General features: G+C 39.4%; 52 protein-coding genes (2 of these 52 running past the window's edge). 33 read left to right on the plus strand and 19 right to left on the minus strand.

Annotated features, from left to right (window positions below; translation table 11 throughout):
- The 5 genes from purF to purD all read left to right on the plus strand — a co-directional run.
- A protein-coding gene (gene purF, locus CD001_RS08080) for an amidophosphoribosyltransferase (RefSeq protein ID WP_096187008.1) crosses the window boundary here: on the plus strand, positions 1 to 1,264 show its 3' portion. It extends 155 nt beyond the left edge of the window; only the last 1,264 of its 1,419 coding nucleotides appear in the window; its start codon lies off the left edge, out of view; the stop codon is at positions 1,262 to 1,264.
- Between the two features lie 15 nt (positions 1,265 to 1,279).
- Complete coding sequence (purM, locus tag CD001_RS08085) at positions 1,280 to 2,320, plus strand: phosphoribosylformylglycinamidine cyclo-ligase (RefSeq protein WP_096187009.1); 1,041 nt, start codon at positions 1,280 to 1,282, stop codon at positions 2,318 to 2,320.
- Positions 2,314 to 2,895, plus strand: a complete 582-nt coding sequence (gene purN, locus CD001_RS08090; protein WP_096187010.1) for a phosphoribosylglycinamide formyltransferase — start codon at positions 2,314 to 2,316, stop codon at positions 2,893 to 2,895. Before purM ends, purN begins: the two co-directional genes overlap by 7 nt.
- 3 nt (positions 2,896 to 2,898) lie before the next feature.
- Positions 2,899 to 4,437 (plus strand): bifunctional phosphoribosylaminoimidazolecarboxamide formyltransferase/IMP cyclohydrolase, encoded by a 1,539-nt coding sequence (gene purH, locus CD001_RS08095; protein ID WP_096187011.1) that lies wholly within the window; start codon positions 2,899 to 2,901, stop codon positions 4,435 to 4,437.
- Positions 4,438 to 4,660: 223 nt separating this feature from the next.
- Positions 4,661 to 5,926: a phosphoribosylamine--glycine ligase gene (gene purD / locus CD001_RS08100; protein ID WP_096187012.1), complete on the plus strand. Its 1,266-nt coding sequence runs from the start codon at positions 4,661 to 4,663 to the stop codon at positions 5,924 to 5,926.
- Between the two features lie 213 nt (positions 5,927 to 6,139).
- Here the strand turns inward: purD and CD001_RS08105 are convergent, their stop codons facing one another.
- On the minus strand, positions 6,140 to 6,400 hold the full coding sequence (locus CD001_RS08105) for a YgaP family membrane protein (protein ID WP_096187013.1): 261 nt from the start codon (positions 6,398 to 6,400) through the stop codon (positions 6,140 to 6,142).
- A gap of 131 nt (positions 6,401 to 6,531) precedes the next feature.
- Here CD001_RS08105 and CD001_RS08110 point away from each other — a divergent pair, with 131 nt between their 5' ends.
- The 18 genes from CD001_RS08110 to CD001_RS08195 all read left to right on the plus strand — a co-directional run bounded on the left by CD001_RS08110 (position 6,532) and on the right by CD001_RS08195 (position 27,337).
- Positions 6,532 to 8,277, plus strand: coding sequence for an adenine deaminase C-terminal domain-containing protein (locus CD001_RS08110; RefSeq protein ID WP_096187014.1), 1,746 nt, complete (start codon positions 6,532 to 6,534; stop codon positions 8,275 to 8,277).
- 89 nt (positions 8,278 to 8,366) lie between these two features.
- A complete protein-coding gene (locus tag CD001_RS08115) occupies positions 8,367 to 9,461 on the plus strand; it encodes a DUF3048 domain-containing protein (protein ID WP_179298656.1) in 1,095 nt (364 codons plus the stop codon).
- A gap of 39 nt (positions 9,462 to 9,500) precedes the next feature.
- Positions 9,501 to 9,800 carry a YerC/YecD family TrpR-related protein gene (locus CD001_RS08120; RefSeq protein ID WP_096187016.1) on the plus strand — a complete coding sequence of 100 codons (300 nt, stop codon included), beginning with the start codon at positions 9,501 to 9,503 and terminating at the stop codon, positions 9,798 to 9,800.
- Positions 9,801 to 10,325: 525 nt separating this feature from the next.
- On the plus strand, positions 10,326 to 11,339 hold the full coding sequence (locus CD001_RS08125; protein WP_179298657.1) for a nuclease-related domain-containing protein: 1,014 nt from the start codon (positions 10,326 to 10,328) through the stop codon (positions 11,337 to 11,339).
- 500 nt (positions 11,340 to 11,839) lie between these two features.
- Positions 11,840 to 12,526, plus strand: a complete 687-nt coding sequence (locus CD001_RS08130) for a heptaprenylglyceryl phosphate synthase (protein ID WP_096187018.1) — start codon at positions 11,840 to 11,842, stop codon at positions 12,524 to 12,526.
- A 64-nt stretch (positions 12,527 to 12,590) separates the two neighbouring features.
- The gene (gene pcrA / locus CD001_RS08135) at positions 12,591 to 14,858 is read left to right on the plus strand and encodes a DNA helicase PcrA (RefSeq protein WP_096187019.1); all 2,268 of its coding nucleotides are present in this window, start codon (positions 12,591 to 12,593) and stop codon (positions 14,856 to 14,858) included.
- A 12-nt stretch (positions 14,859 to 14,870) separates the two neighbouring features.
- Positions 14,871 to 16,877 carry an NAD-dependent DNA ligase LigA gene (gene ligA, locus CD001_RS08140; RefSeq protein WP_096187020.1) on the plus strand — a complete coding sequence of 669 codons (2,007 nt, stop codon included), beginning with the start codon at positions 14,871 to 14,873 and terminating at the stop codon, positions 16,875 to 16,877.
- Between the two features lie 104 nt (positions 16,878 to 16,981).
- On the plus strand, positions 16,982 to 18,166 hold the full coding sequence (locus tag CD001_RS08145) for a CamS family sex pheromone protein (RefSeq protein ID WP_096187021.1): 1,185 nt from the start codon (positions 16,982 to 16,984) through the stop codon (positions 18,164 to 18,166).
- A 767-nt stretch (positions 18,167 to 18,933) separates the two neighbouring features.
- The gene (gene putP, locus CD001_RS08150; RefSeq protein WP_096187022.1) at positions 18,934 to 20,385 is read left to right on the plus strand and encodes a sodium/proline symporter PutP; all 1,452 of its coding nucleotides are present in this window, start codon (positions 18,934 to 18,936) and stop codon (positions 20,383 to 20,385) included.
- Positions 20,386 to 20,691: 306 nt separating this feature from the next.
- Positions 20,692 to 20,982 carry an Asp-tRNA(Asn)/Glu-tRNA(Gln) amidotransferase subunit GatC gene (gene gatC / locus CD001_RS08155; RefSeq protein ID WP_096187023.1) on the plus strand — a complete coding sequence of 97 codons (291 nt, stop codon included), beginning with the start codon at positions 20,692 to 20,694 and terminating at the stop codon, positions 20,980 to 20,982.
- A gap of 13 nt (positions 20,983 to 20,995) precedes the next feature.
- Positions 20,996 to 22,450 carry an Asp-tRNA(Asn)/Glu-tRNA(Gln) amidotransferase subunit GatA gene (gene gatA / locus CD001_RS08160; RefSeq protein WP_096187024.1) on the plus strand — a complete coding sequence of 485 codons (1,455 nt, stop codon included), beginning with the start codon at positions 20,996 to 20,998 and terminating at the stop codon, positions 22,448 to 22,450.
- A gap of 14 nt (positions 22,451 to 22,464) precedes the next feature.
- Positions 22,465 to 23,898 (plus strand): Asp-tRNA(Asn)/Glu-tRNA(Gln) amidotransferase subunit GatB, encoded by a 1,434-nt coding sequence (gene gatB / locus CD001_RS08165; RefSeq protein WP_096187025.1) that lies wholly within the window; start codon positions 22,465 to 22,467, stop codon positions 23,896 to 23,898.
- A gap of 325 nt (positions 23,899 to 24,223) precedes the next feature.
- Positions 24,224 to 24,583, plus strand: a complete 360-nt coding sequence (locus CD001_RS08170; protein WP_257009969.1) for a YobA family protein — start codon at positions 24,224 to 24,226, stop codon at positions 24,581 to 24,583.
- Positions 24,584 to 24,672: 89 nt separating this feature from the next.
- A complete protein-coding gene (locus tag CD001_RS08175; protein ID WP_257009970.1) occupies positions 24,673 to 24,900 on the plus strand; it encodes a DUF5050 domain-containing protein in 228 nt (75 codons plus the stop codon).
- Between the two features lie 199 nt (positions 24,901 to 25,099).
- On the plus strand, positions 25,100 to 25,555 hold the full coding sequence (locus CD001_RS08180) for a GNAT family N-acetyltransferase (RefSeq protein WP_096190530.1): 456 nt from the start codon (positions 25,100 to 25,102) through the stop codon (positions 25,553 to 25,555).
- A 118-nt stretch (positions 25,556 to 25,673) separates the two neighbouring features.
- The gene (locus tag CD001_RS08185; RefSeq protein WP_096187028.1) at positions 25,674 to 26,393 is read left to right on the plus strand and encodes a sigma-70 family RNA polymerase sigma factor; all 720 of its coding nucleotides are present in this window, start codon (positions 25,674 to 25,676) and stop codon (positions 26,391 to 26,393) included.
- 21 nt (positions 26,394 to 26,414) lie between these two features.
- Positions 26,415 to 27,011, plus strand: coding sequence for an ATP-dependent Clp endopeptidase proteolytic subunit ClpP (gene clpP / locus CD001_RS08190; protein ID WP_096187029.1), 597 nt, complete (start codon positions 26,415 to 26,417; stop codon positions 27,009 to 27,011).
- A gap of 86 nt (positions 27,012 to 27,097) precedes the next feature.
- Entirely contained in the window at positions 27,098 to 27,337 is a 240-nt protein-coding gene (locus tag CD001_RS08195; RefSeq protein ID WP_096187030.1) for a hypothetical protein, read from the plus strand.
- A gap of 78 nt (positions 27,338 to 27,415) precedes the next feature.
- Here the strand turns inward: CD001_RS08195 and CD001_RS08200 are convergent, their stop codons facing one another.
- Positions 27,416 to 28,885, minus strand: coding sequence for an amidase family protein (locus CD001_RS08200; RefSeq protein WP_096187031.1), 1,470 nt, complete (start codon positions 28,883 to 28,885; stop codon positions 27,416 to 27,418).
- A gap of 547 nt (positions 28,886 to 29,432) precedes the next feature.
- Here CD001_RS08200 and CD001_RS25940 point away from each other — a divergent pair.
- Positions 29,433 to 29,741 (plus strand): hypothetical protein, encoded by a 309-nt coding sequence (locus CD001_RS25940; protein ID WP_142303560.1) that lies wholly within the window; start codon positions 29,433 to 29,435, stop codon positions 29,739 to 29,741.
- Positions 29,742 to 29,782: 41 nt separating this feature from the next.
- On the opposite strand, the gene CD001_RS08210 is transcribed toward CD001_RS25940, so the two are convergent.
- Together CD001_RS08210 and CD001_RS08215 are read right to left on the minus strand one after the other, a co-directional pair.
- Complete coding sequence (locus CD001_RS08210) at positions 29,783 to 30,031, minus strand: hypothetical protein (protein ID WP_096187033.1); 249 nt, start codon at positions 30,029 to 30,031, stop codon at positions 29,783 to 29,785.
- Positions 30,032 to 30,041: 10 nt separating this feature from the next.
- Positions 30,042 to 30,560, minus strand: coding sequence for a GNAT family N-acetyltransferase (locus tag CD001_RS08215; protein ID WP_096187034.1), 519 nt, complete (start codon positions 30,558 to 30,560; stop codon positions 30,042 to 30,044).
- 150 nt (positions 30,561 to 30,710) lie between these two features.
- Between CD001_RS08215 and CD001_RS08220 the strand changes: the two genes are divergently transcribed.
- On the plus strand, positions 30,711 to 31,307 hold the full coding sequence (locus CD001_RS08220; protein WP_218839244.1) for a group-specific protein: 597 nt from the start codon (positions 30,711 to 30,713) through the stop codon (positions 31,305 to 31,307).
- 235 nt (positions 31,308 to 31,542) lie between these two features.
- Here the strand turns inward: CD001_RS08220 and CD001_RS08225 are convergent, their stop codons facing one another.
- A complete protein-coding gene (locus CD001_RS08225; protein ID WP_096187036.1) occupies positions 31,543 to 32,700 on the minus strand; it encodes an amidohydrolase in 1,158 nt (385 codons plus the stop codon).
- A gap of 332 nt (positions 32,701 to 33,032) precedes the next feature.
- Between CD001_RS08225 and CD001_RS08230 the strand changes: the two genes are divergently transcribed.
- A complete protein-coding gene (locus CD001_RS08230) occupies positions 33,033 to 33,947 on the plus strand; it encodes a diacylglycerol kinase (protein ID WP_096187037.1) in 915 nt (304 codons plus the stop codon).
- A 428-nt stretch (positions 33,948 to 34,375) separates the two neighbouring features.
- On the opposite strand, the gene CD001_RS08235 is transcribed toward CD001_RS08230, so the two are convergent.
- Positions 34,376 to 35,281, minus strand: coding sequence for a hypothetical protein (locus CD001_RS08235; RefSeq protein ID WP_096187038.1), 906 nt, complete (start codon positions 35,279 to 35,281; stop codon positions 34,376 to 34,378).
- A gap of 356 nt (positions 35,282 to 35,637) precedes the next feature.
- Between CD001_RS08235 and CD001_RS08240 the strand changes: the two genes are divergently transcribed.
- Positions 35,638 to 36,603, plus strand: coding sequence for an ABC transporter ATP-binding protein (locus CD001_RS08240; RefSeq protein WP_096187039.1), 966 nt, complete (start codon positions 35,638 to 35,640; stop codon positions 36,601 to 36,603).
- A complete protein-coding gene (locus CD001_RS08245; RefSeq protein WP_096187040.1) occupies positions 36,587 to 37,552 on the plus strand; it encodes an ABC transporter permease subunit in 966 nt (321 codons plus the stop codon). Before CD001_RS08240 ends, CD001_RS08245 begins: the two co-directional genes overlap by 17 nt.
- A gap of 149 nt (positions 37,553 to 37,701) precedes the next feature.
- On the opposite strand, the gene CD001_RS08250 is transcribed toward CD001_RS08245, so the two are convergent.
- Positions 37,702 to 38,958, minus strand: coding sequence for a DUF418 domain-containing protein (locus tag CD001_RS08250; protein WP_096187041.1), 1,257 nt, complete (start codon positions 38,956 to 38,958; stop codon positions 37,702 to 37,704).
- A gap of 718 nt (positions 38,959 to 39,676) precedes the next feature.
- Between CD001_RS08250 and CD001_RS08255 the strand changes: the two genes are divergently transcribed.
- The 3 genes from CD001_RS08255 to CD001_RS26335 all read left to right on the plus strand — a co-directional run bounded on the left by CD001_RS08255 (position 39,677) and on the right by CD001_RS26335 (position 42,959).
- Complete coding sequence (locus CD001_RS08255; protein WP_096187042.1) at positions 39,677 to 41,203, plus strand: AbgT family transporter; 1,527 nt, start codon at positions 39,677 to 39,679, stop codon at positions 41,201 to 41,203.
- Between the two features lie 335 nt (positions 41,204 to 41,538).
- Positions 41,539 to 42,531, plus strand: coding sequence for an NAD-dependent epimerase (locus CD001_RS08260; RefSeq protein WP_096187043.1), 993 nt, complete (start codon positions 41,539 to 41,541; stop codon positions 42,529 to 42,531).
- 290 nt (positions 42,532 to 42,821) lie between these two features.
- Positions 42,822 to 42,959, plus strand: a complete 138-nt coding sequence (locus CD001_RS26335) for a hypothetical protein (protein WP_179298661.1) — start codon at positions 42,822 to 42,824, stop codon at positions 42,957 to 42,959.
- A 289-nt stretch (positions 42,960 to 43,248) separates the two neighbouring features.
- Here CD001_RS26335 and CD001_RS08265 read toward each other — a convergent pair whose 3' ends face one another.
- The 7 genes from CD001_RS08265 to CD001_RS08295 all read right to left on the minus strand — a co-directional run bounded on the left by CD001_RS08265 (position 43,249) and on the right by CD001_RS08295 (position 50,409).
- Positions 43,249 to 44,271 carry an outer membrane lipoprotein-sorting protein gene (locus CD001_RS08265; protein WP_096187044.1) on the minus strand — a complete coding sequence of 341 codons (1,023 nt, stop codon included), beginning with the start codon at positions 44,269 to 44,271 and terminating at the stop codon, positions 43,249 to 43,251.
- Positions 44,272 to 44,503: 232 nt separating this feature from the next.
- Entirely contained in the window at positions 44,504 to 44,932 is a 429-nt protein-coding gene (locus CD001_RS08270; RefSeq protein ID WP_096187045.1) for a DUF948 domain-containing protein, read from the minus strand.
- Positions 44,933 to 45,051: 119 nt separating this feature from the next.
- Positions 45,052 to 45,867 (minus strand): YihY/virulence factor BrkB family protein, encoded by an 816-nt coding sequence (locus CD001_RS08275; RefSeq protein ID WP_179298662.1) that lies wholly within the window; start codon positions 45,865 to 45,867, stop codon positions 45,052 to 45,054.
- A gap of 161 nt (positions 45,868 to 46,028) precedes the next feature.
- Positions 46,029 to 46,661 carry a pyridoxamine 5'-phosphate oxidase family protein gene (locus tag CD001_RS08280; protein WP_096187047.1) on the minus strand — a complete coding sequence of 211 codons (633 nt, stop codon included), beginning with the start codon at positions 46,659 to 46,661 and terminating at the stop codon, positions 46,029 to 46,031.
- Positions 46,600 to 47,628 (minus strand): ArsA family ATPase, encoded by a 1,029-nt coding sequence (locus CD001_RS08285; RefSeq protein ID WP_096187048.1) that lies wholly within the window; start codon positions 47,626 to 47,628, stop codon positions 46,600 to 46,602. The genes CD001_RS08280 and CD001_RS08285 overlap by 62 nt, the downstream gene beginning before the upstream one ends.
- Before the next feature lie 54 nt (positions 47,629 to 47,682).
- Positions 47,683 to 47,934 (minus strand): cory-CC-star protein, encoded by a 252-nt coding sequence (locus CD001_RS08290; protein WP_096187049.1) that lies wholly within the window; start codon positions 47,932 to 47,934, stop codon positions 47,683 to 47,685.
- Positions 47,935 to 48,660: 726 nt separating this feature from the next.
- Positions 48,661 to 50,409, minus strand: coding sequence for a carbon starvation CstA family protein (locus CD001_RS08295; protein WP_096187050.1), 1,749 nt, complete (start codon positions 50,407 to 50,409; stop codon positions 48,661 to 48,663).
- A 291-nt stretch (positions 50,410 to 50,700) separates the two neighbouring features.
- Here CD001_RS08295 and CD001_RS08300 point away from each other — a divergent pair, with 291 nt between their 5' ends.
- Positions 50,701 to 51,132: a hypothetical protein gene (locus tag CD001_RS08300; protein ID WP_096187051.1), complete on the plus strand. Its 432-nt coding sequence runs from the start codon at positions 50,701 to 50,703 to the stop codon at positions 51,130 to 51,132.
- A 145-nt stretch (positions 51,133 to 51,277) separates the two neighbouring features.
- On the opposite strand, the gene CD001_RS08305 is transcribed toward CD001_RS08300, so the two are convergent.
- A complete protein-coding gene (locus tag CD001_RS08305) occupies positions 51,278 to 52,300 on the minus strand; it encodes a YecA family protein (protein ID WP_096187052.1) in 1,023 nt (340 codons plus the stop codon).
- A 119-nt stretch (positions 52,301 to 52,419) separates the two neighbouring features.
- Here CD001_RS08305 and rlmD point away from each other — a divergent pair, with 119 nt between their 5' ends.
- A complete protein-coding gene (gene rlmD, locus CD001_RS08310; protein WP_096187053.1) occupies positions 52,420 to 53,811 on the plus strand; it encodes a 23S rRNA (uracil(1939)-C(5))-methyltransferase RlmD in 1,392 nt (463 codons plus the stop codon).
- A gap of 13 nt (positions 53,812 to 53,824) precedes the next feature.
- Here the strand turns inward: rlmD and CD001_RS08315 are convergent, their stop codons facing one another.
- The 4 genes from CD001_RS08315 to CD001_RS08330 all read right to left on the minus strand — a co-directional run.
- A complete protein-coding gene (locus tag CD001_RS08315; RefSeq protein ID WP_096187054.1) occupies positions 53,825 to 55,306 on the minus strand; it encodes a recombinase family protein in 1,482 nt (493 codons plus the stop codon).
- Complete coding sequence (locus CD001_RS26340; RefSeq protein ID WP_179298663.1) at positions 55,303 to 55,476, minus strand: hypothetical protein; 174 nt, start codon at positions 55,474 to 55,476, stop codon at positions 55,303 to 55,305. Before CD001_RS26340 ends, CD001_RS08315 begins: the two co-directional genes overlap by 4 nt.
- Positions 55,460 to 55,819, minus strand: coding sequence for a recombinase family protein (locus CD001_RS08320; RefSeq protein WP_096187055.1), 360 nt, complete (start codon positions 55,817 to 55,819; stop codon positions 55,460 to 55,462). Before CD001_RS08320 ends, CD001_RS26340 begins: the two co-directional genes overlap by 17 nt.
- 890 nt (positions 55,820 to 56,709) lie before the next feature.
- Positions 56,710 to 57,671, minus strand: the 3' portion of a protein-coding gene (locus CD001_RS08330) for a recombinase family protein (RefSeq protein ID WP_096187057.1). It continues 562 nt past the right edge of the window; only the last 962 of its 1,524 coding nucleotides appear in the window; its start codon lies off the right edge, out of view; the stop codon is at positions 56,710 to 56,712.

Genomic DNA, 57,671 nt, shown 5'->3' on the forward strand with positions numbered 1-57,671 from the left:
TAAAGCAAATAAGGGAATCGGTCTCGTGAATGAAGTATTCCGCCCGAATGAGCTCGGCCAACTTTACGGAAATGGTGCAATCGGTCATGTACGGTATACAACTGCTGGCGATAGTGACTTAATTAATGTACAACCACTCATGTTTAATTCACAGACGGGAAGCTTAGCACTTGCTCATAACGGAAATTTAGTCAATGCAACGGCTTTAAAGCACCAATTAGAGCGTCAAGGCAGTATTTTTCAAACGACGTCAGATACTGAGGTGTTAGCTCATCTCATTAAACGAAGCGGATATGAAAGACTTGAAGATCGTGTGAAAAATGCGCTCACAATGGTGAAAGGTGCATACGCATTTATGGTGATGGTTGAAGATGCATTAATGGTCGCGCTCGATCCGAATGGTCTTCGCCCGTTATCGATTGGCAAACTAGGCGATGCGTATGTCGTCTCATCTGAAACATGTGCATTTGACATTATCGGTGCAACGTATGAACGAGAAGTTGAACCAGGAGAACTGCTCATTATTACAGATGAAGGTATTCGCAGCGAACGTTTTTCATTATCTCCGACACGTTCAATCTGCTCGATGGAATATGTATATTTTGCTCGTCCTGATAGTAATGTCGATGAAATTAACGTTCATCATGCTCGAAAAAACTTGGGCAAACAGCTCGCGACTGAGCACCCGGTCGAAGCAGATGTCGTTACCGGAGTCCCGGATTCAAGTATATCAGCTGCGATTGGATACGCTGAACAGGCTGGAATTCCATATGAATTAGGACTTATTAAAAACCGTTATGTCGGACGTACGTTTATTCAACCTTCACAAGAGCTTCGTGAACAAGGGGTGAAAATGAAGTTGTCTGCAGTACGCGGCGTTGTTGAAGGAAAGAGAGTCGTCATGGTTGATGATTCGATTGTTCGTGGAACGACAAGCCGCCGCATCGTCCGTCTTTTAAAAGAAGCCGGTGCAAAAGAAGTTCATGTCCGTATTAGTGCACCGCCGATTACAAACCCGTGTTTTTATGGGATTGACACGTCGACAAAAGGTGAACTAATTGCTGCAACGAAAACAGTTGAAGAAATTCGCGAAGAAATTGGCGCAGATTCGTTAGACTATTTAACGATTGAAGGGTTAAAAACTGGAATTGGACGTTCGAGCGAAATGGAAAACTGCGGACAGTGCCTAGCATGTTTTACCGGAAATTATCCGACAGAAATTTATCCTGAATCTGATCATCCTTATGAAAAGGTTCAGCAATGAAGGAGGAAATAAACGATGTCAAAAGCATATGAAGCTGCCGGTGTAAATATAGAAGCCGGCTATGAAGGGGTGCGTCGTATACAAAAGCATGCACAATCGACGAAACAGCCAGGAGTGATAGGTGCACTCGGAAGCTTCGGGGGCCTTTTTGACCTTTCTTCCTTATCGTATAAAGAGCCTGTTTTAGTGTCCGGAACAGACGGTGTCGGCACAAAACTTCTCATCGCACAAAGCATGAATAAGCACGATACGATCGGGGTTGATGCGGTGGCAATGTGTGTTAACGACATTGTCGTCCAAGGGGCAAAACCGCTGTTTTTCCTTGATTATTTAGCTCTCGGTAAAAATGATCCGACTGTTGTCGAACAAATTGTTGCTGGAATTTCCGAAGGCTGCCGCCAGTCAGAATGTGCACTAATTGGCGGGGAAACAGCTGAAATGCCAGATTTATATAGTGAAAATGAATATGATGTTGCAGGATTTACAGTCGGCGCTGCTGAGAAGCAGCATTTGATTGATTCAGAAAATATTCGTGAAGGTGATGTGTTAATCGGTCTGCCTTCAAGCGGTATCCATAGTAACGGTTTTTCTCTCGTACGAAAAATCGTCAAAGATGAAGGGCTGACATGGTCAGATTCGTTTGAAGCCGATGCTAGCAAGACGATCGGTGACGTTTGTTTAACCCCAACGAAAATCTATGTCCGTGCGATGCTTCCGTTTCTCTTGACGGAACTGATTAAAGGGGCTGCACATATTACAGGCGGAGGTTTTTATGAAAATATTCCACGCATGCTTCCAAAAGGTTTAGGAGCAAAAATCAATTTGACGACTTGGCAAGTACCATCCATTTTTCAATGGTTGAAAGAGAAAGGGAGTTTAACCGAGGAAGATTTATTTTCAACGTTTAATATGGGGATCGGTTTTATCGTAGCAGTTAGAAAATATGATGTTGAACACGTTCTTCATACATTTTCCGATGCTGGAGAATCACCGCTTGTCATTGGATCTGTCATTAATGAAGCAGGTGTCTCCTTACAGGGGGCGATTCAATGGTAAATATCGCTGTTTTTGCATCAGGAAGCGGCAGTAACTTTGAAGCAGTTGTTCGTGCTGAAAAAGAAGGAAATATTGATGGGAAAGTGAAATTGCTCGTTACCGATAATCAAGATGCCTATGCTGTTGAACGAGCAATTGCACATGACATACCCGTTTTTTGTTTCAATCCGAGACAATTCAATTCTAAAGCTGAATTTGAAAAAGAAATCTTAACGAAGCTTCAAGAGTCTGGGATCGACTTGATTGTCCTTGCAGGCTATATGCGTTTAATCGGTTCAACATTATTAGAAGCGTATGAAAATAGGATTTTAAACATCCATCCGTCACTGTTACCTGCATTTCCTGGATTGGATGCGGTCGGTCAAGCGTTCGATGCAAAAGTAAAAGTAACCGGAGTGACGATTCATTACGTTGATTCAGGAATGGATACGGGGCCAATTATTACGCAAGAACCTGTTAAAATAGACAGCAGGGATACGAAAGAGGATGTTCAAAAGCGGATTCAGCGAGTGGAGCACTCTTTATACCCTGCTACGATCCAAGCTGTCATTGAGCAGATTAAAAGGAGCGGATAACAGATGAAAAAAAGAGCATTAGTCAGTGTATCTGATAAAACGGGAATTATTCCTTTCGTTCAAAGCCTAGAGGAACTAGGGATTGAAGTGATTTCAACCGGTGGAACGAAAAGAGCATTACAGGAAGCCGGCATCAACGTTATTGGGATTGAAGAAGTCACTGGATTTCCTGAAATTATGGACGGACGTGTCAAAACTCTTCATCCAAACATTCATGGAGGATTGTTAGCTGTTCGTGACAATGAAGCTCATTTAGCCGCATTAAAAGAACAAGGAATCGGTCTAATTGATTTTGTTATTGTCAATCTTTATCCATTCCAAGAAACGATTGAAAAAAAAGACACAACATTTAATGATGCTATCGAAAATATTGATATTGGCGGACCATCGATGATTAGAGCAGCAGCGAAAAATCATAAAGATGTCGCGATTATCGTTGATGCTTCAGACTATGACGGCGTTTTAGAAGAGTTAAAAGAAAATGTTGGCGAATTATCAGGAGAAAGGAAACGAAAGCTTGCCGCGAAAGCATTTCGCCATACAGCTTCATACGATGCACTTATTGCCGAATATTTAACGAACCAAACAGGAGAGGAAGCTCCAGAGAAATTAACGGTCACATACAATCTTAAACAAATGCTCCGATACGGGGAAAATCCGCATCAGCAAGCCGCGTTTTACGAACGGCCTCTAGGTAATCCTGCTTCCATTGCAAATGCTACGCAGCTTCACGGGAAAGAATTGTCTTACAACAATATTAATGACGCTGATGCAGCATTAGCTGTTGTCCGTGATTTCAAAGAGCCTGCAGTTGCGGCAATTAAACATATGAACCCTTGCGGTGTAGGAATAGGTGATAACATTTTTGAAGCATACACGAAAGCCTATGAAGCTGATTCTGTTTCAATTTTTGGTGGCATAGTCGCTTCGAATAGAGCAATTGATGGGATTACTGCTGCAAAAATGAAGGAGATTTTCCTTGAGATTATTATTGCACCTGACTTTTCCGAAGAAGCGCTTGCAATCTTAACTGAAAAGAAAAATTTACGGTTATTAAAAGTCGATTTTACTCATAATGAACCGTCTGAACAACGAATTACGACAGTCTCAGGAGGAGCATTAATGCAAGAGACAGATACATTAAGCTTTGAAGATGTATCTGTAACGAATCCGACGAAGCGTAAGCCTTCAGAGGATGAATGGAAACAGTTAAAAATGGCTTGGAAAGTCGTGAAACACGTGAAATCAAATGCGATTGTACTCGGTAAATCCGATTGTACGATTGGAATCGGAGCTGGACAAATGAACCGAGTTGGTGCAGCGAAAATCGCGATTGAACAAGCTGGTGATGCAGTACAAGGATCTGTATTGGCTTCGGATGCGTTTTTCCCAATGAATGATACTGTTGAAGCAGCAGCAAAAGCTGGGATAACTGCGATTATTCAGCCTGGCGGTTCGAAACGTGATCAAGAATCGATTGATAAAGCCGATGAATATGGAATTGCAATGGTCTTTACCGGTGTCCGCCACTTTAAACATTAATCTCTTTTGGTGGCCTATTGTTGGTGATTGACAAACACGCTCGCTTTCCCCGGACTTCGCGTGCCTCATCGCTCGTTCCCCCTCCTTAAGGGGTTCGACTGGTTCGCTTTTACGTGGGGAGTCTCGCGTATTCGATCATTCACTTGCCCAAATTAACAATAATCTTTATCAAATCCTTACTATTAAAAAATGATGGACGATATTTTTAAAAGGAGCGGTTTTCGTGAAAGTACTAGTCATAGGAAATGGCGGGCGAGAGCATGCAATTTGTTGGAAACTCGCGCAATCAAAAAAAGTGACCCATGTATTTGCCGCACCAGGAAGTGATGGGATCTCAAATGAAAAAGTGAAATCTGTTTCTATACCGGCGGATCATCATGCCGAATTAATGACATTTGCAAAAGAAGAGAAGATCGATTTAACAATAGTTGGACCAGAAGCACCGCTCGTAGATGGAATTGTTGATTCATTTAATTGCGAAGGTCTAACAACTTTTGGGCCCTCAAAAGCTGCAGCTGCCCTTGAAGGAAGCAAAACGTTTGCGAAGGAAATGATGAAAAAATATCAGATCCCAACGGCTTCATATGAAGTGTTTGACAATGTGGAAGCAGCAAAGGCATATGTCAAACAGCAAGGGGCGCCAATTGTCGTTAAAGCAGACGGACTAGCAGCTGGTAAAGGAGTCGTTGTTGCTGAGACGGAAGCAGAAGCGTTAAATGCAATTGATCAAATGATGGAGGAGAAAGCTTTTGGAGAAGCGGGAAGCTCTCTCGTCATTGAAGAGTGTTTACGTGGTGAGGAATTGTCTTTAATGGCATTCGTTCATGAAAATACTGTTATTCCAATGGTGCCTGTACAAGACCATAAGCGGGCATATGAAAGAGATCAAGGTCCGAATACCGGTGGGATGGGAGCTTATTCCCCCGTTCCTCACTTAGAGAACGGATGGGTTGAACAGGCAGAGAGAGAAATCTTGCGCCCAATGGCAGAAGCGATGGTCAAAGAAAAGGTACCATTCACTGGCATTTTATATGCAGGATTAATGATTACTGAGAGCGGTCCAAAAGTGATTGAATTTAACGCACGCTTTGGTGATCCTGAAACACAAGTCGTTCTTCCACGCATGAAATCAGACTTGATTGATGTGATCGAAAGCACGTTAAATAATGTAGAAATGAACGTCGAATGGAAGCAAGAAGCGTGTGTAGGTGTTGTATTAGCTTCTGAAGGGTATCCTGCTTCGTACGAAAAAGGCGTAGCCGTTCATATTCCTAAGATCAATGACGATATTCAAACTTGGTTCCATGCAGGACTTCAAGAACAAGAGGGGCATTGGGTAACGAATGGTGGACGGGTTTTACTCCTTTCCTCTTTAGGAAAAACGATTGAAGAAGCGCTATCCAGCACGTATCATGTTTTGGAAAAACAACAATGGGACGGATTATTTTATAGACGTGATATAGGACATCATGTAACGAGCCGAAGATAATCAGAAGACCTGGAGGGAAAGTCCGGCCAGGTCTTCTATTTTCTGTCCATTTTCTTTTTCTTATGAAGTCTCATCCAAAAAAACATGGCGGCGATAATGCTACCAAATATCAAAAAGTAAAGAAACAGTGTATCAATAGCAAATTCCCAGTTCATAAAACGATCGCCTCCTTCATTGCGTCGTATGTTTTGGATGATGGTTATAAAGCCTTTACTATGAAGGATTTACTGGTGATATATCATAATCGTCATATTCTTCATCATCAAAATGCATGACTTTTTCCTCGAATAAATAGGTCAGCGGGCAAAAACGGGTAATTCCTTCTGCTATTTTCATTGCCCCCATGATCACAGTAAACAATGGCATCGTGTCATAAGGACGTCTTACCATTTTAGATAATGCCCATGCAAATAAAGTAAACCCGCACGTAATTCTGACAATGGCATTAATGACCCCGATATTTTGTTTGAACATATTGAACCCTCCTGATTGTTTTTTAAAAAACACCTTTTTGTATTTTTAATAAAATTGTAAAAAAATCTTCATCGATTTAAAGGAAGAATATGTTACCATAGTAGAAACTTTCTAAAAAATGGGTGATTTGTATGGTCAAAGGATTTTCTCACTATTGGACAAAAAGACAAATACGTGATCAGTTAAATGTAATCCGTGGCGAAGCAGCACCAACATATGTGATTCAAGATGCGATATGGTTAAACAGTGTTCGAAAATGCTGGCTGCAAGGGAATATCTGGATACATCATGATCGTATTATTTATACAGGAGAACAGATGCCAGCAAATTTGAATGGAACAACGCTTTATAGTGCAAAAAATAAGCTTATCGTGCCTGGATATATTGAACATCATGCTCACCCATTCCAGTTATATCATCCCCTCACTTTAGCTCAATATGCATCTGAAAGAGGGACGACGACATTAATAAATGACAATATGCTGCTTTTTTTACATTTGGACAAATCGAAAGCGCTTACATTGTTGGCGGATATCCAAAAAACTCCCGCTACGATGCTTTGGTGGGCTAGGTACGATTGTCAAACAGAGCTACGAAATGAAGATGATGTGTTTTCATTTTCAAATATGAGAGACTGGCTCGATCACCCTTATGTAGTTCAAGGAGGAGAATTAACAGATTGGCCGAGAGTTCTTCAAGGAGACGATGTGATGCTGCACTGGCTTCTTGAGACAAAGGACGTTCGTAAACCGATTGAAGGACATTTTCCCGGAGCTGGAGAAAATACACTCACTCAAATGGCCTTAATCGGAGTAGATGGTGACCATGAATCAATGACCGGAAACGACGTAGTAAAGCGATTAGATATGGGGATGACTGCCTCTTTACGATATTCTTCTATTCGTCCTGATTTACCAAGTCTTTTAAAACAATTACATGATCACAATTTCACGAGTTATAACCATTTACTAATGACGACTGACGGATCTCCCCCTCGTTTTTTAAAGGATGGAATGATGGATCATTTAATTGATTTAGCGATGCAGCAAGGGGTTCCATTTGAAGAAGCAGTAGGAATGTGCACATACAATGTCGCTAAGCATTATCATATGGATGATGTTCTTGGGATGATTGCGCCGGGGCGCTTAGCCAATTTAAACTTTCTTTCTAATAAGGAAACACCGCTCCCGACCGATGTGCTAGCGAAAGGTGTTTGGGTTCGTAAGGACGACCAACCGGTATTCCCGGATCAACAATTCAACTGGGAAAAATACGGTTTTACTCCTTTGGATATCGACTGGGAGCTTACAGAAGAAGATTTTCACTTTTCAACTCCAATCGGATTAGAGATGGTTAACGATGTCATTGTTAAGCCATACCAAGTTACCCAAGATTTATCACAAGAAGAATTGAACCCTAAAAAAGATGAATGCTTTTTCATGCTCATTGATCGTAATGGAAAGTGGACTGTGAGTACAGTTGTAAAAGGCTTTGCAAAAGACATTTACGGTTTTGGAAGCACGTATTCCAACAGCGGCGATATCATTTTAATCGGAAAAAGTAAAAAAGGATTATTGTCAGCTTTTTTCGAATTAAAAAAGCATAATGGAGGAATTGTCTTGCTCGAGCGCGAAGAAGTAATAAGTCGAGTTAAGCTCGATTTATTTGGTGTGATGTCTAAAAAAACGATGGAACAACTAATGGACGAAGAAACGCAATTATCGACTGAATTGAAAAAAAGAGGATACCGTTTTTCTGACCCTATATACAGTCTGCTTTTCTTTTCAGCGACTCATTTGCCATACGTGCGTATTACACAAAAAGGAATTTTTGATGTAAAAAAGAAAAAGGTACTCTTTCCTTCGATTATGCGTTAAACTAAGAAAGTGAATAGAGTGCTTGTTCTATGCCAACAATGTCATACCATCTAGCAGTTACCTGCACTTTTAGAAAGGTTGATCTTGACATGAAGCGAATCCCATCTATAACTGCAGCAATACTCGTCATTCTTCTCATCATGTCTGGCTGTCAATCTGAAGAGGAAGCAACAAATAATGAGGAAGATGAAACGGGTATTGAAGAAGATGAAAACGATGAAAAAGTAATAGAACAAGACGTTGAAGAAGAAGCTGAGCCAGTATATGATCAGACGTATCCATTAACTGGAATAGGTACAAATGAAGATGTTGATTATCGAGCGTTTGGTGTCATGATTGAAAACTCACAGTCAGCACGACCTCATTCGGGCTTATACCAAGCAGATGTCGTTTACGAAGTTCTGGCAGAAGGCTCAATTACGAGACTGCTTGCAATTTTTCACAGTCAGCAGCCTGAACGTATTGGTAACGTACGGAGTGCCCGGGATTACTATATTTACTTAAATAATGGTTTGAATGCGATTTATGCATCTGCAGGGGGAAGTCCTGGAGCATTTGATTTAATTGAACAAAGAGCTGTTGATTTTATTAGTGGACTTGTCTACGATGGAACGTATTTCACACGTTCTTCACATAGAAACGCTCCGCACAATATGTACACAACATTTGCTAATTTAGTAGAAGCCGCCGAGCAAATTGGTTATGACACAAGTCTCAAACCGCCTGAGCTCCCATTTACGGAAGAGCTTGAGTTAACAGAGGGAGCCGATGTAACAGAATTTGAAATCGATTACGGTAGCTCATCGAATAATGTTCAATATAGCTATGACCGAGAAAACAAAGTATATGTTCGCTCTGTTGGCGGACAATTAGTCAATGATAGTGAAACGAATGATCCGGTAGCACCAAAAAATGTATTTATTGTTGAAACAGAACATCGAGTCATCGACGATCAAGGAAGACGTCATGTTGATATTGAATCAGGCGGAAATGCTTATTTAATTCAAGAGGGTGTACTGCAAGAAGTGGAGTGGCGCAATGTGGACGGTGTGCTGCTGCCTTATAAAGACGGTGACAGGTTGTCCTTATTACCTGGACAAACCTTTATAAATCTCGTTCCTACAAATAATGGAGGAATTGAGAGTCGAGTATCAATTCCAGCAGATGCTAATGCAGGCTCATAAAACATTAAGTAATGAAGTTTAGAAGGGATGGATTCCGTAATGCAAATTGATAAACTGCGCGGACAAGAGCTCGATCAACTCTTTGAAGCGATTCTAAGTTTAAAAGACAAAGAAGAATGTTATCAATTTTTTGATGACCTTTGCACGATGAATGAAATACAATCTCTTGCCCAACGTTTAGAAGTTGCTCGCATGCTGATGGACGGGTACACGTACCAACGTATCGAAAAAGATACCGGTGCAAGTACCGCAACGATTTCCAGAGTCAAGCGCTGCATTAACTACGGAAACGATGGCTATCAAATGACACTCGACAGAGTGCACAATGATAAAAAATAAATCAATCCGGACCGCACTAACGAACGTGCGGTTTTTTTCTATGTTTTATCTGTAGTCATTACCGGTTGTTTCCAGGTTTCTTCCCAGGTTCCTTCTAGTTTCCTTCCAGGTTATTTCCAGGTGCCTGGCACATGGAAATTAATGGTATATGCTTCCGTAGTAAGTGTTTTGCAAGTTGGGATTTGCTCCTTGGTTAATTAGAATCATTCTAGTTAGCGGATAAAGTGCTGATTTTCGCGGATAAACTGAATTTTTTACAGGATAAAACTTAATTTTTCACGGATAAACAAGGATTTTTACAGGATAAACTCCAATTTTCGCGGATAACAGGAAATGCTCACCAAGGTTCCTATGGCAAATCAGTGATGACCGGTACATTTCCTTCATTTTAAAGCTGGACTCACAGATTATTCAATTATTTACATGAAAGTGGTTCACATTTTCCGATTTTTTAATTATTATGAGAAAGAACAATCCTCGTAAACTATCATTCCTTCAAAAAACTAAATAAAGGAAGTGGACGCTTTGTTTATTAAACCCCGAACGTACCCTCTTGAAATTCGCAGACTCGAGGGGGTTCGCGCCAGGCTACAGACAAATCATATTCTATATAATGAAATTGATGCAGACTTATCAAGAAGAAGAGCAGGTTTTAAAGGAGAATTAGCCTCAGATTATTACTTAGATCCTCTAAAGAAATCGAAGGAACACCTCATTTTATGCGACCTCAAACTACCTATTCATGAACATACCTTTCAAATTGACACACTCATTTTAACTAGATCATATATTCTCATTTTTGAAGTGAAAAACATTACTGGAGAGTTAACCTTTGATCATACGTATCAACAACTTGTTCAAACTACTGATGGACTGAAAAAAATATACCCTTGTCCAATCGATCAAGTCGAAAATATTGAAAGGAAGATTGTGAAATTCTTTCGTTCAATGAAAGTAGAGCATTCATTTCCAGTAAAAGGGTTCATCGTATTAGCCAATAAACGAGCACAAGTGATGAATGATAAAACGGACAAAAAAGTGGTTGACCGAGTTATCCGGTCAAAAAGCATCGAACATAAAATTGAGCTATTAGATCAAACTTGTTCAAAAACATTAGTGTCTATGAAAGAACTCAAAAAGTTAGCAAATATGATTAAAAGGTCTCACGATCCTTGGTTCAATGATTTTGGACAACAATATCACGACATTCATGATGACATTCTCTGCGGTGTTCGTTGTAGTGAATGTGGACATTTGCCGATGACTAGAGTCCATGGATGCTGGCAGTGTTTCAGTTGTCAGCGCAAATCAAAAAAAGCTCATCGAGAAGCTTTAGTCGATTATGGTCTTTTCAAATCTAACAAAATAACGGTAAAAGCATTTGCCGAGTTTGCTCTCATAGACTCGCATGATGTAGCTTATAGATTATTAAATGAGTTGAAATTACCATCATATGGGCCAAAAAAATATAGAGTTTATGACTTAACTTCATTTATCATTAAACATGTCGGTAACGAATGTCAATTAGAATCATTCTAGATAGCGGATAAAGTACTGATTTTCGCGGATAAACTGAATTTTTTACAGGATAAAACTTAATTTTTCACGGATAAACAAGGATTTTTACAGGATAAACCCCAATTTTCGCGGATAAGTCATCATACAAGGTCTTCAACTTTGTTATAGCCCCTCTAAAAACCATTCATATTACTTTTTTATAAAAAACTGATTTAAAAAGCCAATATTCAGTTAAAATTCAATATATATTTTCACAAATTTGTTTAGTCTGAACGAAACTTTGTAGAGAAGCAACCCAAGAGATATAAACAACTACCATTTGAGAATACCCCCGTTTGAGAATGACCTCTTCACAATAATCGATCACCACTTGAGAATACCCCCTTCCACATAATAAACAGTTCATCATGAAAAAAAGCGGGCTTTCCTTAATTTAGAAACTTTTCCCTCACTAATGAGTCCTAACGTGATTTTTGATATACTTATCAGAGTGAAACGAGAATGTTGGAGGAACTGAAAATATGCTTGAATATCAAGACTGGAAACATGCATTTAAGTTAGATCAAAATAAAGAAATTTCAGATGAAGCACTTGAGCAGATTTGTGAGTCTGGCACAGATGCGGTAATCGTTGGCGGTAGCGACGGTGTAACAGAAGATAATACATTACACTTGCTGATGAGAATTCGTAGATATTCGGTAGCATGCGCGCTTGAGGTGTCAAACTTGCACTCGATCGTACCAGGCTTCGATTACTACCTGATCCCATCTGTTTTAAATACACGAGAAGTGACATGGCTGAACGGCTTGCACCATCGAGCACTAAAAGAGTTTGGAGAAATCATGAATTGGGATGAAGTCCTCACAGAAGGATATTGTGTGATGAACCCCGAATCGAAAGTGGCACAGCTGACAAATGCGAAAACAGACCTCGATACTGAAGATGTCATTGCATATGCGCGAATGACCGATCAGTTATTTAAAATGCCTGTATTTTATTTAGAGTACAGCGGTACATATGGCGACCCAGATCTTGTCGAACAAGTTGCGGCTGTTCTAGAGAAAGCCCATCTGTTTTACGGAGGCGGAATAGACAGCGTGGAAAAAGCAAGTGAAATGGCAAAGCACGCACATACCATTATTGTTGGCGATGCCATTTACGACGATTTCAAAACAGCGTTGAACACTGTAAATGCGGTGCAGAAGTAAGTATACAATTGATGGCGAATACGATAAAATATAGGTAGAGAACATATGTTTGGATGGTGGTAAAATGGAACGAATGAAAGAACAGTTAGTACAAGGGTTAAACCCAGAACAAGCAGAGGCAGTGAAGCACGGTGACGGACCACTCTTAATTATGGCTGGTGCAGGAAGTGGGAAAACACGAGTATTGACGCATCGAATGGCTTATTTAATCGCAGAAAAAGGAGTTCCCCACTGGTCAATATTAGCGATTACATTTACGAATAAAGCAGCGCGTGAAATGAAAGAACGAGTAGCAAAAATCGCTGGCGGACAAGCAGATGAAATGTGGATCTCGACGTTCCACTCGATGTGTGTCCGTATTCTTCGCCGTGACATCGATAGAATCGGGATCAACCGTAATTTCACGATATTAGATGGATCAGACCAGCAGACAGTCATTAAACGTCTCATGAAAGAGCTAAACATTGACGTGAAAAAATTTGAGCCGAGGTCAATCCTAGGCTCGATCAGTTCTGCAAAAAACGAGCTGAAAACGCCGAAAGATCTTGAAAAAACAGCATCTGGACCATATGAACAAACGGTGCTGAAAGTGTATGAGGCTTATTCGAAAGAGTTAAAGAAAAATCAGGCACTCGATTTTGATGACTTGATTATGACAACGATTAAACTTTTTAATCAAGTTCCAGAAGTATTGGAATACTATCAAAGAAGATTCCGGTATATTATGGTAGACGAGTATCAAGATACGAACCATGCACAATACATGCTCGTAAAAATGATGGCTGACCGTCACGAAAATATATGTGTTGTTGGGGATTCAGACCAGTCGATTTATCGTTGGCGCGGAGCAGATATTAAGAACATTTTATCCTTTGAAAAGGATTATCCTGATGCAACAGTGATTATGCTTGAACAAAACTACCGTTCAACGAAACGAATTTTAAAAGCAGCAAATGAAGTTATTGAAAACAATATGAACCGTAAACCGAAAAAGCTTTGGACAGACAATGACGATGGTGAGAAAATTGCTTATTATGAAGCAGATAGTGAACATGATGAAGCTCAATTTGTCATTGGGAAAATTAAAGAGTTAACAGAAATGAATCAAGTATCACCGTCAGATATTGCTATATTGTATCGGACGAATGCCCAATCGCGTGTTATTGAGGAAATGTTTGTGAAATCGAATTTGCCGTATACGATTGTTGGGGGAACGAAATTCTATGATCGAAAAGAAATTAAGGATGTCCTAGCCTATTTACGTTTAGTTGCGAATCCGGATGATGATATTAGTTTCCGGAGAATTATTAACGTTCCACGCCGCGGAATTGGGAATACGACCGTCGATAAAATTAGTGATTACGCAGGAGCGAATGACTTATCCCTTTATCAAGCGATACAAGAAGTAGACCAAATCGGCTTAAGTGCCCGTTTCCATAAGACACTAAGGGAATTTGCCGACCAGCTTAGAAACTGGGTTCAGATGCAAGATTATTTATCAGTAACGGAGCTTGTTGAAGAGCTTCTTGAGAAAACGGGTTATCGTGACATGCTGAAAAACGATAAAAGTTTAGAGGCTGAAGCACGGTTAGAAAACATTAATGAGTTTTTATCCGTAACGAAAGAGTTTGAAAAAAACAATGATGACAAGTCGCTCATCGCATTTTTAACAGATTTAGCGTTAGTTGCAGATATCGATAAAGTAGACGATGAGGACGTGACAGAGCAAGAAAAAGTGCTGCTCATGACTTTGCACTCTGCAAAAGGACTTGAATTCCCGTATGTCTTCCTAATTGGTCTTGAAGAAGGGGTCTTCCCTCATAGCAGAGCGTTAATGGAAGAAGTAGAAATGGAAGAAGAACGACGCCTCGCTTATGTTGGGATTACACGTGCTGAACAGCAGTTATACTTAACGAGAGCAAGAATGCGCACATTATACGGAAGAACGAATATGAATCCTTCCTCTCGCTTTTTAGGAGAAATTCCTGAAGATTTGTTAGATTCACTAAAAGAGACGAAAAGTGAACCGACACCGCCTTGGATGAAAACGTCACGCTCCAGCAGTTCAGGGTTTGGCTCCGCACCACAAGGGGGACGACCTGCACCACAAAAACCGGGAGCGGCACGCACGACTCAACGTACAATGACGACAACGACTGGTGGCGATTCATTTGCTTGGGCAGTCGGCGACAAAGCTTCCCATAAAAAGTGGGGAGTAGGCACTGTTGTCAGCATGAAAGGAGAGGGTGAAAATGTTGAATTAGACATTGCCTTTCCTCAAGTTGGCGTGAAGCGATTATTTGCGAAATTTGCACCAATTACGAAAGTGTAAGGTGGGAAGAAGATGAACGAGCAAGATGTGAAAAAAGAAATAGACCGCTTAACAGATCAATTAAATGATTATGCACACCATTATTATGTTTTAGATAAACCGAAAGTGTCCGATGCAGAGTACGACCAGCTGCTAAGTGAGCTCGTCACACTCGAAGAAAAGCACCCGAATTTGAAGAGAGATGATTCCCCGAGTGAACGTGTCGGTGGTGAACCGCTTGACCATTTTAAAAAAGTACAGCATGCGATCCCGATGTTGAGCTTATCGAATGCGTTTAATGAACAAGATTTACGTGATTTTCACCGTCGTGCTGAGCAAGGATTAGGTCATGCACCGACCTATAGCTGTGAGCTCAAGATTGACGGACTTGCGGTTACATTGAAATATGAAAACGGCCGTTTCATTCAAGGGGCTACAAGAGGGGACGGCACGATCGGAGAAGATATTACGAGCAATTTGAAGACGATTGCGTCGATTCCGTTACGGTTAAAAGAAGATGTAACGATTGAGGTTCGTGGTGAAGCATTTATGCCGAAACGTTCTTTTGAGCGTCTAAACGAAGCGAAAGAAAAAAATGGTGAACAGCTTTTTGCGAATCCAAGGAACGCTGCCGCAGGGTCACTTCGTCAACTCGATCCGAAAATAGCTGCAAAACGGAACTTAGATATTTTTATTTATTCGATTGGCCAAATTGAAGGGAAAGAGATCGAGTCTCACCATGAAGCACTCGATTATGTTGCATCACTCGGTTTTAAAACGAACGATCAGCATCAGCATTGTGAAACGATTGATGAAGTCGTTGAATATTGTGAAGGCTGGCTTGATAAGCGGGCAGACCTTCCTTATGAAATAGACGGGATCGTCATTAAAGTCGACTCGTTGCGTGATCAAGAGCAACTTGGTTTTACAGCGAAAAGTCCGCGCTGGGCAACTGCCTTTAAGTTCCCAGCTGAAGAGGTCGTCACAAGCCTTTTAGATATTGAGTTAAGTGTCGGAAGAACCGGAGTCGTCACTCCTACAGCGATATTGGAGCCAGTTTCTGTTGCGGGTACGACCGTAAAACGTGCGTCACTTCATAATGAAGACTTAATTCGTGAAAAAGACTTGAAGCTCGGTGACAAAGTGACGATAAAAAAGGCCGGTGACATTATTCCGGAAGTTGTCAATGTGTTAACCGAGCAAAGAAAAGGTGATGAGAGAGACTTTTCTATGCCGACACAATGTCCTGAATGTGGCAGTGAGTTAGTTCGAATTGAAGGAGAAGTTGCACTCCGGTGCGTCAACCCGAAGTGTCCGGCACAAATCCGTGAAGGCTTAATTCATTTTGTATCTAGAAACGCAATGAATATTGATGGGTTAGGTGAACGAGTCATTACTCAGCTATTCGTTCATGAACTTGTAGAAGATGTTGCCGATCTTTATAAATTGAAACGGGATGAACTGCTACAGTTAGAGCGTATGGGAGAAAAATCAGTCGACAATTTACTGAATGCTATTGAAGCGAGTAAGGAAAATTCATTAGAAAAGCTGTTATTTGGACTCGGTATACGATTTGTCGGAGCGAAAGCGGCTAAAACGCTCGCACAGCATTTTGAAACGATTGACGAGTTAAAAGTGGCTAACCGTGAACAATTAGAGGCGATCGACGAAATTGGCGAAAAAATGGCCGATGCGATTGTAACGTATTTTGAAAAGCCTCAAGTTGCTGAATTGATCGGTGAGTTGAAAGGACTAGGTGTTAATACTACTTATAAAGGGCCAAAGCCTGGCGCTCCTGAAGAGAATGATTCTTATTTCTCTGGTAAAACAGTCGTACTAACTGGTACGATGGAGGAGATGTCCAGAGGAGAGGCGAAAGCTGAAATTGAAGCATTGGGCGGTAAAGTAACTGGCAGTGTCAGTGCGAAAACGGATCTCCTCATTGCAGGAGAAAAAGCCGGATCCAAATTAAAGAAAGCTGAAGAGCTTGAAATTGAAATTTGGGATGAAGGTCGTTTACTGAGTGAGTTAAAGAAATAATCGGTTACGTTTCAAGTGAAATAAAGATCGAATTAAAAGGACGGAAAATAGACATTAAGTAGAAGCCTAGAGCGTAGGCAGACGGCGAGGAGTGTGAACTGCGGATGAAGAAAAAAATCAGCTTGTTAATCGTAGCAGTATTGCTGATTTTATCCGGTTGTATTCCTGCATTGGAGCGGGGAGAGGAAGACGTTATAGTCGTCGAACAAACAGACGAGGAAGAAGAACAGCAATATGTGATTACACCGACCATTGAATCCCATGAACAATTTTATCGTAATCTCTTGAGTGACGGTACGTATAACCGAAGCGATGCAAGAGGTAATGTTGCAGCTGCGATGAATAATCGTATCGACATTAATCAATTTGAATTAGGGTTGTTAGAAATTGCAACTGGACAATATAGCAATGAGGAATATTACTTTCAAGAAGGACAGTTTTTAACTGGAAATACGATCAATCACTGGCTGCGAAGGTATGATCCTGATGAGGACGATCAAGTAGACGGGTTAAATCCAGCACTCGGTGATGAAGGTGATATGGAGGACCGAATGGGAAACCATCCTCTTATTCTTTCACATATTATGGAGCATAACTACTTTTATGGAAGTGAGGAAGATGGAGTAAACTTAGGCGGTGTCGTCCTAGGAATTTCATTACGCTCTATCTATTATTTTCGCACAGAAGACGATGATGGCGGATACCACTTCCACGAAAGAGCGCTTGAAGACACTGATTACGACGCTGAAGCATATGGGAAAGAAGCCGCTCAGAAAATGATTGAACGGTTACGGTCGATGGAAGGACTAGAAAATGTACCGATTACGATTGCTCTTTATCAAGAAGAGCGAAGAGGTTCAATTGTACCTGGCTCGTTTATCTCCATGACTCAAGTTGGTGAAGGTGAAACGACGATTGACGGTTGGGAAGCGATTGACGAACAGTTTTTCTTTTTCCCGTCAAGAGCAGCAAATGATGCAATTCCGAATCAGGCAAATGCCTTTTCACAATTTAAAACAGATGTTGAAGAGTTTTTTGATCAAAGCATAGGAGTTGTCGGTAAAGGGCGTTATAAAAATGAAACGTTAGAAGAAATGACAATAGAGTTAAACCTGCAGTCACCTGGAAAGTCTGAAGTGATAGCTCTTACACAATTTGTAAGTGGCAGGCTCGCGAATACATTCTCTGAGCAAGTACCGATTTACGTTCATATGGAATCGGTCAATGGACAGGAAAGTTTGATCGTGCAATATCCTGAGCAGGAGCCGTATGTTCATGTTTATAAGTAAATGAATAACCGTAAAGAGTGCCATGAAGCTAACGACTTCTGAGGCGCTCTTTTTCGTTTTACTAAAGGATCGAGGGGGCGAACGTCTTTCTTTAGCTATTTACTTCCGTCTACTGAAAAAACACTATGTAATGTTAGATGTATTTCCTTCTATTAGTTTCACTCTCTAAAATACATAGAGACGATATTACTCTTTAGATTTTAATCATGAAAAAGGTCCTGATCGAATAGTTTAGAATAGTAAAAAAGCTAGGAATGTGAAGGGGAATTTATATGCTCAGACAGTGCAATCGACATTTTTTTATAATAAAAAAGTCATTTAATGGATAATTTATACTAGAATGACGAATTTATTTTCATTTTTTTTAATGAATATATATGTCTATATAATAAAGAAAACGCTTTATTTAATGACAGTGTTGCATAAAAATACATATGTAAGCGAATAAAATAATATTTGCAATGTTCTGATTATCTATGTGTGTTATAGTACTCATTATGACTGTCATTCTGAATTGTGAATGAAGATAGAAAATTCTTGAAATTGTATAGAGGTGTATATGCTGTTTATGTAGAATATAGTAGAAAATCGACGCGATTTTAAGTTAAAAGCATTTATATGAAGTTAATCATTGTATTTATTAATTGAGGAGGTGAGAGGGTGGAACATTCACTTACAGCAGCTACTTGGTTTTGGTTATTTGTCCCGATGCCATTATTAGTCATACTATCAATTATTACTTATTTTACTGAGAGGAGATCATAACTTTGGAAACTTCAACATTAGTTACGTTTATTGTTTATTTAGTTGGTATGTTAGCAATTGGCCTTGTTGCATACAAAATGACACATAATTTATCTGATTACGTACTAGGGGGCAGAAGACTCGGAGGAAGTGTTGCGGCCTTGAGTGCTGGTGCTTCTGATATGAGTAGTTGGTTATTACTCGGTTTACCAGGAGCAATGTACGCCTTCGGTATGACAGAAATTTGGATTGCCGTCGGTCTAGCGATGGGTGCGTATTTAAACTGGCAGTTTGTTGCAAAACGATTACGTATTTATACGGAAATTGCTGGTGATTCGATTACTTTGCCAGATTACTTTGAGAACAGATTTAAGGACAATTCAAAAATTTTACGCATGGTGTCTGCACTCGTTATTTTAATTTTCTTTGCCTTTTATACATCCTCGGGGCTAGTCGGTGGTGCGATTTTATTTGAAAGTTCATTTGGCTTAGAATACACGACAGCACTTTGGATTGGAGCTATCGTTATCATTTCTTATACTTTCCTAGGTGGATTCTTAGCTGTATCATGGACAGACTTTGCACAAGGTATCCTCATGTTCTTAGCTTTAATTATCGTACCAATTCGTGCGATTCAAGAGATGGGTGGCTGGAATGAGACAGTAAACCGCGTAGGAGACATTGATCCGGTTTATCTTGATGTATTTACTGGTACGACTGCATTAGGAATTATTTCATTGCTCGCTTGGGGATTAGGTTACTTCGGCCAGCCTCATATCCTTGCTCGTTTTATGGCAGTTAAATCGAAAGATGAGATTCCGAAAGCTCGTTTAGTTGGTATGTCATGGATGGTCTTTGCGTTGTTCGGTGCGATCTTTACTGGTTTTGTAGGGATTGCGTACTTTGCAGACGCTCCATTAGATAACTCAGAAACTGTATTTATTCAGTTTACGCAAGTACTTTTTGACCCTTGGGTTGCAGGATTCTTGCTTGCAGCTATTTTGGCAGCAATCATGAGTACGATCGACTCACAATTACTCGTATCATCAAGTGCTTTAACCGAGGACTTTTATAAAGCGATTTTCCGTAAAAATGCATCTCAGCAGGAGTTAGTTTGGGTCGGACGTATTGGCGTTGTAGTTATTGCCTTATTTGCAATCCTACTAGCATATAATCCTGAATCAACTGTATTAGATCTTGTCGGTTATGCATGGGCAGGATTTGGTGCTGCATTCGGTCCGGTTGTAATCTTGTCATTATTCTGGAAGAAGATGACTCGTATCGGGGCATTAGCAGGTATGATTGTCGGAGGTGCTACGGTAATCCTTTGGGATTTACTCGCTCCAATTGATTTATACGAAATTGTCCCTGGGTTTATCCTTGCGACAATCGCAATCATTGTCTTCAGTTTAATCGGTAACGGCCCAGGTCAAGAAATTGAAGAAGAATTTGAACGAGTAAGAGAAAATGTATAATTAAAAGAAATTGCATAATAATGACCAAAAACTCTCAGGTGCCTGGCACTTGGGTTTTTTTGGTATTTTTGTATTATAGGTGTGTGAGGTTGGCTTACTTTTCGAACCTGTGACTTTGGTCAATTAGTTGAACATAGAAACAGAACTTTATCCATAAATATCCATGTGCCAGGCACATGGATATTTATGGATACATGAGGTGGCTTATAGTGGGAGAGATTGCTTGTCCTGTTGTTCTTTGGTATTATCATACTATTGTAATGCAAGAATCAGGACGGATTTTCGATGATGGAGGTGTTTAGATTAATGGAAAGAATCACAAAGAAACAAGTAAAGCATGTTGCACATTTAGCACGCCTTGAATTTACAGAAGAAGAGATAGAAAAATTTGCATACCAGCTTGACCAAATTATTGATTTTGCGGAACAGTTAAATGAAATTGATACGACAAATGTTAAACCAACCTCTCACGTATTAGATGTGAAAAATGTTTTACGAGAAGATGAAGTAAAGCCTTCACTTTCTAGAGAAGATGCCTTAAAGAACACGCCTGTCCAGCAAGATGGACAAGTGAAAGTTCCAGCTGTTTTTGAATAAAGGAGGGGACACTATGTCATTGTTTGACCATCGAATTGCTGACCTACAAGAGCAATTACATAAAAAAGAAATTACAGTTTCGGACCTCGTTGATGAAGCTTATCGACGAATAAAACAAGTTGATTCTGAAATCGGAGCCTTTTTGCACTTGTCAGAAGAGCAAGCGAAGCAACAAGCAGCAACATTACAAGAAAAAATAAATAAAGATGAACAACTCGGAGCTCTTTTCGGAATTCCTGTTGGTATTAAAGATAATATTGTGACAAAAGGCATCCGTACGACATGCGCGAGCCAGCTTTTGAAAAACTTTGAGCCGATGCATGATGCTACTGTTGTGAAAAAGCTTAACGACGCACAAGCGATCTCGGTTGGTAAAATTAATATGGATGAATTTGCGATGGGGTCTTCAAATGAAAACTCAAGCTTTAACGTTGTAAAAAATCCATGGGATACTGCACGTGTTCCAGGAGGATCGAGCGGTGGTTCGGCTGCAGCTGTTGCAGCGGGAGAAGTCCCATTTGCTTTAGGCTCAGATACTGGTGGTTCGATTCGAGAACCTGCAGCCTTTTGTGGTGTCGTTGGATTAAAACCTACATACGGGCGCGTTTCCCGGTTTGGTTTAGTCGCATTTGCATCCTCACTCGATCAAATCGGCCCAATTACTCGAACTGTTGAAGATAATGCGTTCATTTTAAATAGTTTAGCAGGACATGACTCTCTTGATTCGACGAGCGCTAAAAATGAAGTTTCTAATTATTCAAATGCTTTAACAGGCGATATTAAGAATCTTAAAATTGCTGTACCGAAAGAATATTTAGGTGAAGGTGTCAGTGAAGAAGTTCGCAAGCAAGTTCAACAATCTTTGAAAACGCTCGAAGACATGGGAGCAAAATGGGAAGAGGTATCACTACCTCATTCGAAATATGCGATTGCAACTTACTATATTATCGCTTCCTCTGAAGCATCTGCAAACTTAGCACGTTTTGACGGTATTCGCTACGGTGAAAGAATCGAAGAAGGAGATCTCGTTGAAACGTATAAAAAGTCTCGAAGTGAAGGATTTGGTGATGAAGTCAAACGCCGGATCATGCTCGGAACGTTTGCGTTAAGCTCCGGATACTACGATGCATACTACAAAAAAGCACAGCAAGTTCGGACATTAATTAAACAAGACTTCGAAGATATCTTTTTAAAATATGATGTGATCGTAGGACCAACAGCTCCAACGACAGCATTTAAGCTCGGTGAACAAATAGACGACCCATTAACGATGTATGCAAATGATATTTTAACCGTACCGGTAAACTTAGCTGGAGTCCCAGCAATCAGCGTTCCTTGCGGATTGGCAGACGGACTGCCAGTCGGGTTGCAAATAATCGGAAAACATTTTGACGAAGAAACAGTTTATCGTGTTGCACATGCTTTTGAACAAGCAACAAACCACCATAAGCTGAAACCGGAATTGTAATGGGGGGACACATGATGAGCTACGAAACGATAATAGGACTTGAAGTCCACGTGGAATTAAAGACAGAATCAAAAATCTTTTGCGGATGTTCAACAGAATTTGGTGCACCGCCAAATACTCATACGTGCCCTATTTGTTTAGGCCACCCTGGTGTACTTCCGGTTTTAAACAAAAAGGCAGTTGAGTTTGCGATGAAAGCTGCAATGGCACTGAATTGTGAAATTGGAGAAATGACGAAGTTTGATCGCAAAAATTATTTTTACCCGGACAATCCAAAAGCATATCAAATTTCTCAATATGATAAACCGATTGGCGAAAATGGTTGGATTGAAATCGATGTCGAAGGTGACAAAAAGAAAATCGGCATTACTCGTCTGCATTTAGAAGAGGATGCAGGAAAACTGACACATCTTGAAGGTGAAAGACAATCTTTGGTGGACTTTAACCGTGTCGGTACACCGCTAGTTGAAATCGTTTCAGAACCAGATATTCGAACACCTGAAGAAGCTTATGCATATTTAGAAAAATTAAAGGCGATTATGCAGTATACTGAAGTGTCTGATTGTAAAATGGAAGAAGGTTCGCTTCGCTGTGATGCGAATATTTCGATCCGTCCTGTCGGTCAGAAAGAATTTGGTACGAAAACAGAGCTGAAAAACTTGAACTCTTTTGCTAATGTTCAAAAAGGAGTTGCATATGAAGAGCTTCGACAAGAAGAAGAGCTAAAATCAGGAGGAGAAATTCTTCAAGAAACACGCCGTTGGGACGAAAACAACAAACAAACGATCCTTATGCGAGTAAAAGAAGGATCTGATGATTATCGCTATTTTCCTGATCCGGATTTAGTCGACTTTTATATTGACGAAGCGTGGAAAGAGAAAGTTCGTTCACAAATTCCAGAGCTTCCAGATGCGAGACAAAAACGTTACGTTAAAGAATACGACTTGCCAGCGTATGATGCTCAAGTTTTAACTCAGCAAAAAGCAATGAGTGATTATTTTGAGCAAGGATTAGCAGCAGGAGCCCCAGCTAAACCGTTATCAAACTGGCTCATGGGTGAAGTGAACGGTTATTTAAATGCAAATGATAAAGAGATTACTGAAATCCCGATGACTCCGCAAGCACTAGGGAAGATGATTGCGTTAATTGAAAAAGGAACAATCTCATCTAAGATTGCTAAAAAAGTTTTCAAAGAATTAATTGAAAACGGCGGTGATCCTGAACAAATTGTGAAAGACAAAGGTCTCGTCCAAATTAGTGATGAAGGCGAAATCAGAACAATGGTGAATGATGTGTTAGACGGGAATGAACAATCGATTACTGACTATAAAAACGGAAAAGACAAAGCGATCGGTTTCCTTGTCGGACAAGTAATGAAGGCGTCAAGAGGAAAGGCGAACCCACAAATCGTGAACAAGCTTCTAGTAGAGGAAATTAACAAACGATAACTCTGCCAAAAAGGTTGGAACTACATGTTCCAGCCTTTTTTCTCATCCGCACATTTAGTGAATTGAAGAATTGATGCAATAAAACATAGAGAAGTTGCGTCAAAACACGAGAGAAGTTGCGTCAAACACGAGATGAGTTGCGTCAAACACGAGATGAGTTGCGTGCAACCCGAGAGAAGTTGCGTGTAACCTGAGAGAAGTTGCGTGTAACCTGAGAGAAGTTGCGACGAAACACGGAGTTACTACGAAAACTGTTTGACTCCTTTTGATTAAAAAGAGCGTCTAATAAAATATAAAGATTGAAGGAGGAATGATCGTGAAAAAAATGTGGCTCATTTTTCCACTCTTACTGCTGCTGAATGGGTGTGGAACGGGTAATGAACAGGGACAAATGGAAGATCCGATTGTAACAGGTCTTATTTATTCGTTAGCAGAAAACTCAATGTTAGTAATAGAAGGCATTGAAACGATAGACATAAGCGAAGAAGATTGGCAAGGAAACGATGCTATTTCGTTTTCGATTTCTGGAAGTGCAGAAATAATTGGAAAGGGGGATGAGAGCTTAACATTTGAAGATTTAAGAGAAGGAGACGAAGTAGATGTTTGGCACACCGGTCCAGTCAGAGAGTCTTATCCCATGCAGGCAGACGCGGTCAAAGTTGAAGTTATTTCCTCAAACGATTAAGATTTTTCATATTTCGTGTTTAGAAATATGAGGGTTAGGGAATAGTTTTTTTGGGGTGTTGAACTTTGAGAGGGGGAGTAATTGTGCCAATGAATGAGAATGTAAATATCGAATTCATTATGAGTGACGGATCAAAAATCACTACTTCAAATTACTTCGTTAATGGCCAATGGATTTATTTTGAAAAAAAGGAAAAGCTCAAGGAACAGAAAGTCGGGAAATCAAATATATATAGAATGAAATTAGATGGAACGAATTTGGAAATATTAGCTGAAGGCAGTTTACAATTGTTTAATAAAAATGAGTCAAAAAGATGAGGAGGAAAATCTCGTTTTCTAACGAATGATAGTAATATAAGAGCATATTGGAGTTTGAAGTGCCAGTTCTCCTTAGCAGGGTTTCTGGCACTTTTGCGTTACAGATAAGACTACGTGATGACATTGGGATGCGTGAGTGAAAAAACAGAGCTCGAAATAAAAAAAGTTATAAACAGCAGCTAAAGGAGAAAATATGGATATGAAGATTAAAAAAATAACAGAAGAAGATGACATTCCTTATGACTTATTGCTGCTTGCTGATCCATCCAAGGATTTAGTCAACGAGTATGTAAACCGGGGAAGTTGTTATATCGCCGTGAAGGATCAAGAAGAAATCGGTGTGTTTGTCCTCCTTCCTACAAGGCCAGACACTGTAGAGATCGTAAATATTGCAGTAGCCCCTTCCTATCAAGGAATGGGGATCGGTAAAAGTTTAGTTTTACATGCGATCGAAAAAGCACGTGATCTTAATGTAAAAACGGTTGAACTCGGCTCAGGAAATTCAAGTATGAATCAGCTTGCTTTGTATCAAAAATGCGGTTTTCGGATCACTGGAGTCGATAAAGATTTTTTTATTAGACATTATAATGAAGAGATTTTCGAAAATGGCATACAATGTATAGATATGGTACGTCTTAGTATGGACTTATCATAAATTGTTTGGCCTAAGGAAAATCATTTTACGGAAAAGGAATATATAAATTATTTACATAACCCCATATCTTTTTTGCATGTTTATTCGTTAAAGGTGTGAGAGGAATGAAGGAGTGAGGATGATGTATGGCAAGGTAAAAGAAAAATCAGCTCGTAAACGTTCGGAAAAGGCTGTAAGTAATCAAGAGCTTGAAGAACTGTATGCAAAACTAAGAAGCTACTGTTACTCACTGTCTCGTAATAAATGGGATGGCGAGGATCTGACTCAGGAAGCGATCTATAGGGCTTTGCATCAATATCGTCATCAATCAGAATGGCGTGCGTCACTACTAAAGAAAATTGCTCATAACCTTTGGGTCGATCAGCTTAGAAAGCGAAACCGTGAAATGATTACGGAAGATCTAGGAGCAGATAAAACATGTACAGATCATCATGGCCACAGTTTTGAGGCAGTTGAAGAACTCGTGTCCAAACTGACACCGAAACAGTTAGTTGCTTTTTCATTGAAAGAAGCTTTTCAGTTCAAAATTAAGGAGATTGCTGAACAATTAAATATGACTGAACCAGCAGTGAAAGGGCTGCTTAATCGAACGAGATCGAAATTAAGTAAGAATGAACATGACAAAGAATCAGTGAGCGTAGAAAGTTATTGGCCGGAACATATGCAAGAAGAAGCTGTAACTGTTCTATACCGGTCAATTGAAGAAGAGGATCCAGCCTTGCTTCTCGAAAAAATTCCGGAATTACTCTCACAAAGCGAAGTACCGAAAATGGTGTTTCAGAAAAAAGAGGTTCATTCATATTCCTCACCTTCAAGTTGCCTCTCAATAGCAGCATAAAAAAAGTGTGGAGGAAACGATATGAATACTATCCCTTATGTGATTGAACAATCGAGTCGCGGTGAGCGCTCTTACGACATTTATTCAAGGTTGTTAAAAGACCGTATTGTCATGGTGAATCATGAAATTAATGACCAAATGGCGAACAGTATCGTCGCTCAACTTTTGTTTTTAGCAGCAGACGACCCTGAGAAGGACATTTCGCTTTACATTAACAGTCCTGGCGGTTCTACGACAGCAGGGTTTGCGATTTATGACACGATGCAATTTATTAAACCAGACATTAGTACGATTTGTACAGGATTAGCAGCGTCGTTTGGAGCGATGTTACTGCTTGCCGGGACGAAAGGGAAACGGTTTGCCTTACCGAATAGCGAGGTGATGATTCATCAGCCGTTAGGAGGAGCACGCGGCCAAGCGACTGATTTGGAAATCTCAGCGAGACGGATTATTAAGCTGCGAGAGCATATCAATAGTATTATTGCGGAAAAGACGGGAAAGCCTATTGAGAAAGTGGCTAATGATACAGACAGAGACTTCTTTATGAGTGCGAGTGAGGCAAAAGAATACGGGATTATTGACGATATTATTGAATCGAAAAAAGCAGGTAATAAATAGATTTGTGTCAACTTTTCTCCTTCACGTATGAAACAAAAAAAATTACACAAAATACAACAGTATTTTAATACAAAGGAGAGATGAATATGCCACAACAGCAAGCTCAACAAGCATTGCAGCAAATTGCTCAAATCGCTCAGCAATTAGAACAGCAAGAACAGCAAAATGCTCAGCAGATTCAACAACAACAGCAGCAACAACAGCAAGGTCAGCAAGCGAATGCCGGCCAGCAACAACAAATGGCTGCTCGTGAGCAAAATGCTGCACAACAATTACAGCAAATTCAGCAACTTGCGCAGCAGTGTCAACAACAGTTAGGTCAATAGCTTCATTGTACCCGTAAAAATATGATGTTTTTGTCCATGACATGACCTCAGTACTCAATATACTGAGGTCATTGCGTCTTATAAACGAGGTGCTTTTCGATGATTTGTCGCACATTCATAAGCATAGGCGTATTTTAATAATAAAGGTTCACTATATGCTGTACTCGTGAAGGTTATTCCTACAGGTTCCCCTTCTAGTGTGTAACCAGCTGGAACGGTTACAGATGGATATCCAGCTTTCGCTGGAATAAAAGCACCTAGATTGTTCGGATAGATAATCGCGTCTAATTGATTGGCTGATAGCGCGGCATCGATCCCATTTTCTTTTGCTTCAAACTGGTCAAAAGCGAGTGCATTCAAGTAGGGAGCTTCAGTTAAACTGCCAGACGTTCGTTCACATTGTTCAAAAATGGATTGACCATACTTTAACATCTTCTCAGAATGGTTGATATTATATTGAATGAGATCTGATAAAGTACGAATGCTCGTATTTACGGCAAAATGTTGTAAATAGGCGTGTAAGGCAGGTTTAAATTCATGAATCATGACGTCAATATTCCAAGGCTGATCTTTTGAAGGGATCGTAACGGACGGGACGATAGTAGCCCCTAATTTTTCCAGTTCCTTAATGGCATTGTCGATAATCATCTTTTTCTCAGCAGGAAAACTGTCAACTGCATAGTCACGAGCAATCCCAATTCGAGCACCATTCAGACCGTTTTTTTGTAAAACGGAAGTGAAGTCGAATTCATAAAGTATATCATTTGTTTTCGTAATCGGATCGTGCTGATCCTTTCCAGTGAGCACATTTAATAAAATGGCGGCATCTTTTACAGTTCTAGTCATTGGACCAGCAGTATCCTGAGTATGTGAAATTGGAATGATCCCTGTTCGGCTAATTAATCCGACTGTTGGTTTCACACCGACTATACTATTTTGACTTGCTGGACTTAAAATCGAGCCGGAAGTTTCTGTACCGATTCCGAGTGTCGCAAAGTTAGCAGCAATTGCAGCACCAGTACCAGAGCTTGAGCCGCCGCAATCGAAGTTTGGGCCGTATGGGTTCAATACTTGACCACCTCTAGAACTATATCCACTCGGCATTCCTTCTGCTATAAAATTTGCCCACTCTGTCATATTTGTTTTTCCGAGAATGACCGCACCAGCTTCACGTAGTTTTTTAACGACAAACGAATCTTCTTTTGCGTAAGCATCTTTCATTGCTAGTGAGCCTGCGCTCGTATGCATTTTATCAGCTGTCGCAACGTTATCCTTAATTAACACAGGAATACCATGAAGCGGACCTCGAGTTCCTTCTGTTTTGCGCTCATAGTCTAAAGACTCTGCGATCTGTAAAGCATCAGGGTTTATTTCTAATATGCTGTTTACCCCGCCTTCAGATTTGTCAAAAGCAGCAATCCGTTGAAAGTATAGGAGAACCAATTCTCTACTAGTGAGCTCGTCTTTTTCAAAAGCTGCTTGAAGTTGTTCCACTGTTGCCTCTTCTATTCTTTCCTCATGAAGATTCGTTGATCTTTCATTATGCATATACTCTCCTCCACAGTTCTTTCTTTTCTCAGTTAATCATATCGTAGCCTATCGATGAAGCTTCCACAATGAATATGGTCTGAAATCGCTCAAACTGGATAAAATAATGTTACCCCTCTTTCCGAGGAGACGTCGATAATCGCACATAGGGATACGATAATCGTCATGAGGCAGCGAAAAATTGATGTAGACTGACGAAAACGACTCAGAACTGGATCATCTTTATCCAAGCATGAGGTGTTATCGTCTAACGATAGCTGATGCTTCGTTACCTCGTACTACGCTGTTTTCTTCGCCTTTACTATCGTTTTCACTATGTTATAATCACAATCGTGTGTTTAGGAACTTATCCTGTATATACAAATTACTGAGAATAAGTTCTACTTACATAGGAGGGTTATTTTGAAAAAAGAATTCATACAGTTTATCTTTTTTGTCTTAAGTATTATCAGCTTTTTCATCGGCACGATCGCTGGAATCATTTCACTAATATCGTATTTTATTGGGTCTGAGGTATTGATTCATTCTTGGACAGCGGTCATATTATTTGCGGCAGGAACCTTTTTTTTGGGTTATTCCACTGCAAATCATTGATTGGTTACATTTAATCCCTGTTCAACGTCGTATGAAACGGATCGTTTATCCATATCTCATTACAATTATACAAGTATCCGTATTTGTGTATTATATGGTGAAACTAAATTCACATGTTGCTGACGTTGTTTTTACTAATATTGGTTTAATTATCTACTCGCTCGTCATGGTTTTATTTACGAAAGGGTTGTTAACCTGGCTTGCAAAGTATGTGAGAAAAATGCAGAAAAATGAACAGTTAGTGACTATAGAGCGTCAATAAAAGAAGAAGCCTTGAGTTCTCAAATGAGAGGACCGGCTTCTTTATGTTATGAGTGATATTGAGAATGTCGTGATGAAGCCTGCACTTAACATCACTACAGTTAGAGCCATCGTGATGACTTGTCCACTGAAATGGTGTTTCTTCACATATACGAATGATGCTATAGAAAAGCTGAGCAGAGAAACAAGCAAGGACAATGGCTGCTCAGTGATCGGTTCGGAAAATAGTTGGATAAATAAGTAGGCGTGAAATCCGATCATAAATAAAAACACGTACGGTAAGCTTTTCATGTTGTGCACCTCATTTAAAAGATAGTAGCGGACATCTCATCGAAACAAATTCTACATTATGATTTCCAACAGGGCTAAAAAAATGATCGCCTCTTTTAAAGCCGACTTTTTCATATAGACGAATCGCCCGTTTATTAAAAGTAGTGACGACGAGACGAGCTTCTGGTGGCGCTTTTAGTTCTTTTAAAAATGTCAAAGCTGACGTTAAAAATGCTGTTCCATATCTTTTTCCAGTTAAGTCCGGGTGTATTCCGAGTCCAATATCGACAGGGATTTCATCGTTATAAAGAGCAATTTCATATCCTCCTGGAACTCGTGCAGCTTCTCCAAAACAGACATAACCGATAAGGTTCCCATCTTCATTTTTCACCATGTAATAGTCATAATTTATAAACTCATTTATCGTTTCTTCGCTTCCATCCATACTGTATAAATCATAGGGAGCTGGATATTGCCATGTGGAGATTGTTTCAGCTTCTTTGCGTGTCATTGGTGAAAAGTTGAGGTTTGATATGATCGATTTGTCCATAATGATTGCTCCTTAATGACAGTGTAGATAATGTATAAAAAGGCTGAATTTTCTATAATTATTATACCAGATTTTGTCTGCGAATAATAGACTGCTCTTGGATCCAAAGGGCTGGTATACTGCAAATAATTGCAGTGGATAGGAGGGGTTATGATGGCTTATGTTTATCATAGAGTGCCAGCAGACATGACGGGTCAGAAGCTGCTCCCTTTAAATGAGTTGAAAAAGAGTCAGCCGGAGCTTTACGACAAATATACGAAAAAGTATATGGATCATCCGAAGAGAAAACATCTTCTAATGAGAAAAATACCGAAGCTGAATTGTTATTGGAATGATGTGATTCATTTATTGCCGATTGACCCTACGAAGGTATATGGTGCTCTACGCGAAGCCGGGATGAATGAGAAGGATATGTTATTTTATCAAATTCCGCTCTCGCTATTTCCAGATCATGCTCAGTTCGCATTCTACCATTATCGTCCGGAAGCTTATGAAGGTCCCGGAAGTGATATGAAAGATTCAGAGATAACGTTAGTGAATCGTGATCATTTTCAATGTGTAGAATATATTCGAAAAGAAACGAAGAGCTATTATGAGGAAAGTATCCGGGAAAACCGGCCATTCGGCTTGTTCCATTATATTCCCCATATCTTTTACCGAGGATCAATCAATATAACGGAAACGGAAATAATTTCATGGAAAGAAAAGACGATCTCACCGGAATATGCAAAAAACAAAAAAGTGTAAATGCCCAAAAATATCCAGGTGCCTGGCACCTGGATATTTTTGGGTCTACTACGTTTCACAATTGACTGTCCACTGTGTCCACATAAATGAATGGTCTGTCTCAGGTATTCCTCCCTGCTCTTCGCATTGTGCGGCAGCACTTTTAAATGAATAGCTATTAAAAAAAGCAAGGCAGAGTATGATTATGAATGTGATGATGAGCAAACGTCCGCTAAAACGAATTACACTTCGCGCATTAATCAACTTTTCCATTTCGCTCATACACTGTCTTTCCGTTAATAATCGTTTCTTTCACTTGAGTGTAAGAATGGAAAGGGTGCTCAAACCAAATGACAAGATCAGCGTCTTTTCCTTCTTCTAATGTACCGACACGCTCTTCTACTCCGATATGACGGGCAGCCTGACCCGTAATCGCTTTAAATGCTGATTGTTCATTAAGACCGAATTTCACGGCAGTAGCGGCAGCCGTTGTTAAGTATTCAATACCAATGACTGGATGGTCGGTTGTAATTGAAAAAGGTACGTTATGTTTATCAAGCTCTAGTAACGTGTGGTACCCTTTATCTGCTAACTCTACTTTTGAACGTGTAGACATCGTAGGTCCAACTGAAACCTGGACACCAGATTCCGCAATTCGTTCAGCTATTAAATGACCTTCCGTACAATGTTCAATCGTCACCTCAATATCGAATTCTTCAGCAATTCTTAATGAGGTAAGAATATCATCAGCGCGGTGAGCATGGGTACGGAACGGAATTTCTTTTTTCAAAACGGGGATTAACTGCTCATAACGTAAATTCCGTTCTTTCACATCACCGGCTTCTTTTTTCAGCATATAATCTTGCGCATTCATGAACGTTTGACGCATTAGAGCAGCTGTCCCCATTCTCGTCATCGGGCTGACTTTTTTTCCGCTGTAGACCCGTTTTGGGTTCTCACCGAAAGCACCTTTCATTCCTGACGGTGTTCGGATAAGCATGTCATCGACGATGTGTCCGACGGTTTTCAATACGACCATTTCTCCGCCAATTACGTTAGCACTTCCAGGCATAATTTGTGTCGTTGTTACTCCGTGTTCACGGGCATCTTCAAACCCGCGCTCTCTCGGATTAATGCCGTCAAGTGCCCGAATGTGTGGAGTCGTTGGCTCTGATGTTTCATTAAAATCTTGTCCTTCAAAGCCGAAGCCTGATTCGTGAACCCCTAGATGTGTATGTACATCAATAAGACCAGGAGTAATATACTCTCCATGACAATCGGCAATGTCTGCAATTGAGGGGATATCAATCTGCTGGCCGACTGCACTAATTTTTCCGTCTTCAACGAGGACGGTTCCTCCTTCGAGTGTTTTACCAGTTCCGTCTAATACGGTTGCGTTTGTGTAAGCTTTCATGAAATTTTCCTCCTAACGTTTTCACTCGTAATTTATTTCGATACTCAAAACACATTTCCTGCAAAAAAACGACATAACTTTAGATCGCTTATGGTTTCATTGATAAAAATAAATCGGTATTAGTCAATCATTGTCTATCGTTATCTGGTGGACATTTAGAGGTTAGGAGGCGATTTTCGATGTTTCATCGAGTACTGAACAGTTATGATTAAATATAGACGGCATGAATATTTTTAAGCGAAATATGTATATCCGTTCTCTTTCATGCATAAGAATGATATACTGTCCATGTAAAAACGTGGAAAGTACGTCATCCTTGGAGGAGAATGAATATGAAGCGGGCACGGTTAATTTATAACCCTTCTTCAGGAAGAGAACAAGTGAAAAGACATTTACCATATATTTTAGAGAAGCTAGAATTAGCTGGCTATGAAGCATCTGCACATGCAACGACTGGAAAAAACTGTGCAAAACGAGCAGCAAAACTTGCGTGTGAACGGAAATTCGATTTAGTTGTTGCTGCCGGTGGCGACGGTACAATTAATGAAGTAGTCAGCGGTATTGCTGAACAGGAATATCGTCCGAATGTCGGACTCATTCCTGGCGGAACAACAAATGATTTTGCAAGAGCACTCCACATTCCACGTGACATTGAAAAAGCGTGCGAAATATTAACGAATGGACGTCTCCAATCGATTGATGTCGGTAAAGTCGGTATGGAATACTTTATAAATATTGCTGGAGCAGGAACACTGACAGAGCTGACATATGAAGTGCCAAGTCGGTTGAAAACGATGATGGGACAAGTTGCATACTACGTAAAAGGATTTGAAAAGCTACCACGGATAAAGCCGACTCACGTAACGATTGAGTATGACGGTAAGTTGTTTGAAGGAGAAATTATGTTGTTTCTCGTTTCAAACACGAACTCAGTTGGAGGATTTGAAAAGCTAGCCCCAAATGCATTCTTAAATGATGGCCTTTTTGATTTGATTATTTTGCAAAAAACAAACTTAGGCGATGTTGTAAGATTAACAGGTGCAGCTCTTCGTGGGGAGCATATTAACGATGATTGTGTTATTTATGTTCAAGCGAACCGGATTAAAATACATAGTCGGGATGAATTGCAATTGAACGTGGATGGAGAATACGGTGGGAGTTTGCCAGGGGAGTTCATTAATTTGCACAATCACATTAAAATGGTCATTCCAAATAAAAAACTTGCTTGTATTCAGGAGCTGTATTAAAAGTATTGTTGTGTAAGCCTTAAAGGAAAGTGTCATTTCTTAAATTACTTCAAAAGAAAAGGTGGTCACGTCCATTTTAATAGGTAGAATGTTGGGTGTGAGTTCGATATAGTATCGAACTCATGCCCTTTAATTTTCCCCCATTGTTTGTTGGAAAGTTTGACATTAAACCTTTAGGTGGTTGTGTCTAACAATTAAGGTGCAGTTCACTTCATAAGCTTTTTTTAATGATGGTAAAAAAACATAACTGGAACTTCAGCTTCAGTCTAATATCATTTGAGCATATTTTTTTCTATTAAAATTGTATGATTGCATAACGTTAACTAAATCTTGCACGATAGCATAAGAGGTTCTCGACAAGTACCATTCACTTGCTGAGAACCTCCTTCTACTCGCTATTCCAAGATTTTTAGGGCACCACGGATCATCTATGTATCAATTCGTTCGTAGGCAGCGAGTGACTTTAATGTTTGCACGGTCAACCAGCTTTTCCATTCAGGCAATGCTTCATTTTTCCAAACTTCTTTATATTGTCCCCACTCCCAAAATGGAAGCCAAGAACCGTCTGGCTGCTGGTTGTCAATTTCGTAATCAAGATTTTCATTGACTGCATCTCTTAAAACATTGGCTAATGGAGAATTTGGCGTCGGTGCTACCCAAAACGGCTTCGCACAATACCCATCCCATTTTGATGAATCGAGTGTAACGATATCTTTTGCTTGTTCCCGAAGTTTTTCAATCACGATCGTTTTTCCGGGGTCTGGCATTCCGTCAACGAGTCTTAAATAACAAAGGAGGTCATGGAATTCAAGAGGCTCTTCTAATTGTTCAATGTATCGAAAAACATGATCGTGGAATGAAGGAAGAAGATCGTTTGACATACATTGAGGATAAACATGATAATACCCGACAATTTCTGCCCCTGGGTTCGCTTCAAAATGCCCAGAATCATCTGTATATGTCCACCAGTCTGCCCGTGGATAGTCATTCATATGAGCAAGCTTTAATGGCCAGTATCCATAGCGATCATACATATTCGTAAAGTACTTCATCATTGATTTAACAATTGGATGCTTCCACGATGCATTGACCTCACGAACATATTGCATACCAACGGAAGTAACAATTGCACTAGAATGAGGTGAGCGAATATCTGGCTCTAAAGCATGTCCGAGACCGCCGTCATTATTTTGGTATGCAGCTAATGTATGTAAGACGGAGTCGCTTGAGCCATTTTCAAAATAATACTCAAATAATTTTCGATCGATCGTTCGACCATTCGTTTTGACAAAATGAGCAGCCTGTTCAAACTGACCAGCTGTTAGTCGTTTCATAGAATTCGCTCCTTGTCTGACACAGTTATCGTTCCTGGTGTATACGAAGTTCATCCTGAGATTTAAACGAACAGGCATCCACGTAACTGCATCGAAAAATAAATGAACGTGTAACTTTTTCATAGTCTGTAACGTAAAAAAGATTAGCCAATCATAACAAAATCACCTACTATTTTACCATAAAAACCCATATAAAAGATAACATTTTGTAAATTTTACACAAAATTGTCGGGGACCTGGTTCGTGTCATAGTTTACGTGTATAATTGGAAATTGGTAGTTTCCAATATTATGTAACTATTGGATAATGGTACATATTTAGTAGTGAGATTTAATCAGTCGTAAAGGAGAGAAAACATGAATGAATTTGCACTAGACGTTAAATCGTTGACGAAAAAAGTAAAAGGCAACAAACGAATTGTCGACCAAGCAACGTTTCAAGTGAAAAAAGGCGAAATAATGGGGCTGCTTGGACCAAACGGTGCTGGGAAAACGACGACGATTCGAATGATTGTTGGTCTGATCTCCAAAAATGAAGGCCAAGTATTATTAAACGGAAAAGACATGGATAAAGAAGGCCAGCTTATTAAAAAAGAAGTAGGTGCTATCGTTGAAAATCCGGCATTTTATGATTATATGAGCGGATATAAAAACCTCATTCAATACTCAAGAATGGCACTTCAGTCTATTTCAAAGGAAAGAATTGACGAAGTAGTAAAGCTTGTCAAGCTTGACCACGCTATTCACGATAAAGTGAAAAAATATTCATTAGGGATGAAACAGCGTCTCGGTGTAGCACAAGCAATTTTACATAAACCAGCGCTTCTCATATTAGACGAACCGACGAACGGATTAGATCCTCAAGGGATCAGGGAGTTGCGTGATTACTTAAAAGTTCTTGCATCAGAAGGGACATCAACTCTCGTATCTTCTCATTTATTAAGTGAAATGCAGCTTATGTGTGATCGTGTCACGATCATGGAACACGGAAAAATCATCAATGTCACGGAACTGTCTTCATTAGATGAGAAAAATGAAACGGTAAAAATATCAGTTTCCTTTACTGTCAATGATACGACTATGGCAAAGGAAACGATTGAACGAGCACAATTTGAGATTGATAAAGCGTCCGAACAAAAAATAACGCTTCAGCTGTTAAAAGAAGAGATTCCGAAAGTAAACCGTTTGCTCGTAGAAGCAGATGTTGATGTTTTTGAGATTGAAGCGGCGAAGACATCTCTTGAGGATAAATTCCTTCAATTAACATCTGTGGCAGCGAAAGAAAGTGGAGAGGAGGTTTCTGCCAATGATTCAGTTAATTAAAAATGAATGGGTGAAACTTTGGGCGAAAAAGCAATCATGGATTTTTCTTATTGCCGTTGTTCTTTTTACACTTATTGGCGGCCTTATTTATAACAATTTCAGTGATCAACTTTCCGGTGGTTCATCTGAAGAAGGATGGGAACGGCAATTAGAAATTGAAATTGAGCATGATAAAGCAACATTAAGCTCTGGCGAATACGAAGAGTGGGAACGTGAATTTCTTGAAAGTGATATCCAATATCATGAGGCTGTTTTAGAGGCTGGAATCGATCCGAACGAAACGACAAACTACACGTTTATGAATGACTTTCTTTTAGGAGTTGCTTCTTTTATGACATTATTTAGTGTTATTATTGCAAGCTCTGTCGTTTCTTCAGAACTTGCGAGTGGAACGATTAAACAGCTCGTGATCCGTCCATTTGAACGTTGGCAATTTTTAGCGGCAAAACTAATCACTGTGATCATTTATTCGCTCATGATGGTCGTAACTCTCTTTATTGCCCATTGGCTAGTCGGGACGGTTCTTTTTGGACAAGGAAGCTTACAAGCACCAATCGTTGAGCGTTCATTTGATGGACCGATGATGCAAACGACTGTCGGATCGTTAATTTTTTCAAAATTAGGGTTGTACACACTGAACATGATAATGTTTGTCATCATTTCGTTTTCACTTTCAACACTATTTAAAAGTCAGTCACTTGCTGTCGGTATCGGAATCTTTGCCTTGTTTTTCTCAAGTATGTCTCAAGCGTTCACGACTTTGTTAGAAGGAACAGCTTGGTACAAATTTATCATTGTCCCGCACCTATACTTACAGCATTATGCAACTAACGACACTCTTATGGAAGGCGTCACACTGCCATTTTCATTAATTTTACTAACGGTTTATATGATCGTCTTCCTAGCTGTAACAACGATCTTCTTCCAAAAAAGAGACATCGCATATTAAAGTATGAAAAGAACGCACAAAACCCAAAACCTTCCAGGTGCCAGGCACCTGGAAGGTTTTGGGTTTAAGATTGAAGGTTTTTGTTACGGGGATTATGTTTAAGGTTTAATGTTTTTTTGTTTTAAGATCTTATTCATATTACACCTAATTTACTCATCTTTTTGTGATTTTTTTAGTGGCTGACGTTGCCAATAAGTAGCGCTTCGCCATAGCCATTCTACCGGACCGAACGAATAGCGTGATAGCCAAAAGCGACTAAAGATGACTTGCATAAAGAAAAGTAATAATGCAAGAATGACTCCGATAAAGAAGCCTAATTGTCCAAATAACCCGAAGCCGTAACCGTAAAAAATTGTTGTCATGACGATCGATTGGGTTAAATAGTTCGTTAATGACATCCTTCCGACATAGCTAATTCCTTTAAAAAGCGAATTTTCTCCATTGCGACTAAAAACTAACGAAAACAATGCAATATACCCGAGTGAAAGGAGTGGACCTCCGATGAAGTATCCGAAAAATTCAAGGCTGCCACTTCCTGTAAATACGCTTCCAGCTTTTATAAGTAATCCAAAAGTAATGCCGATGGCTGCCATTTTTTTCAACGGTGTTCGGTTGTCATGAAGCTGATGAAGCAACCTCGTTTTTGCAAAAATGAGTCCGATCAAAAAGAGCATAAATGTTTGTAAAAACGTCATGGTGTGATTAAAAAATGCTGTGAATCCGATCATAAACTCCTTTTGCATAGGATCAATATCAGGTGGCATTTTCATTTTATCAAAAATGCTCGTATTGAAACGATGGAATACGACGTCTTGATAGCTGCCTTCTGACAATACTTCAGCTTCATATTCTACATAAGGCTCAAAACCGAAATATTCATCCTCTTCACCGCCACTTAAAAAACTAACGCCTATGATTAGCAACAATACGACAATGACCCAATTACGTAACGTTTTCACTGGTCTTTTATAAAAGAAGAAAAGTGCAAGTGCGGTAGTACCATATGTTAAAAGTATGTCGCCATCCCAAATGAAATAGTTGTGCAAGAAGCCGATACCGATGAGCAGTATAAGCCTTCTTATGAAGATACTCGTAAAGGACTTGTTTTTTTCTTGGATGCGTTCCCACAAAATTGCAGCGCCAAACCCGAATAATATAGCGAATATCGGATAAAAACTACCTTGTAGAAACCATTTAGTAAAAGTTAAAGTCCATTGATCAATCAAATGGAGACTATCTGTAATATATGTATATCCAACAAGTCCATATTGAAACGAGAGCATATTGACGAGTAATATTCCGAGTAATGAAAACCCACGTAAACTGTCAATATGAGTTAATCTATTTGTCGAATCAACAGGAGATAAAGAATTTAGCTTTGATTCTGTGTGATTTTGTTTTGTCACGTTAATCCCCTTTCCTTGTACAATCAGAATTGATAAAACGTAGGAGCGATAGCAAAAGTGCTACTAAGATTTTACATTAAGACTTGCACGAGGGCGTAAGAGTTTCATGGCAAGCATCCATTAATTTGCTAAGAACTCTTTTTACGACATACGAAGTTTTGTTTAAAAGTCTTTTTCATTTCAATAAGTCGCCATGAAGACTAATATATTTCTACGTAAATAGTTAGACTCGGTACCGCCAGCTGCGGCAATCAATTCCAGTCCAATAAATATGAAAAAAATTCAAATGCAAACAATCATAATTTCGCTTAATCCGAGCATCCATATAACCGGAAAACACCAACTGTAACATAATAAATTAAAAAATGTTAGTTTCTTAGATCATACACCTTAACAAACAAACCTGTAAATTTAACCAAAAAAATTCAGGTACCGGGTCCGTGAACTTTTGGGCAAAACAGTTGACAGGTGGGCGGGATGGTGTTCTATACTGTGCCCTGTGGACGAATTGTACATTGTGAAAAACTATACAAACATAATGTTGATATTGTTAGAAAAGAAACAAAAATTGGACTTTTCTAACTTTTAGAAAACGTGTTCAAATTTTATTAATATATGATTATAATGAGTGACGTCGGTTCATTTAAAGAACTTGGCCTGATTTTTCAGAACATTTATCATATTAGTTTAATTTATGAAATGGAAGGGGTTTTCAAAGGTGGGAGAAAAACGTAAGGGCTTTTTTCAACGTTTTTTAGATGGCGTTGAGAAACTTGGAAATAAATTACCTCACCCGGTTACACTATTTGCGATATTAGCATTAGCTGTAATTGTGATCTCCGGTATTGTTTCAGCGATGGGAGTTAGCGTGGAACATCCAGGAGAAGAAGGGACAATGGTTGAGGTTACCAGCTTAATGAGTGCTGAAGGAGTCGAATATATATTTACGAGTATGGTCGATAACTTTATTGGATTCGCTCCGTTAGGCGTTGTACTTGCTACGATGCTCGGGATTGGACTAGCTGAGCGCACTGGACTCATTAGTGCATGTTTACGCGGCTTTGTTTTGAATATTCCGAAAAGACTTATTACAGCAGGTTTAGTGTTTGCAGGTATTATGTCAAGTGTTGCTTCTGATGCTGGTTATGTTGTGCTACCTCCTTTAGGAGCTGTCATCTTCGCAGCATTAGGACGTCACCCATTAGCAGGTCTTGCTGCTGCATTCGCAGGTGTTTCTGCTGGATTTAGTGCGAACTTGTTTTTATCAGCAACGGATCCTATGCTTGGTGAGTTAACGATCGAAGCTGCAGCTACGATTGATCCAGCATATGCTGAAGGTATGAACATCGCAATGAACTACTATTTCATCATTGCATCTGTGTTCGTTTTAACTTTTGTCGGTGCTTGGGTTACTGAAAAAATCGTTGAGCCTCGTCTAGGAGAATATAAAGGTGATTACCGAGAAAACTTAAATGGGCTTGAAGCGTCTGAAAAGAAAGGTCTTCTATGGGCAGGAATTGCACTATTCATTGGTGTCGTTTTAACAGCATTGCTCATTGTCCCATCAGGTGCACCATTACGTGGAGATGAAGGCGAGATTATCCAATCTCCATTCATGAGCTCTTTAGTTCCAATAATCGCACTATTGTTCTTTATCCCAGGTCTTGCATACGGAATTGCTACGAAGAATATTCGTAATGATAAAGATGTTGCGAACCAGCTTTCTGATACGATGGCGTCTATGGGAATGTTCATTGTCCTTGCATTTACAGCAGGTCAATTCGTTGCATTCTTTGCTGAAACAAACATGGGTCTTGTAATCGGTGTTTACGGTGCAGAATTCTTAGACAGCATTAATTTATCAGGAATTCCGCTCATCATAGGTTTTATTATTGTTGCAGGGTTCATTAACCTGTTTATCGGAAGTGCCTCTGCAAAGTGGGCAATGATGGCTCCAGTGTTCGTTCCGATCATGATGTATCTTGGATACTCACCGGAAATGACACAAATGGCATACCGTATTGCCGATTCAACAACAAATATCATTACACCGTTAATGACGTATTTTGCAATCATCATTGCTTTCGCACAAAAATATGATAAGAAAATGGGTATCGGTACATTAATTTCTGTTATGTTCCCATTCTCAATTGCATTTACGATCATTTGGACATTAATGCTCATCATTTGGATGATGTTCGGAATTGATCTAGGACCAGGATCACCGATCTACTACGAAGGATAATATTAACCCTCGGGCAAAATAGCGCCCTCACCTAACCCATCGTGCTCATGAAGCACATGAACAGGTGAGGGCTTTTTACTTGCGCAAAGAAATAGCAAAAACACAGAGAAGTACCAAAACCTAGTCCACAAAAACATTTATAACCAACCACCAAGGAGCTCCCCAAAAAATAAATATACAAAATGATGAATAAAGGTGCCTGGCACATGGATATAATTGGAATTTTGATTTATATTTTGGATGGTGTATTTGCTGAGAATTATGCGTTGCCCTATGAACCGTCTGACTGTATATGAATATTTATATTGCATAAGGGAAAAAAGGGTGAGGCAACGTTGGCAATTTTAGTAACTGGTGCAGCTGGGTTTATTGGGATGCATGTTGTAGACAGGCTCCTTCATGAAGGGTATCCTGTCATTGGTGCAGATGTGCTAAACGACTATTATGATGTCTCTCTAAAAGAAGCCCGGCTTTCAAAATTATTAAGACATGAAAACTTTACTTTTTACAAAACTGATTTGTCAGAAGAGGAACAAACGAAAAAGCTTTTTTCACAATATGATTTTGAACAAGTGATACATTTAGCTGCTCAGGCGGGTGTACGCTATAGTTTACAAAATCCTCATTCGTATATTCAATCGAATATTGTAGCCTTTATGAATATATTGGAGGCGTGCAGGTATCATCCTGTCTCTCATCTCATATATGCATCGTCGAGCTCTGTTTATGGAGCAAATGAGAAAAGACCTTATTCTACTAGTGATCATGTCGATCATCCAATCAGTTTATACGCGGCAACGAAAAAAGCGAACGAGCTGATGGCACACACTTACAGCCATTTATACAAAATTCCTACGACAGGCTTACGTTTTTTCACAGTATATGGACCTTATGGACGTCCAGATATGGCCTACTTTTCGTTTACAAAAAAATTATTTGAACGAAAACCGATTCAAGTATTTAATTATGGAAAAATGGAACGCGACTTTACGTATATTGATGACATTGTTGAAGGGATCCACAAGTTAATTTGGCTGCCACCTAAGGACGGTTCAGAGCAAAAACAAGGGCAAGCCTCATCACTTTATAAGCTCTATAACATCGGGAACAACAAGCCGGTCAGTTTAATGGATTTTATATACACGTTAGAAAAGTATACCGGTGAGCAGGCAATCATCGAGTACTTGCCAATTCAGCCAGGTGACGTGAAAGCAACTTATGCTGATATTGACGATCTCACGAAGGCAACCGGCTTTAAACCAATAACATCGATTGAAGAAGGCTTAAAAAAGTTCGTTCAGTGGTATAAAGAATACTATAATAAGTAACCAAAAATAATACGACCTAATAATGTCCAAATGAAGCCTATTTAACACTAACTCAACACTAATTCAACATTAATTCAACACAAAATAAACACTCTGTAAATCACGAATCCAGACAAACATCGAATAAAAACTGAATAAATACCATACCAAACCCAAAATTAATTACCAAAAAAAACCATGTGCCAGGCACATGGGGAATTATGGAACTTCCCTTTGCGGTGGGGTATAATTTTAGAGAGCGGGTTAGTCTATGGAAGGTTTATGGTAAGCGAACATGGGAGGAGATCTTCATGAGCATTGAAGACTTAAAAGAGTTGATGGCAGATATTAAATCGAAGAGTGAAGAAAGACCGGAAATGTGTACAGAAGAAGCGATGAACATGATCAATAAAAAACTATTATCAAAATTTAATCAAACAGATAACTAGATCTAAAAATCGTCCAATCATCTAAGGTCGATCGTACAACTATTGACTTCTCCAAACTGCCTAACACGATAATACGAAATCGACAAAAAAGAAGACAACTGCTTTCACATTGAATCGGTTGTCTTTTTAACGCTTTTTTACCGACACGACATCACGCTATGTAATAAAAAACCCCCTCTCGTTTATATTATAGAAGTGGCTGCGAAACCAACTTCATATAACGAGAGGAGATACGTTTATTTGAGCAGCAACCATCATAAACTCATTTATTCGCCGAGTTTATTAATCGTTATTCAACGCCAACAGCAATTTCCAACAGTTCTTCTTTTGCGAGATCATCTGAAAATGACGTAATCTCAATCGTCAAATCATTTTTGTTAAATGATAAACTACGAATGTCAGCCATCTCATAATATTGTCCCTCGGTACCGTTCACGTTCACTTCTTGGCTGCCCTCTGGAACAGGCGGGTTCGCACTGTCGTTTAGAATATTAATTAAATACTCTTCACCTTTATCATTTTCGAAAACAAAGAAACTGCTCTGTTCACCAAAATGACTTCCTTCAACAAACTCAAAGTTTTCCGGCAGAACGGTAAAATCCGGGAAGTCGTATACTGCCGATTCCTCAAGCTCCTCGAGAGTATCAAATTCTTTAAAGTCTGAATCCCAATCAACGATAGAAGCACCTGCAGGTAATTCAAACTCGAACAAAGCTGGGTCTAAATCGACATTATATTCAATCGATGTATATTCAAGAGTCATATCAAATTCATCACTTGAAGATACCATTTTCAAAGGTAAATACGTTTCTTTGTCAATCCAAATCTCATAGTTTTCAATGACGTCAGTATAATCTTCATCATGATAGTCAATCGTCAAATGAAACGTATCTCTGCCTGCAACCGTATCCTGGCCATTAATGATGATGTCATGATTTTCAAACATATACGTTAACATATCACGCATCATTTCACTTTCATCCGGCACTTCACCTTCACCCACGTTATTATCAAACCTCATCGCTTCTTGTGTACTAGGGTCATATGTCCAAGACTCACTGTCGTTCGAAATATACAGCGTTCCATCATCCATCTCTTGACGATGAGAGGATGGCTTCTGATTGTATTCAATATAGCTGCTGTCTTCTTCAAAACCATTCATACTAAAAGTTGACGTCACTTCAGCGTAATAGGAGTCAATGTTTTCCTGAGCTTCAATTGCACGTTCGATCATCACTTCTGGATCGTCCATCGAACATGCGGCCAGAATAAGAGTACCAGAGCCTGCGGCAGCTAATAACAGCTTTTTCATTAAATTTCCTCCTTCTTTATTTAACTAATTCACAACTTTTATCGTACGTCGAGAACCACTGTTCTTTGAAAAACTGAAATTGAGCCTCGATTTTATTATGACGAAATTCCTCTAGTTGATGTATAGACATTCTTTAACCTTTTAATGAGTAAAAATCAATGCCTATTTTTCATTATAGTAAAAATAAGTCCAAGAAACCATAGAAAGACGACAGGAACTTCCTGCCGCCCTACTATTTTGCATCATATTCTTTTTTAGCATGTCGTAAATAATAAATAAATGCTGCGCCACGAAGAATACCTTCCAGCCCGTTACGGTCTAATAAATCTGCGCCAGCCTTTGCACGGTCCGCTTTGTCAGAAGTGACGCGAACGAGTGAGGACGTTAAGTGATGAGCGGATTCCCCAGTATCGTGAATGATGTTAAACAGCGGATCTAATTTTCCGATTTTATCGTTCAAATCAACCAATGTGTCGTTCGTGTTATGTAGAAATAACTTCGTTTCACCCGTAATGTCCTCGATACTGTTTTTCGTGACGATAAGCGTATCTGCTGTCTGATCGAGTGTCGTCGTTAATTTTTTCAAAACAGGAATTAAAAAATAAACAAGAACAGCAAACCCTAATGAAAAAATAAACACACCTATTCCTAACCAAATCATTACTGCATCACCCCGAGATTTATTATTGTTCACATTCCTGAAAAAATGGTTTGATCATTCATTTACCCGTTTGTTATTATTGTAAACCTTTGTCAACCTTTTGTGGAGAATGAAGTCAGTTATTGTTTGATTTTTTTGTGAAAAAATGCATTTACATGTCCGCCAAACAAGAGTGAAAATCCGATCAAGTAAAACCAGATCATTAAAATGATTACACTGCTTAAACTTCCATGTAAAAAGGTGAAGTTTCCGATATTCCTGACGTAAAAAGAAAGTCCCCATGTTGCTATCTGGATAATGAAAGTTGTTACAATGGCACCCATCCAAACGTTGCGAAACGTTAAAGATACATTCGGAGCCCATCGAAACAGAATAAGACTAATGACATATAAAGAAGCAATCGTCAAAACCCATAATGTTACTTCCCATGAGAATATCGATTGTCTAGGGATGTCGTAGAGCTGGATGACATATTCATCAATGCTTACGATAAAAATGGGGAGTGTTAATTGAATGATCATAATGAACAAGGCGAACAAGGCAAAAACGATTGTAAGTCCACGAATATGGAAAAATGATCTCGTCTCCTCGACACCATAAGTTTTATTAATGGAGCGAATGGTCGCGTGTATGCTGTTGCTCGTTGCGAAAAGTGTAATAATAATCCCAAGTGAAAACAGTCCGCTCTGTTGTTGATTAGACAATTCGGTCACGTTCTGTTCAATTAATTGCCCAACGGTAGGCGGAGCTTGTGTTATGACATATTGAACAAACCTTGATGACTCCAATGGAACATAGCGGAGGAGCGTAACGACAAATAGTAAAAACGGGAAAAACATCATAAAGAAGTAAAATGCCAGCTGAGCGGCATCATCGATCAAGCTTTGATCTTTCAAGTGAAAGGCAAAAGATTTCGCACGACGAATAGCGGGCATGTCAATATTCCCCTTTTGGATATAGTCTTTTATATCGTGTCCAACTAAGCCTCGAAATAATAAGGACAAACGAAACCCGAACACCAAAATAAAAATCTTACAAAAGTGCCAGGCACCTGGAATTGAATTTCCAGGTGCCTGGCACTTTACAAAAATCACCATTAATATAAATGGTTTTTATATGTTTCTTGTAAATCTTTATTTAGCGCATCTTCTGAGAGGTCTGTGAGGCTCGCATGATCTTTCAGCATTCTCCCTGCCGAAGCTAAATTTTCGGTGGATGGCCACTTTTCCGGTTCCCACAATTTTGACCGTTTGAAAGCTTTCGCACAATGGATGAATGCTTCTTCGATCGTCACTGCAATTCCAAGAAGAGGTGGCTTTCCTTGTACTGTCATTTGGTCGAGGATGTCTTGATCTTTAATAATGCACGCTTTCCCGTTGACTCTCAATGTTTCTCCAATACCAGGGATGAAAAATAGTAAGCCGACTGATGGATTCTCAATGATATTTTTTAATGAATCGACTCGCTTGTTACCAGGACGTTCTGGAATGACGAGTCGTTTTTCATCTAACACTTGAACGAAGCCAGAATGGTCCCCGCGCGGAGAACTGTCACAAGCTCCGTTAGCGTCTGACGTGGATAAAACAAGAAAAGGGGAAGAAGCAATAAACTGCTGGCAATGAACATCTAACGTATGAATGACTTTCTTTTTTACTAAATTGCTAGGTTCACCGACGTAACTTGTTAATTGGTCGTGAGATGTGATCACATCTGAAAAAGGTGTCTTCATATTGCTTAAATTCCTTTCTTCGGTCGAAATAATGATCTGCCAAAAGCTGTGCAATTTCTAGTAAGTGCTCTTTCTCAGAAATATCTTCTTCTAAGAGCGGCAAGCGAATTTGCTCAAGTTCTTGAAATAACTGGTCAATTTCATTTAAATAAACGACCTGTTGTGATTTCCTCTTTTGAAAAAATGTGCCGTCAACATGATCAGGCAAAACTTTGTTTACTATGATGCCTAACACCGGGATTTGGTGCTGCTCTAACGTTTGGATGCCACGTTTAGCCTCTTGAATCGGAAGGCGTTCCGGATTCATCACGAATAAAAAGCCGGTTTGCTCTCGGTCTAGCAAAATGTCTCTCACTTTACTAAATTTTTCGCGTCGTTCTTGTAATGTTTGAAAAATCGGGTCATCGACAGGCTCGCCATCGTTTAACAACTGTGTATAATGTTCATTCGTCTGTTTTCTTCGATCGAGCATTCCGTCCATCCATACTCCCATTACTTCCGGAAGCGTTAAAAGCCGCAACGTGTGCCCAGTCGGGGCTGTATCAAAAATAAGTAAGTCATACTTCGGAAGCTCTTCTAAAACGAGTGAAGTAATTTTGTCGAAAAGGGCAGCTTCATCAGCCCCAGGGCTCGTTTTGGCCATGTCAATCTGGCGGTGGACTTCCTCAATCATCGTCGCTTTTACTTGCCCCTCCAAATTTCTTTTTACTTGGGCAATATAATTGTCCGTTTCTTTTTCTGGATCAATTTCCATCACATACAGATCTTTGGCGACTTCTTTCGGTTTTCCGCCGATCGAAACGTGAAACAAATCACTTAAGTTATGTGCTGGATCAGTCGAAACGAGTAAAACGCGTTTCTTTTTTTTACTAGCAGCTAAACCGAGTGCTGATGCCGATGTCGATTTTCCGACTCCACCTTTTCCACCGATAAAAATAACTTTTTTCTGTTCGATGTCGTTTCTCATTTTTCCCTCCATTAATAATGACATTTCCACATATAGCTGTAGGTAAAGCGTAACTTAACAGCAGCGGAATCCGGTCACAGGTGATTTATCCATTCCCATGCGCAAATGCCATTCATGGAACCTTTCGAGCATATGAGGGTAAAGCTCTAACGTGTAAAAAAATGCAGGGTTTGGAATCCCGAGCATATCTGAATATAACAATAGCATGAACAAGTCATCTTCGTCACGAAGTTCACGAGCAATTTCCATTCGGTGACCTTGGCGTAATATTTGATCGTACAGCTCAAAAAATTTCTTTATGTTCATCCCATGGCCTCCTTTTTAAACTAATTCCTAAAGAGGATATTGAAAAAGTCCGGAAAAAATAGCTTTCGTTTCTCTGCGTTGACTCGTTTCTCTCCGCTACTCAAAACTTCGCCGCTTTGATCTTTGTCTTCCCTTTTGAACTATTTCTTAAAGATAACATTCGACTGACACAACTAAAATCCTTTCATGAAAGAGCAGAAGGTGCAGAAGAAAACGAAACAGCCAGCTCACTTCCACTTCAAACTCAATACAAATCCCCATCCCATCCCATCTCATCCCAACCCAATCCTAACTCTAATTCTAACCCTAATCTTAATTCCAATTTTATCCATGTGCCTGGCACCTGGATGGAATTGGAATTAACATGGGCGATAGCGGGGCAATGGTCTGTAACGGTGTTTATTGGTTGCAAACTTTTCATTTTGAATTTTTGGCAGACATTGAATCTTTACATCGTGAATTTAACACATTATTAGAGTGTTCGAGGACATCCAGTTCGTTATTGGCTGAAAATCATCAGAAATGATCGCTATTAACACATCATAGCGGATCACATGTCCAGCAGATTGCAAAAGCCACCGTTTTTGAGAGTAATAACGAATCCAGTGTCCGCATCCGTAACTACACAGCATCTACAGATACACAAGACCCCCGCAGCGTCACCCTCAGCTGTAGCAAAAGAAAAGTGAACAGCCGCGGCTGTTCACTGTCGATGGCTTTTCTCAGTTACATCGAAATATCTTCGTCTTCTGACTTGTGGCGTTTATTGTTACTCAAGCTAGCAAAAGCTTCAAGAATAATCCACACTGCAAATGCTAAAATGATCGCACCGAGGAGGAAGAGTAAGAGATTCATCTCGGTGTCGCCGAGTCCGGACCATTCAAAGATCACTTGCTGCCCCATCGCCCACAACGTCATTATCATTAAGAATCCCATCGGAATCAAAGTGACAAGATAATTTCTGCCTTGACGTTTTAACCAAATCGTAATGAGAAGAAGTGTAATACCGGCTAAAAGTTGGTTGGACGTACCGAATAACGGCCATAAAACGTATCCACCAGATCCAAATCCTTGTGGACCTTCAGGAAGCAAGACAAGCGCTGCACTCGACACAACAGCAACTGTCGTAGCGACATGGATTTTAGTTAGAGGTCTCACTTTATACTCTTTTCCAAGCTCAGAAATAATGTAGCGCATGAGTCGAACCGATGTATCGAGCGTCGTTGCGGCAAAACTGACGACGATGACCGCGACAATCGTATTCGCAATGTCTGCAGGAATGAAAATTCCCGTTGCAAGCTGTCCAGCACCTTGAATGAAGGAGCCAAGACCTTCACCGCTTGCGTTATCAAAACTGCTATATACTCCTAAAAAGTCACCTGAAGAATTAAACAATGTGACAACTGCGATAATAGCAGCAAGAGCTAAAAGACCTTCACCGACAGCTCCTAAGTAACCGACAAAGCGAGCATCCGTTTCTTTGTTCAGCTGCTTACTCGAAGTTCCTGAAGCAACAAGACCGTGGAAGCCAGATATCGCTCCACAAGCAATCGTAATGAATAGGAGCGGGAACCATGGTGTGTCTGCGGCTGAGTTCGTTGCGGGTGCTGTGATTTCTGGATTTGAGAAAAATAAGCCTAAGTAAAGAATGAGCAAACCGACGACTAGCTGGTGTGAATTAATGTAATCACGCGGCTGGAGCAATCTCCACACAGGTAAAGTAGAAGCAATATATACGTAAATCATTAAGATGATAATCCATACAAAGAATGAGAACGCAACACCATTTAACCCGAAGGCAACAATGTTTTCTTCACCGCCAAAATACCTCGGTAAATCAATTTGCAATGCGGGCACTCTTGAGGCAACGATTGCTGCAATGTACATCGTTGCAAGAGCCGCTAATGATGGTAGGAGCATGCCACCTTTTTTTCGATAAACGATTGTTCCAATCCAAATCGCAAGTGGAATTTGAATAAATACTGATAACACGGAAGCAGGAAACGTAATAAATAAGTTTGAAATTACCCACGCAAATACCGCGTTAACCATCAGAACGAGGATTAAAATTATAAATAAAAACAATATTTTTGCGCGCTGCCCAATTAACTTATTTGCTAACGTACCGACTGACTGGCCTTTGTTTCTCACCGATAAAACTAAAGCACCAAAGTCATGTACACCAGCTGCGAAGATCGTTCCAGCAACGACCCAAATAAACGCTGGGAGCCATCCCCAATAAACAGCGATCGCGGGACCGAGGATAGGCGCAGCACCGGCGACTGATGTAAAGTGGTGTCCCCAAAGAACAAACTTATTTGTCGGAACGAAATCGACGCCATCTTTAAACTTGTGTGCAGGGGTTGTATAGTTAGGGTCTAAGCGGTAAATTTTTTCTGCGACAAATTTAGAATAATAACGATAGCCTAAATAAAAGGCAAACATACCGATTAAAGCTAGAAGAATTGCATTCATTTCAACTTCCCCTTTCTATATAGTTTGAAAATTCAGTATTATTATGACACTTTGTTTCTATAAAGTTAAAATAGGTAAAAACCCCAAAAGTGCCAATAATTAAAGCGTTTTCATAACTATTCTCATCCATACTTGTTTATACTCAAAATTTTAAAAATACAGAAAAATGATATAATGTTACTGAAATAACATTCGAACAAAAACGTGCCTGGCACCTGGAAGTTGTTTTCCAGGTGCCAGGCACGCTCTAAAGCTATAAGTGTAACTATGATTCTTAAAGGGGTGTCGTGTTTGCAGAAAGAAGAACAATTAGAAAAGGTGATGTTTATACCCGGGATCATCATTAGTTATGTCGTATTAGGGATGTTTTTTAATGCTTTACCTGAATATCTTCAATCACCATCATTCTCAATCGTTCAAATCATTCTCTTCGTGGTTGCTGCTCTTATCTTTTCAATAGTTTTTGCGAAATGGTCAAGCCCGTGGTTAATTAACAATCGACCGCTCATGTTGTTTTCATTTTTCCTCATGTTTTTCATCGTTTTTAATTGGACGTTTAATTGGCTGGAAACACTTATTTACAAATATTCTATCCCAATCTTACCGATGTTTTATTACATCATGACATTTGGAATAGCCATTTATTTATCAATCTACTTATCAAAACTTGCAGCCAATCACTTCAGCGGTAGAAAAGAGAGTAATAGTACCGCTAAGAGATAAGTTTGCTCCCCATAGGAAATATTTAACAAGTGCCAGGCACCTGGAAAAAACCTGGAAATTATATGGGGATGATATGGAAATGATATAGGGATAGTTTAGAAATAGTGTGGGGATAATGCAGGAACTCGATTCCAGGTGCCTGGTGTTATATCGCTTGGAGTTCTTTGTATCGAGAGGAGACGGTTGCTGAAGAGACGTTATACTTTTCAGCTGCAGCTTTTTGGCTTAATGTCGTCCATTGACTAGGCTGCTTTGTCATCCAATATTCAAGAGCTGCTGCAAATACTTCCGGTTTTTGGATTCGCGGTCGTTTTTCTGCTACGTACTTTGCCCATATTTCTCTCGCTTCGATAATGATATCATATGAATAATCGGCAAGACGAACCGCTGACTGCAATTGAGTCCAGACGTTAGCAGCAGAAGCAGCAAGTTCATTAGCCTCTGAGTCGTTCACTTTTTTTAAAGAAATCATCGCTAATATTCCAAGGATCGATGGGAAGTTTCGTGTGAAAAACGGCTGTGGCGCCAGCTTTTCATCGTTAAAACCTTCATACAGCTTCGTCCACTCTCCCATAAATGCAGCTTCAAGCCTTTTCGGTAGAACGACAACGTCGCTTCCAATGACAGGTCCTGTCGGAGTAGGGTATACAAAACCAACGACTAAGTCACCTTCATGTAGCTGTTCGACGACCCCTGTTGATTCAGGGAAAATTGCACTTCCTTCAAGTACATCCTTTAAGACAGCTTTACCATGTTCTTTTTTCTTAACAAAGATAAGCCGTGGTTGTAGCTGTTTCCACTCATTTAGAATATGTTGGAATCCGTTCGAATAACGGTCATAGTGTTCAGTGATAAACCGTTTCAAAACAGCTTGTCCATCTGCCACACCTTCATCATTAAAAACAATCCAATGGAATAATAGCTGGGACAATGCTTTTGAATCCGGTTTTTGCAAGCGGCGAAACGTGTTCGAATATTGTTCATAAACAGGTTGGAGCGTCTCATCGTAACTTTTACTGAAATCAAAAATTCGCGGGAGAAGCTCCTGGAAATCCTTTGAATCCTGCGGTGATAAATTGCCCACCTTGTTTTGTTTATTTAAACAACATTTCTTATATTTCTTACCGCTGCCACAAGGGCATGCTTCATTACGTCCTATTGTTGCCATACTTTCACCTCAATCAAAAAATCACATCTTCTATCATATCAGTCTGTACGTTTTTTTCAACAGTGATCATTGTGGTACAATCAAGAACAGAGAAAAAGAGAGCGGAAAGGATTACGTACATGACGAAACCGAACATTCCTGTAGAAAAAAATCAATTAATTGAGGTCACCTTTGAAGATTTAACTCACGACGGAGCGGGTGTAGCAAAAATTAGCGGTTATCCGTTGTTTGTTCCCCGTGCTCTTCCTGGAGAAACGGGAAAAATTAAAGTCGTGAAAACGAAGAAGAATTTTGGCTACGGACGATTATTGGAAATAACTGAGGAAAGTCAAGACCGCGCCGAACCACCATGTCCGATTTTTGAACGGTGCGGCGGCTGTCAGCTTCAGCATTTAAGCTATGAAGGACAGCTTAAGCAAAAAGAAAAATATGTCCGAGAAGTGTTAGCCCGTATTGGTGGTCTCACGCAAGTAAAAGTCCACCCGACAATTGGAATGGACGAGCCGTGGCGCTACCGTAATAAAGCACAAGTACCTGTCGGCGAAGATAGAGGAAAGATCATTGCTGGTTTTTACGCTGAGCGAAGTCATCGCATCGTTGATATGCCGAGCTGTGCGATCCAGCATGAATTGAACGATGATGTCGTTCAAGTCGTCAAAAAAATTGCGAAAAAGTATGGCATTCGCGGCTATGACGATGAAAAACATAAAGGAACCCTTCGTCACATTGTCAGCAGGCACGGGAAAACGACCGATGAGCTAATGGTTGTCCTCGTCACGAAAGGGAAAGAACTCCCGAACAAAAAGAACATCATTGAGGATATACGAAACGAGCTGCCAAACGTCAAATCAATTGTGCAAAACATGAATCCGAAGCGTACAAACGTTATTTTTGGTGATAAAACGGAAGTCCTTTGGGGTACTGAAGTTATTCACGATTATATCGGTAATATTAAATTTGCCATCTCAGCACGTTCGTTTTATCAAGTAAATCCTGTTCAAACGAAGGTGTTGTATGAGAAGGCGCTTGAATATGCGGACTTGTCTGGAAGTGAAACAGTCATTGATGCTTATTGCGGGATTGGAACGATCAGCCTATTCTTAGCGAAACAGGCGAAAAAAGTGTTAGGAGTAGAAATCGTTCCTGAAGCCATATCGGATGCGAAAAAAAATGCGAAGCTGAACGGCATCGAAAACGTTGATTTTGCTGTTGGGGAAGCAGAAAAAGTGATGCCATGGTGGTATGCTCAAGGTGTCCGTCCAGAAGTGGTCGTCGTCGATCCGCCGCGTAAAGGCTGCGACGAATCACTGCTCGAAACGATGGTAAACATGAATCCGGAGCGGATCGTCTACGTATCATGCAACCCGTCAACACTTGCCCGCGACTTAAAATACCTTCAAGCAAACGGCTACGAAACGAAGGAAGTTCAACCCGTCGACATGTTCCCACAGACAAATCACGTTGAGTGCGTCTCGCAGATAGTTTTAAAAGAAGAAGCAGGAACCCAATAAGGGTTTCCTGCTTCTATTCAATTGTTGTTGGTGCGGAAAATCGATAGTGAATTCTTATCGTACCATCTTCTTTAACATCAATCCGATTTATCAAACGGTGTAAGATGTCAGAAGTTAGTTCATCAAAGTTAAGAAAGTGAAGTAGCTCCTGTTTTAGCTTGTCGATATTATCGACTAGCTGTTCCTTGTCTATTGACGAAACCAATTTACTCTGTTTCATCACTAAGTCATTAATCTCAATATTATTAGCTTCTACATTGTCACGATAATCTTCATGTGTGATAAGTTCATCAGCCAGCATATTGACAAATTTTCTTTTTCTATTTCTTAAAATTTCAATTTGTTTTGTGACCTTGTTAATTTGTTTTTGAATGCTGACTTTTGACTTTTTAGACTTTACCTCAAGTTGCTTAATATAATGTTCCTTATCAATTTTGTTAACTAATGTGTTAATGTCCGACAAGATTGTATTTTTAAGGACTTTTTCCTTTACGGCGTGGTGAGTGCAGGCTTTACTACCATGACGTGCATAATTTCCACAGATATATCCTTTTCTATTGCTTCGATACCACAATGCCTTACCACAGTCATTACAATACAAGATGTTTGTGAACAGGTGTTTCTTCGGTGCAGTAATATACTTAGTTCTTATTTTCATCTGGTTTTGCACAGCGTTGAAAATATCTCTTGGGATAATGGCTTCATGTGCATCCTTTTGTATTATTTGATCATCAGGTTCAATTTGTTTTCGTTTTTTGCTTGTAACGCTAACTGTGGTGGTTCGTCCTTGCACTAAGTCACCAGCATAATGAGGATTGCTAAGAATAAGTTTTATTGTGGAATCATTCCACTTATCCCCTGCATTCTTTTTTCCTGCAGACTCTGCTGGTGTGGGTATATCATCATTGTACAGGCGTCTGGCTATACTTTGTCGTCCGCTTCCGTTAAGGTATTCATTAAAAATTCTTCTAACCACTTCAGGAGTATCGTCGTCCTTAATGGATAATTTGCCGTCCTTAACTTCATACCCATAGGGAGCTATTGAGCCTTTAAATAAGCCTTTATTAGCCCTAGTTCTAAGTGTTTCCTTTACACGGTTACTAGTGTTTTGTGACTCCTGTTCATACATCCAAGCATATAGCCCAAACATGTTTGTATTTCCATCTAAAGTGTTAATTGCATTGTCCAAAGTGATGATGTGGATACCTTGATTCTCGCATAAATTTTTGATTTTATACGATAACTCTCCATTACGGGCTAAGCGAGAAAGCTCTTTTGCTAAAATGATATCAAATCTTTTATCTTGGGCATCGTCGATCATTTTTTGAAGGTTTTTTCGTTTGGCCGTAGTTCCAGTTTGGACATCTACGTAGAACTCATAGATGTCCCACCCCTTTTCTTCAATATACCTGTAGAAAAGATCTTGTTGGTATTTTAATGAAGCTTTTTGTTCTTCTTTGTCAGTTGAAACTCGAATATATACTGCACATCTCATATTTCATCTAATCCTTCCCATGTTTTTTGAGATGTAGCAGTGTTTACCTTATCTGCATTATTGACAATCTCATCGATTTTATTATTGATAATGGAATTCATTAGCTCATTAAACGCAATTTTGGGGTCAGTATACATACGTTCTGCAACAGTTTTAATTCTTCTGCTCATCGCTACTAGTCCCCTTTAGATCCTCCAAAATAACCAAATCAACACCATGTTTTTTAAACCACTTTCTTATATAAAATATATGGGAACTGTCCCGGGATAATCTTTCGATAGTATCAATAACGACCTTATTAATAACTCCTTTTTCAACAAGTAAAGATAATTCATGGAATGCCGGTCTTTCAAATGGAAGAGTAGCACCTGAAACACCAACGTCTTTAAAGGACAATAACGTATTGGAATTATTGGGAAAATACCCCTCTACCTTTCGTTGTTGATTTGTAATGTTCACTTTCTCCTTGGTAGCTGATCTATAATAATTTGCAACTGTATAAACTGTTTTCATTCTAAAAATCCTTTCGTCATTTATTAATTGATTCAAATAATTTCAAAATAAAAAATCCGCAAAGAATTTAGCCATGTGAATGGCAAAACTTTGCGGATTTCGCTTTTTACATATTAATTTTATTTTCCCTTATTGAAGGGGGAGTGTTACTTTAACTATAAATTTGATTTCGGTAATCTTCGAGGTAAATTCTTAGTTCCCTTTCAAAAGCAAGTTGTTTTTTATTAATAAGTTGTCTTTCACGTTGTAAGTTGCGGTTTATCCTCATATAAGATACAACTTTTTTGGACTTTTTCTCTGTCACTTTATCACAGCCTTTCCTGTTGTTTTGTAAATTAGGTTGTTGCGGAATACATTGTAGCTTCGGATCGTAATATTTGAAGTCTTTTTTTAAAAAAATAAGATTTTTTATGAAAGGTTATCTATTCTTCATGAGATTATCTGGATTAGAACACGTACCTTCTGTAATAATCCTTATCCCTATCAAATTGAATATATTTCTACTATTAGTGAGATAATGATAATAAGTTGTTCAGGTGGGTATCACCTTGGGTAAACATTTATCTCTCAGGTGAATGTCCACTCTTAATTTGAATTTAGCGATCAAAAGTAGGCTTCTCATTAATTTTTCGAATTTTTGAGAAGCCTCTTTTGATGGTTGCTTCACTCTCATTCTCGACAATTGGTTCAGATCCATATAGCTTTGTATCTTTTGTATAAATGTTCGATTTTCTGACCAGAATGAAAATATAGCTTTCGGTAATTTAACCATCGAAGTATCCTTCGCTGTTTGGAAAATCGAATGGTTACCCCCAAAAGGCCTTGAGAATAAGGGTTTTTGGGAGTAAGGGTGTTGTTTTTCATCTTTAGATTAATGAACATTCGGTTGTTTAACCAGTCATATCTTCCTGTCTTTGTATTTTTTCGGTTATATAACCAGTCATATTTTCTAATGATACAAAGGGAGAAAGCCTATAGCTGATTTGTAAGTCCTTATTCTTTTCAAAATCAATGATGACTTCTTCAAAGTACATAAGGAACAAAGTCCTTAATTCAATGTTGTGAAAGTTTAAAAGGGACTCTGTAAGCAAGTCTTGAAATAAATACGGTAGATCTCTATCATCGAGCAATGTATTTATTTCTGTTAACGCGTTATTTATATAGGACATTTCATCCTGTAAATGACGTGCTGTATCTTTAAAGATATCAGCTAAATGATTGTTCTTTGCTATTTCATCTGCATATAATTTTTCATTTAATAGAACTTTTTCCTGTTGTTTTTTGATTTTATTCTTAGCCTTGTTTAATTTTATGCACCAGCTTTTAAGTTGCTCCCTTGCAGAAGAAACAAATGAAGGAAGCTGCGAATTCCATTTCTTTTGAAGATTGTTTAGAACAGATTGATGAACTTTTGCAATAGGAACTGATACTTTACAACTTAAACATCTGTAAACCAAGTATTTGCCTTTTTTATTTTTCGGCGAATTATCTTTAGCTGCAAGTTGTGAATGGCAACTTTGACATCTAATAATTCCCCGAAGGTAGTAGGGTGTTTCAAATTTACCGAACCTTTTCTTTAAATCATTCGTTTGTTTTGCGAGATGAATGATGAGCGGATTAACTATTGGATCATGAACCTGTGTGAACAATTCAATTTCTTCATCTGGTTTCGGTTTACTAATTTCGTAACTTGTCCTAACATTCCATGCTAAATCACCTGTATATACCTTGTTACTCAAGATATACCCAATAGTACTACCGTTCCAATGTTTAATTTCTTTAGTAGTAATCGAGCTTTTATTTAATAGATTCGCAATTGATAAATGAGTATGTCCCCAACTTGCTAAATGAA

Origin of the sequence: Evansella halocellulosilytica, from assembly GCF_002335745.1 — a bacterium.
Lineage (GTDB): Bacteria > Bacillota > Bacilli > Bacillales > Salisediminibacteriaceae > Bacillus_CA > Bacillus_CA halocellulosilytica.

Bases quoted from the DNA above. Each gene is read 5' to 3' on its own strand.
- purM (WP_096187009.1), top strand. From the start codon at position 1,280: ATGTCAAAAGCATATGAAGCTGCCGGTGTAAATATAGAAGCCGGCTAT.
- purN (WP_096187010.1), top strand. From the start codon at position 2,314: ATGGTAAATATCGCTGTTTTTGCATCAGGAAGCGGCAGTAACTTTGAA.
- purH (WP_096187011.1), top strand. From the start codon at position 2,899: ATGAAAAAAAGAGCATTAGTCAGTGTATCTGATAAAACGGGAATTATT.
- CD001_RS08105 (WP_096187013.1), bottom strand. From the start codon at position 6,400: ATGTTCAAACAAAATATCGGGGTCATTAATGCCATTGTCAGAATTACG.
- CD001_RS08110 (WP_096187014.1), top strand. From the start codon at position 6,532: ATGGTCAAAGGATTTTCTCACTATTGGACAAAAAGACAAATACGTGAT.
- CD001_RS08115 (WP_179298656.1), top strand. From the start codon at position 8,367: ATGAAGCGAATCCCATCTATAACTGCAGCAATACTCGTCATTCTTCTC.
- CD001_RS08120 (WP_096187016.1), top strand. From the start codon at position 9,501: ATGCAAATTGATAAACTGCGCGGACAAGAGCTCGATCAACTCTTTGAA.
- CD001_RS08130 (WP_096187018.1), top strand. From the start codon at position 11,840: ATGCTTGAATATCAAGACTGGAAACATGCATTTAAGTTAGATCAAAAT.
- pcrA (WP_096187019.1), top strand. From the start codon at position 12,591: ATGGAACGAATGAAAGAACAGTTAGTACAAGGGTTAAACCCAGAACAA.
- ligA (WP_096187020.1), top strand. From the start codon at position 14,871: ATGAACGAGCAAGATGTGAAAAAAGAAATAGACCGCTTAACAGATCAA.
- CD001_RS08145 (WP_096187021.1), top strand. From the start codon at position 16,982: ATGAAGAAAAAAATCAGCTTGTTAATCGTAGCAGTATTGCTGATTTTA.
- gatC (WP_096187023.1), top strand. From the start codon at position 20,692: ATGGAAAGAATCACAAAGAAACAAGTAAAGCATGTTGCACATTTAGCA.
- gatA (WP_096187024.1), top strand. From the start codon at position 20,996: ATGTCATTGTTTGACCATCGAATTGCTGACCTACAAGAGCAATTACAT.
- gatB (WP_096187025.1), top strand. From the start codon at position 22,465: ATGAGCTACGAAACGATAATAGGACTTGAAGTCCACGTGGAATTAAAG.
- CD001_RS08170 (WP_257009969.1), top strand. From the start codon at position 24,224: ATGTGGCTCATTTTTCCACTCTTACTGCTGCTGAATGGGTGTGGAACG.
- CD001_RS08175 (WP_257009970.1), top strand. From the start codon at position 24,673: ATGAATGAGAATGTAAATATCGAATTCATTATGAGTGACGGATCAAAA.
- CD001_RS08180 (WP_096190530.1), top strand. From the start codon at position 25,100: ATGAAGATTAAAAAAATAACAGAAGAAGATGACATTCCTTATGACTTA.
- CD001_RS08185 (WP_096187028.1), top strand. From the start codon at position 25,674: ATGATGTATGGCAAGGTAAAAGAAAAATCAGCTCGTAAACGTTCGGAA.
- clpP (WP_096187029.1), top strand. From the start codon at position 26,415: ATGAATACTATCCCTTATGTGATTGAACAATCGAGTCGCGGTGAGCGC.
- CD001_RS08195 (WP_096187030.1), top strand. From the start codon at position 27,098: ATGCCACAACAGCAAGCTCAACAAGCATTGCAGCAAATTGCTCAAATC.
- CD001_RS08200 (WP_096187031.1), bottom strand. From the start codon at position 28,885: ATGCATAATGAAAGATCAACGAATCTTCATGAGGAAAGAATAGAAGAG.
- CD001_RS08210 (WP_096187033.1), bottom strand. From the start codon at position 30,031: ATGAAAAGCTTACCGTACGTGTTTTTATTTATGATCGGATTTCACGCC.
- CD001_RS08215 (WP_096187034.1), bottom strand. From the start codon at position 30,560: ATGGACAAATCGATCATATCAAACCTCAACTTTTCACCAATGACACGC.
- CD001_RS08220 (WP_218839244.1), top strand. From the start codon at position 30,711: ATGATGGCTTATGTTTATCATAGAGTGCCAGCAGACATGACGGGTCAG.
- CD001_RS08225 (WP_096187036.1), bottom strand. From the start codon at position 32,700: ATGAAAGCTTACACAAACGCAACCGTATTAGACGGAACTGGTAAAACA.
- CD001_RS08230 (WP_096187037.1), top strand. From the start codon at position 33,033: ATGAAGCGGGCACGGTTAATTTATAACCCTTCTTCAGGAAGAGAACAA.
- CD001_RS08235 (WP_096187038.1), bottom strand. From the start codon at position 35,281: ATGAAACGACTAACAGCTGGTCAGTTTGAACAGGCTGCTCATTTTGTC.
- CD001_RS08240 (WP_096187039.1), top strand. From the start codon at position 35,638: ATGAATGAATTTGCACTAGACGTTAAATCGTTGACGAAAAAAGTAAAA.
- CD001_RS08245 (WP_096187040.1), top strand. From the start codon at position 36,587: ATGATTCAGTTAATTAAAAATGAATGGGTGAAACTTTGGGCGAAAAAG.
- CD001_RS26335 (WP_179298661.1), top strand. From the start codon at position 42,822: ATGAGCATTGAAGACTTAAAAGAGTTGATGGCAGATATTAAATCGAAG.
- CD001_RS08265 (WP_096187044.1), bottom strand. From the start codon at position 44,271: ATGAAAAAGCTGTTATTAGCTGCCGCAGGCTCTGGTACTCTTATTCTG.
- CD001_RS08270 (WP_096187045.1), bottom strand. From the start codon at position 44,932: ATGATTTGGTTAGGAATAGGTGTGTTTATTTTTTCATTAGGGTTTGCT.
- CD001_RS08275 (WP_179298662.1), bottom strand. From the start codon at position 45,867: ATGCCCGCTATTCGTCGTGCGAAATCTTTTGCCTTTCACTTGAAAGAT.
- CD001_RS08280 (WP_096187047.1), bottom strand. From the start codon at position 46,661: ATGAAGACACCTTTTTCAGATGTGATCACATCTCACGACCAATTAACA.
- CD001_RS08285 (WP_096187048.1), bottom strand. From the start codon at position 47,628: ATGAGAAACGACATCGAACAGAAAAAAGTTATTTTTATCGGTGGAAAA.
- CD001_RS08290 (WP_096187049.1), bottom strand. From the start codon at position 47,934: ATGAACATAAAGAAATTTTTTGAGCTGTACGATCAAATATTACGCCAA.
- CD001_RS08295 (WP_096187050.1), bottom strand. From the start codon at position 50,409: ATGAATGCAATTCTTCTAGCTTTAATCGGTATGTTTGCCTTTTATTTA.
- CD001_RS08305 (WP_096187052.1), bottom strand. From the start codon at position 52,300: ATGGCAACAATAGGACGTAATGAAGCATGCCCTTGTGGCAGCGGTAAG.
- rlmD (WP_096187053.1), top strand. From the start codon at position 52,420: ATGACGAAACCGAACATTCCTGTAGAAAAAAATCAATTAATTGAGGTC.
- CD001_RS08315 (WP_096187054.1), bottom strand. From the start codon at position 55,306: ATGAGATGTGCAGTATATATTCGAGTTTCAACTGACAAAGAAGAACAA.
- CD001_RS26340 (WP_179298663.1), bottom strand. From the start codon at position 55,476: ATGAGCAGAAGAATTAAAACTGTTGCAGAACGTATGTATACTGACCCC.
- CD001_RS08320 (WP_096187055.1), bottom strand. From the start codon at position 55,819: ATGAAAACAGTTTATACAGTTGCAAATTATTATAGATCAGCTACCAAG.